The sequence below is a fragment of the Fictibacillus barbaricus genome (assembly GCF_031457135.1).
Taxonomy (GTDB): Bacteria; Bacillota; Bacilli; order Bacillales; family Fictibacillaceae; genus Fictibacillus; species Fictibacillus barbaricus_A.
On record NZ_JAVDWA010000008.1, the window covers coordinates 57,672 to 111,537 of the forward strand.

The window sequence follows — 53,866 nt, forward strand, 5'->3', positions numbered from 1 at the left end:
ATGAATTCTGGCGAATGATGGATTTGCTGATAATAATAATTTATGATTTTTTCCATTCGCACGAATCGTGAAAACAAGATCCGTTTTATGAGGCTGATAAACTTTCGAAATTCTTCCAGATGTCAATGTTTCTTGTAATTGTTTAGCTACTGCTCGTGTCATTATTCCATCAAAACTCATGATTGATTCACCTCTTATTTCTGATACATAGTATAGCATTTTTACGGACATGCCTGCATATAAATGGCTTTAACTAATCTTAATAGAGGTGGAAGCTATGAATTGGTACCAGCTGCCGCAACACGAAATTGAATCAATTCTCAACAGCAGGTTGAGCGAAGGGTTAACGAAGAATGAGCAGGAAAAACGTTTGAAGCAAGATGGTCCTAACCAGCTTGAAGAAGGAGATAAACCTTCAGCGATTTTAATGTTCTTGGCCCAGTTTAAAGATTTTATGGTACTTGTGCTTTTAGCAGCAACTTTGTTGTCAGGTTTTTTAGGAGAATATTTGGATGCGATCGCAATCATCCTTATCGTTGTGATGAATGGTGTCCTCGGGTTTATCCAAGAACGGAAAGCAGAAAAATCACTAGCTTCATTAAAGGAACTGTCAGCTCCGACAGCACATGCATTAAGAGAAGGACGATGGGTTTCGATACCTGCAAAAGAGGTTGTAAAAGGTGATGTGATTAAAATCTCGAGTGGTGATCGAGTGGGTGCAGATATCCGGTTGCTGAAAACATCAGGCTTACAAATTGAAGAATCGGCTCTGACTGGTGAATCTGTACCTTCTCAAAAGCACAATCGTGAACTTAACGGAGATGAACTGCCTCTTGGTGATCAGGACAACATGGCTTTTATGGGCACGATGGTAACTAGAGGTGCTGGTGAAGGAATTGTAATCGCGACGGGAATGGGAACAGAGATGGGGAAGATTGCTCACTTAATACAAACGGCAGAAAACATGGCAACACCTCTCCAAATGAAGTTAGAACAGTTAGGAAAAATTTTGATCGCCTTATCCTTATTATTAACGGTAATGGTGGTAATCGCCGGAGTTATGCAAGGTCACGATCTTTACAGCATGATTCTAGCTGGCGTATCATTAGCTGTTGCGGCGATACCAGAAGGATTGCCTGCTATAGTTACAATTGCACTTGCTCTTGGGGTTCAAAAAATGATAAGGAAAAGAGCGATTGTCAGAAAGCTTCCTTCTGTTGAAACACTCGGATGTGCAACGGTCATTTGCTCTGATAAAACAGGGACACTGACACAAAATAAGATGACTGTTACACGGATTTGGGCACAAGGAAACCAATGGAATGTAAGTGAAGATGGGTTTGAAAGTTCTACAGGCGGAGATTCATCACGCGAACACGTACTGACAGAAGTACTAGCATTTGGTGCACTGTGTAACAACTCTTCATTAGAAGAAGGAAAAAAAGGGTCACTCATAGAAGTCGGTGATCCAACTGAAACGGCCTTATTAGTAAGTGCTTATAAAGCGGGAATAACAAAAGAGTCGCTGCGCGAACAATTTTCAGTAGAGCATGAATTTCCTTTTGATTCCTCGAGAAAGATGATGAGCGTGGTCGTCCAGGATTCGGAAGGCAATAAGATGCTTGTCGTAAAAGGAGCACCAGATGTTTTACTGGAAAAAAGCGATTATATCGTTTGGGATGAAAAGAAACAGCTGATCAAACAATCCCATAAAGAACGAATTAAGGAAGCAATATATGCTTTAGGAAGTCAGGCGCTTCGAACCATTGCCGTTGCAGTAAGACCATTAAAAGAAGACGAGTATTATGAGCAAGCAGCATTCGCTGAAAGAAGTCTTACGTTCATTGGACTGCAAGGCATGATGGATCCGCCGCGTCCCGAAGTGGAGCAAAGTATAAGGGATTGTCATACTGCCGGTATCAAAACGATAATGATTACCGGAGATCATGTCGTGACAGCAGCAAGTATTGCGAAAAAGTTAAACATGCTTCCTGAAGGTGGAAGAGTGATGGAAGGTGCAGAATTAGCACAGCTTAACGATGATGAACTCGATAAAATCTCTGAAAACGTTTATGTATATGCAAGAGTTTCACCTGAACATAAGCTGAAAATTGTAAAATCACTGCAGCGCAGGGGACATGTTGTAGCGATGACTGGTGACGGTGTAAATGATGCACCTGCCATTAAATCTGCAAATATCGGGATAGCAATGGGAATCACAGGAACAGATGTAGCCAAAGAAGCATCCTCTCTCGTGCTTGGCGATGATAATTTTGCTACAATACGCTCTGCCATTGAAGAGGGAAGAAATATTTACGAAAACATCCGTAAGTTTATCCGTTATTTATTAGCTTCAAATGTCGGAGAGATTCTTGTCATGCTTTTTGCGATGATTATGGCATTGCCGCTTCCACTCGTTCCGATTCAAATTCTTTGGGTTAATCTTGTAACAGATGGTTTGCCGGCAATGGCACTTGGTGTTGACCAAGCAGAAGAAGATGTGATGAGAAGAAGACCTCGGCAAGCGAAAGAGGGAGTTTTCTCGAGAGGACTGGGATGGAAGATCATCTCACGCGGTTTCTTGATTGGTGCTGCTACCATTTTAGCGTTTTGGGTCACTTTAAAAGAGAATCCTGACCAATTGATCGTTGCGCAGTCAGTTGCCTTTGCGACACTTGTCATGGCTCAGCTGATTCACGTTTTTGACTGCCGAAGCGAACATTCTGTATTCCATCGCAATCCGCTGCAAAATGGGTATCTCGTACTAGCCGTTATTTCGTCCGTACTTTTGCTGTTGGTCGTTATGTATGTTCAGCCATTGCAAGATATCTTCCACACGGTCGCCTTAAGCTTGCGGCAATGGCTGCTGGTTCTAGGAATGGCATCCATACCATCTTTTGCTCTTGCTGGATTTCAATTATTTAAACGCGATAAAATTTGATAGTAGGAGAGGCTGCTTCAAAAGTTTAACTTTTTGAAGTGGCTTTTTTTAAGCAGTGTTTTTCTGTTATTTACTATTTCCATCTTATCCCTGAAACTGCATCCTTCATTCTTCATATTGGGAATAACCTATCAAATTCGTCTTATGGTTTTCAAAAAGATAATCAAAATAGGTTTAGATTCTAGGAGTTCTGTGCTAAAATATAGGAACATGTGTACAGTTTTTCACAATATCGTATAATTAGCGTATGACCCGTTATTCCATTTGGCTAGAATAGTAGCAGGTTAGGGGCGTTTAGAGATGAAATTAATTAATATTGGGTACGGAAATATTGTTGCTGCTCACCGTATCATTGCGGTAGTAAGTCCAGAATCTGCACCGATCAAAAGGTTAATTACGGTCGCCAGAGAAAAAAATATGCTGATTGATGCTACATACGGCCGTAGAACAAGAGCGGTTGTTGTGACCGACAGTGATCATGTCATTTTGTCGGCTGTGCAGCCAGAAACTGTAGCTCATAGACTGATGTCGGTTGACGAAGGCTCAGAAGAAAGTTAGGTTTTGGAGGTTTTTATGGAAAAAGAAAGAGGCATTCTGTTTGTGCTTTCCGGACCGTCTGGTGTAGGGAAGGGTACTGTTTGTAAAGCATTAAGAGCACAAAAGCTAGACATTCAATACTCAGTTTCAGCCACAACTAGGCAGCCGCGTGAAGGCGAACAACATGGGGTAGAATACTTCTTCAAAACAAAAGAAGAGTTTTTACGCATGATAGAAAATAAAGAACTGCTAGAGTGGGCAGAATACGTGGGTAATTATTATGGAACACCGATTGAATATGTAAACCAAACACTCGATGAAGGCAAGGATGTTATTTTAGAGATTGAAGTTCAAGGCGCACTTCAAGTTAAAAATATCTTTCCAGAAGGTGTCTTTATCTTTTTAACTCCTCCAAGTCTTGCAGAGTTAAGAAATCGCATTGTTGGGCGAGGGACAGAAACCGAAGACATCGTCAACAATCGAATGACTGTTGCAAAAGAAGAGATCGAACTCATGCAGCATTATCACTATTCTGTAGTGAACGATGAGATTGAGTCTGCTTGTAATAGAATTAAAGCCATTATAACTACAGAACATTGTCGTGTAGACCGAGTGCGGCCAAAATATCAAAGAATTTTAGGAGCTGACGAATAATGCTATATCCATCCATTGATTCTCTTATGGAAATCATTGATTCAAAATATTCTCTTGTAACTTTAAGTTCAAAACGTGCGAGAGAAATCCAAAAGTACAGTAACCAGCAAATTGCAAAGCCAGTTTCACACAAATTTGTCGGGAAAGCACTGGAAGAAATTCAATCTGGTATTTTAACACCGGTCGGCGAAATCGAAAAAGACTAATAATAGCAGTGAAAAATATACAACCTTGAAAAAAGGTTGTTATTTTTTTGTTCTAAAAACCAATAAAGTTTTTTAAAAGAAATAAATGCTGTAAAATAGATGTGAATTGTATAGGAAATGAGCGGAGGAAGGGGTTTATTATGGAAAAAAAGAAAGTATTGCTTGCCGTATCGGGCGGAATAGCTGCATATAAGGCAGCGACTGTTGCAAGCAGATTATATCAAGGCGGATATGATGTAAAAGTTATTCTTACTGAATCTGCTCAAAAGTTTATCACACCATTAACCTTTCAAACTTTAACGAGACAAGATGTCTACACCGACACATTTGAAGAAAAAAACCCTTCAGTTGTCAGTCACATAGATATAGCAGATTGGGCAGACCTTGTGTTAATTGCTCCTGCTACAGCAAATATAATTGGAAAACTTGCGAACGGAATCGCAGATGATATGCTGACAACTACTTTAATGGCGACGAAAGCTGACGTGTTTGTAGCACCGGCGATGAATGTAAATATGTTTAATCATCCTGCTGTAACTAAGAATATGGAAACTCTCGCAAGTTTCGGATACCGTTTTATCGAGCCAAATGAAGGATTGCTTGCATGTGGATGGGTCGGAAAAGGAAGGCTCGCTGAACCTGAAGAACTGATAGAAGTTGTTCACGCTTATTTTGCTGAAACAGATAAAAAGCAAGATTTGCCTCTTGCAGGAAAGAAATTGTTAGTAACGGCAGGTCCAACGAGAGAAGAACTGGATCCTGTTCGTTATTTTACAAACCATTCATCGGGGAAAATGGGTTATGCAATCGCAGCAGCAGCTAAAAAATGGGGTGCAGAGGTTACTCTTGTATCAGGACCAACCTCATTACAGCCCCCTTCTGGAATCAAAGTTGAAAATGTAATCTCAGCTAGAGAGATGTACGACAAAGTTCTTTCTCATTACAACAGCCAAGATATCGTCATTAAATGTGCAGCTGTAGCTGATTATACACCGGTATCTGTTTTTGAAAACAAATTTAAGAAAAAAAATGATACATGGACCATTGAATTAAAAAAGACAGATGATATTTTAAAGACGTTAGGCGAGAAAAAGGAAAATCAGATTCTAGTAGGTTTTGCGGCAGAAACAGAAAATTTAGAGAGTTATGCCCAGGATAAATTAGAAAGAAAAAATTTAGACATGGTTATTGGCAATGATGTATCAAAAGAAGGATCCGGTTTCGGAAGTGATACGAATGAAATCATTATGATTAAGAAAGATGGTTCAAAACGTACTTTGCCAATTCTTTCTAAAGAGAAGGCAGCCGAAGAAATTTTAGAACAAGTGCTGGATTTGATGAAACGATGATTGCAGCAATCGTAGTTGATGTTCCTTCAGGAAGTGTGAATAAAACATTCGATTACAAAGTTCCAGAACAGTGGGAGAAATGGGCAGAGCCAGGCATGAGGGTCATCGTGCCATTTGGACCTCGAAAACTGCAAGGTTTCATATTAGAGTTAAAGAATTCTTCAGATGTTAAAGGGTTAAAAAATATCATCGAGATTTTAGACCCACTGCCAGTTTTGACATCTGAACTGATCGAGCTTGGTCAATGGCTCGCTGGACATACGCTGAGTTTTTACATTACAACCTACCAAGCGATGCTGCCAGCGGCAATGAAAGCCACATACGAAAAGTTTTTTGTGGTGCTGAAGCAGGAAAACCTTCCTGAACATTTAGCTGTTTCTTTTCCAAGACATGGAGAGTTAAGTTTTAATGAAGTCATGAAAGAATTTCCTGATCAGCTGAATGAATATCTATCACTTGTTAAATCGGGAACTTTAGATGTGATATATAAAGTAAAAGATAAGGCGAATAAAAAGAAAGTAAAATTTGTCTCGATCTTAAATAAAGAGTTAGCAGCAGAATTACTGAAGGAAAACCAAAAAAAAGCAGAAAAACAAAGAGCAGTATTATCTGAATTACTTTATCGGCCTCCTGGTGATTATTTGATGCAGGACATATTAGTCGAGACTGGAGCATCTCTTCCTACTGTGCAAGCACTCGCCAAAAAAGGTATTGTCCAAATTGAAGAAAAAGAAGTATATCGGGATCCGTATAAAGGAAGAAATATCAAACAATCAGAACCACTGCCGTTAACGGATAACCAATTGGATGCCATAAAGCCGATTTTAAACTCCATAGAAAATGATCAACATGACACCATTCTTGTGCATGGAGTTACAGGAAGCGGAAAAACGGAGGTCTATCTTCAATCGATTCAGGCTGTGTTGGATAAAGGTAAAGAAGCCATTTGTCTAGTTCCAGAGATCTCTCTTACACCGATGATGGTAAATCGTTTTAAAGGACGTTTTGGAAGCAGAGTAGCTGTATTGCATAGCGGTTTATCGGTGGGTGAAAAATATGACGAGTGGCGGAAAATTCTTAGAAAAGAAGTATCCGTAGTCGTAGGTGCACGTTCAGCAGCGTTTGCTCCTTTTACAAATTTGGGAATCGTCATAATAGACGAAGAACATGAATCCAGTTATAAACAAGAAGACCATCCACGTTATCATGCAAGGGACGTTTCTATTTGGAGAGGGAAGTATCATTCATGTCCAATCGTGCTAGGAAGTGCAACGCCTTCGTTAGAGGCCTATGCACGTGCAAAAAAAGGGCGGTATATACTTTCTGAATTAAAATCACGCGTGCATTCTAATCCAATGCCTGAAGTAAAAATCGTGGATATGAGAGAAGAATTAAAAAGCGGCAATCGTTCCATGTTTTCAAATGATCTTATGGAAATGATGAAAGATGGGTTAAAAAAGCGTGAACAAACCGTTTTATTTTTAAACCGGAGAGGGTATGCTTCTTTTATTTTATGCCGGGATTGCGGGTATGTAGCAGAATGTCCGCATTGTGATATTTCTCTTACTTACCATAAAAGGAATGCAGCATTAAAGTGTCATTATTGCGGATATCAAGAGACCATCCCTTCTGCTTGTCCTTCTTGTGCAAGTGAACATATTCGCTTTTTCGGAACTGGGACACAAAAGGTAGAAGAAGAACTCGCTAAAGTTCTGCCTGAAGCCCGTGTAATCAGGATGGATGTTGATACAACTTCAAAAAAAGGAAGCCATGAACGTTTATTAACAGCATTTGAAAAGGAAGAGGCAGACATATTGCTGGGCACACAAATGATCGCCAAGGGTTTGGATTTCCCGAAAGTGACGCTCGTGGGCATACTAGCAGCTGATACGATGCTTCATCTTCCTGATTTCAGAGCATCTGAAAAAACATTTCAATTATTAACACAAGTCAGCGGCCGGGCAGGAAGACATGAACTTGAAGGAAAAGTAATCATCCAAGGTTATGATACAGAGCATTATAGTATTCAGCTGGCATCTCAGCATGATTATCACTCATTTTACGATTATGAAATGAAAACAAGAAAGCTGCATCAATATCCCCCTTTTTTCTATTTGGGGTTGTTAACATTCAGCCATCCAGATCTGATGCAAGCTGTAGATGCAAGCGAAAAAGCAGCAAGCTTTTTATCCAGCCGGCTGTCAGAACAAAGTATCATGCTCGGTCCAGTAACTTCTCCTATAGCCCGTATCAAGGATAGATATCGGTATCAGGTCATGATAAAATACAAAAATGAACCAGAGCTCGGAAATTGGTTTGAAGAGATAATTTTTCATTTTCAAAAAGATAAAAGCATGAAAGATCTGCAGATTACAGCAGAATTAAATGCGCAAACTTTAATGTAATAGTGATAAGGAGAAAATATGACCATTCGTAAAATAGTAGAGTTTCCAAATCCCGTTTTAGAAACAAAGTGTGAAAAAGTTACGGTGTTCGATAAACAATTAAAAACGTTAATCAAAGACATGTTTGATACGATGTATGATGCTGATGGAGTTGGATTAGCCGCTCCTCAAATCGGTATACCAAAACAAATTGCTGTAGTGGATGTCGGGGATGATTCGGATCAGATCGTATTAATTAACCCAGAAGTATTAGCAGCTTCAGGAACTCAGACAGGACCAGAAGGGTGTTTAAGTTTTCCAGGATTATTCGGAGACGTTGAACGGCCTTTAAATGTGACTGTCAAAGCACAAAATGCTCAAGGCAAAGAGTTTACACTTAAAGCAGACGGTTTTCTCGCGCGTGCATTGTTGCATGAAATCGATCACCTTCATGGAGTGCTGTTTACTTCTAAAGTGATTTCTTATTACGAAAAAGAAGAATTGGAAGGATAGGATACAATGAAAATCGTATTTATGGGCACACCCGACTTTTCAGTTCCTGTACTTCGTCAATTAGTTGAAGACGGTTATGAGGTGGCAGGAGTTGTGACTCAGCCGGACAAGCCTGTCGGAAGAAAAAAGGAAATCAAACAAACGCCTGTTAAAGTAGAAGCATTAAAACACGGAATCAAAGTGTATCAGCCAATAAAACTGCGTGAAGACTATGAAGAGATTATAGCACTGCAGCCAGATTTGATCGTCACAGCTGCATATGGTCAAATTTTGCCTTCCGCGATATTAGAAGCACCGAAATTTGGATGTATCAATGTCCATGCCTCTCTTTTACCAAAATACAGAGGCGGAGCACCGATTCATAAGAGTATTATCGATGGCAATAACAAGACCGGCATTACCATCATGTACATGGTTGAAAAATTAGATGCGGGTGATATACTTACTCAAGTTGAGGTTCCAATCAATGAAAAAGATCATGTAGGTTCTTTGCATGACAAATTAAGTGCTGCAGGTGCGAAATTATTATCTGAAACAATACCTTTACTTGTTAATGATAAGCTCATACCAATTCCGCAAAATCCAGACGAAGTAACGTTCGCATGGAATATTACAAGAGAACAAGAGAAAATCGATTGGACATTATCAGGCAGTAAGATATATAACCATATCCGCGGACTTCATCCTTGGCCAGTCGCGTATACTTCCTTTAATGGCCAGCCATTGAAAGTTTGGTGGGGCGAAAAAACACCAGCAGTAAAAGAGGCTGAACCAGGAACGATTATTGACGTCGTTGAAAACGGACTGCAGATCGCAACAGGCGACGAAACAAGTATTGTCATTACAGATTTGCAATTATCAGGTAAGAAAAGAATGTCTGCATTGGACTTTTTAAAAGGTACAAATGTTGAATTAGGGTTGAAATTAGGTGAATAATTTGAGTGACAATCTAAGAGCGATTGCTCTAGAGGTATTAGTAAAAGTAGAACAGAATCAAGCATACAGTAACCTGCAGTTGAATCAGGCTCTGCAAAAAGCTGACGTAAATGAAAAAGACAAAGCGCTTTTGACAAGTATCGTTTATGGAACGATACAGCGTAAAAATACGATAGATTTTTACTTGGAGCAGCTATTAAACAAGCCGATTAAGAAAAAAGACCGATGGGTACTTAGTTTGCTGCGTTTATCCATTTTTCAGATGCTGTACATGGATCGTGTTCCGGATCACGCCATCATTCATGAAGCGGTTGAAATCGCTAAATATAAAGGGCACCAAGGGTTAGCTGGAATGGTGAATGGCATACTTCGCAAACTGCAAAGAGAAGGTACTGATGCTATGGATGAAAAACTAGGCAATAGTGCTGAAAAAGAAGCATTAAAATACAGCATGCCCTTTTGGCTTTATCAGCGTTGGAGCAGCCAGTTCGGTGCAGAAAATGCCGAAAAAATGGCGGAGTCAAATCTGATCCCAGCTCCAGTAACAGCGAGAATCAATACGATGCTGAGCAGTCGAACAGCAGTTTTGGATGAATTGAATGAAGAAGGAATAACAGCTGCTGAAGGAGAATTGTCTTCTGAGGGAATTGTAATAAAAAACGGCTATCTTCCTAATTCTAAAGCATATAAAGAAGGTTTAGTTACCATTCAGGATGAGAGCTCAATGCTTGTTGCAAGAGCAGTAGGTGCAAAACCCGGAGAAATTGTCCTTGATGCATGTGCAGCACCAGGTGGAAAATCCACGCATTTAGCTGAAATGATGAAAGGTGAAGGCAGAGTCGTTTCCCTTGATCTGCATCAGCATAAAATAGAGTTAATCAAGAAACAGGCAGAGAGATTAGGCTTAAACAATATAGATGCCAGAACATTGGACGCAAGAAAAGTAAAAGAAGAATTTGAAACTGAATCTTTTGACAGAGTTCTTGTAGATGCTCCGTGCAGCGGTTTTGGAGTAATCCGAAAAAAGCCTGACTTAAAGTGGGCGAAAACGGAGCAAGATGTAAAGAGACTTACAAGTATTCAAAAAGATATTCTACATTCTGCTTCACAGATGGTGAAGCCAGAAGGAATTCTTGTTTATAGCACTTGTACAGTTGATAAAGAAGAGAATGCTGAAGTGTCAGAATGGTTCTTGTCCGAGCACCCAGAATTTGAGTGGGATCCCCACTTCTCTGAAAAGATGCCAGAAAACGTGAAACCATTTATAATAGAAGAAAGATCGGATCTGCAAATTATGCCGCACTATTTTAATAGTGACGGATTTTATATCGCGGCTTACAGAAAAAAATCAACAGGTGGTGAGAAACATGCTTAAACCTTTAACAGATAAACAAACAAAGCCAAATATTAAACCTTCCATTTATTCGTTAGAACTGCACGAACTTGAATCATGGCTGACTGATATTAGAGAGCCTAAATTTAGAGGAAAGCAAATTTTTGAATGGCTTTATAAAAAACGTGTGTCTTCTTTTGAGGAGATGACAAACTTGCCGTTAGGCTTGCGCGAAAAACTAGAAAAAGATTATTACATCAAACCTCTTAAAGAAGTGATCAGACAGGAATCTTCAGATGGAACAATTAAGTTCTTATTTGAACTTCAGGACGGCTATTCAATTGAAACGGTTCTGATGAGACATGAATACGGAAATAGTATTTGCGTAACAACTCAAGTAGGATGCCGTCTAGGGTGTACGTTCTGCGCTTCTACATTAGGCGGTTTAAAGCGAAACCTTTTAGCAGGTGAAATTGTTGCTCAGGTACTTCAAGTACAGCGTGCATTAGATGAAACTGATGAAAGAGTCAGTTCGATCGTAGTAATGGGAATTGGCGAACCGTTTGACAATTACGATGGCCTTATGTCATTTTTGAAAATTGTTAATCATGATTTAGGTCTTAATATTGGAGCTCGTCATATTACGATCTCAACGAGTGGTGTAGTCCCTTACATTTACAAGTTTGCTGATGAAGGCATGCAAATCAACTTTGCGATTTCACTTCACGCTGCAAATACGGAAACAAGAAGCCGTTTGATGCCTGTTAACCGTATGTATCCACTTAACGAACTAATGGATGCTATCCGTTACTATATAAAGAAAACAGGCAGACGTGTAACATTTGAGTACGGATTATTTGGAAAAGTAAACGACTCAGTTGAAAGCGCAAATGAATTAGCCGATCTTATTTCTGATATTAAGTGCCATGTGAATTTGATTCCAGTGAACTATGTACCAGAAAGAGATTATGTACGAACACCGAAAGCACAAATATTTAAGTTCTTAGAGACGTTAACCTCAAGAGGCATAAATGCCACCATCAGAAGAGAACAAGGTCATGATATCGACGCTGCATGCGGTCAGCTGCGCGCGAAGGAACGTAAAGAAGAGACGAGGTGACGTGAAGATGCAAATTGCCTTTCAAACAGATGTTGGAATGGTAAGGAAGCATAATGAAGACAGCGGGGAAGTGTTCACGAAAGGTGAACACTTTCTTGCAGTTATTGCTGATGGAATGGGCGGACATAGAGCTGGTGATATCGCCAGTCAAGAAGCCTTGAAGTGTATTAAAGGCGCATGGGAACAATTCGAAGAGAACTTAGGAAACATTAAAGAATGGATTACAGCGGTATTGAAGGATACGAACCAGCACATTTTTCAATTTTCACAAGAAAATCCTGAAACACGCGGAATGGGAACGACCATTGTTGCTGCTTTGGGAACAAATAAAGAGGCAACTGTAGTACATATTGGGGATAGCCGCTGTTATTTATATTCACAAGGCATTCTGAAAAGAGTAACGGATGATCATTCACTCGTTCAAGAATTAGTGAAAAGCGGACAGATCACAGAAGATGAAGCGGAAATCCACCCAAGACGCAACATGATTATGAAAGCAGTTGGAACGGATGAAACGGTGGAACCTGAGTTTAATGTCATCTCATGGCAAGCGGGTGACTACATTCTTCTTTGTTCTGATGGATTATCTGATAAAGTTTCTTTCAAGAGAATTGAAGAAGCATTGAACAATTCGGATGAAACGGTCAGTGAAAAAGTAGAGAAGCTGATAACATGGGCAAAAAATGCGGGTGGAGAAGACAATATAACTGCTATCCTTATACAAAATAGTTCTGTTACAGAGGCAAAAGGGGAAGCAAGAACATGATTGGAAAAAGAGTCAGCGGCCGCTACAAGCTTTTAGAAGTAATTGGTGACGGCGGAATGGCCATTGTTTATCGGGCAAAGGATTTAATTCTGGATAGAGACGTTGCTGTAAAAGTGCTGCGTTCAGAGTTTAATAAGGATGAAGATTTTATTAGACGATTTAAGAGAGAAGCAGAGTCAGCTACGAGTTTGGACCACCCGAATATTGTAAGTATTTTTGATGTAGGTGAAGATGACGATATTTATTTTATCGTGATGGAGTATGTGCAAGGGAAAACACTCAAACAATACATAAAAGAACACGGAAAGCTTTCTGTTGAAGAATCCTTGCACATTATGAAACAAATAGGATCTGGGATGGCTGTGGCTCACGATCACGGAATCATCCACCGTGATATTAAACCTCATAACATCCTAATAACGGAAAACGGAATAGCAAAGCTGACTGATTTTGGTATTGCTTTAGCCATTACTTCTGCGACGATTACACATACCAATTCCATTTTAGGTTCTGTTCATTATTTCTCTCCTGAACAGGCTCGAGGCGGAATCGCGAATGCGAAATCAGATATTTATTCGTTTGGTGCAGTTTTATATGAGATGGTTACAGGAAGAGTACCATTCGTAGGTGAATCGCCTGTATCAGTTGCACTTAAACATTTGCAGGAAAATGTGATTGAACCAAGAAGGTTGAATCCTGAAATTCCACAAAGTGTCGAAAACATTATTTTAAAAGCGCTGGCAAAAAATCCTTTGCATCGATACAGCAGTGCTCAAGAACTGTTAAATGATATGCATTCCGCTTTAGATCCAGATCGCATGTATGAGCAAAAATGGAACGAAACATCAGACGATGATGAGAAAACGAAATTTATTACACCCATTATTCCGCCAGTACCTGCAGATCAGCCTGCTGATGAAGAAACTGGTAAAGGGAAAAAGAAGAAGAAAAAAAGATGGTGGCTTATTATACTCCTTACCTTGCTTTTGTTAGGCGGGGCAGGAGTAGCTGCGGTTACCATTTTGCCTTCTATTTTTCAATTGAAGGAAGTAAGTGTACCCAATGTGGCAGGCTACGAATATGAAGATGCCTTTGATAAGCTAAAAGCTGAAGGTTTGGATGTAAAACGCCAAGAAGTATTTGATAAAGAAGTAGAAGACGGTAAGGTTATTCGTCAAGACCCAGCACCACAAACAAAGGTAAAAGAGCGGAGCATTGTTACTTTACAAGTTTCCAAAGGACCTGAAAAAGAAAGTATGCCTGATGTAGAAGGAATGAATATAGATTCTGCTAAAGGGCTTCTGCATGAAAAAGGATTTACCAACTACAATATTACCTATGAAGAATCTGATACTGAGCCAGAAGGGACTGTTCTTTCACAAAGACCTGGAAAAGACGGCAAATATACACCTTCGGAAACAGATGTTGAATTGGTCGTCAGCAAGGGCAAACCAACCATTCAAGTGATGAATCTAGGTGGATTAACGAAAGAACAGGTCGATAACTATGCTAAAGGAGAAGGGCTTCTTGTTGAATATTCAGAGGACTTCTCGGAAACTGTAGAAAATGGAAATGTAATTTCACAAGATCCTTCTCCATTTACTCAAGTTGAAAAAGGCGCTACGATCAGTGTGATCCTGTCAAAAGGACCAGAAGAAACAGAACCGCCGCCGCCTCCAGAGCCGCCAGCTCAAGAAACGGCGCCAGATCGAACGACTACTAAAAAAATAGACGTAAAAGTAAAAGGGAAACCAAAAAAAGAACCTTTTCATGTGAAAATTGTCTATTCGGATAAAAATGCGTCTAATAAAGTTTTTGTTGAAGAAGATATTACTGAAAATAAGGAATACACACTTCCATTGACTGTAGCTGAGGGTGGAACAGCTTCATATGTAGTGTTTGTCAATGATAAACAAGAACAGACAGAAACGATTAAGTACGATGATATTTAGGAAGGGGACGATGGTGATTAAGCATGACTGAAGGAAGAATTGTTAAAGCGTTAGCGGGTTTCTACTATGTTATGGATCAAGATCAAATTTTCCAATGCCGGGGAAGAGGAAACTTCCGCAAAAGAAAAGTAAATCCATTAGTAGGTGACTGGGTAGAATATGAGTCCAGCAATAAAACTGACGGTTATATAATGGACGTAAAGGAACGAAAAAATGAACTCGTCCGGCCTCCTATCGCAAACGTTGATCAAGCCATTCTCGTTTTTTCAGCAGTGCAGCCTGACTTTAGTCCTTTGTTATTAGACAGATTTCTTGTTCATATTGAAGCAAATGATATTTTACCTGTTATCTGTGTTTCTAAAATGGACTTAGTTGAAGAAACGTCTGAATATGAAAAGATTCAAATGTACATTGAAAAATATAGAGATTTAGGATACGAAGTAATTCCTACTTCTACAAAGACAGATGATAGTTTAGAGATGTTCTATCCGCTGTTTAAGGATAAATTGACTGTTTTTGCCGGCCAATCTGGTGTAGGTAAATCTTCTTTACTTAATGCGATCAATCCGGAGCTTATGCTAGAAACAAATGAGATCTCCAGTCATTTAGGGCGTGGAAAACATACGACGCGTCATGTGGAATTAATTTTGTTCGGAAATGGACTTGTAGCAGATACACCTGGTTTTAGTTCTCTTGATTTCTTAAATATAGAGGCAGAAGATTTGTCTAAGTTTTTTCCAGAAATGAATGAAAGGCGAGGAGATTGTAAATTCCGTGGATGTTCACATACATCTGAGCCGAAATGTGCGATAAGAGCTGGAGTGGAATCAGGAGAAATCCCTGATTTCCGCTATGAGCACTATGTAAGCTTTTTGCAAGAAATAAAGGATCAAAAACGGAGGTACTAAATGATAAAAATAGCCCCTTCTATTTTATCGGCTGACTTTTCAAAGTTAGGGGAGGAAATAAAAGCAGTAGAACAAGCAGGTGCGGATTATATTCATATCGATGTGATGGACGGGCATTTTGTTCCGAATATTACGTTGGGGCCGCTTGTGGTTCAGGCTGTACGTCCATTAACTGATTTGCCATTAGATGTACATCTTATGATTGAAAACCCTGATCAATATATCGAAGCTTTTGCTAATGCCGGTGCTGATATGATTACTGTACATGTTGAAGCATCTCCACATCTTCATAGAACGATCCAATTGATCAAGAAGACTGGAGTGAAGGCAGGTGTAGTTTTAAATCCGGCAACGCCTGCAAATACCATCAAACATATTATTCATGATATAGATATGGTCTTGCTCATGACTGTCAATCCAGGTTTCGGTGGACAATCGTTCATTAAGAATGTTGTACCTAAAATTAAGGAAGTAAGGAACTTGATTGATGAAAATAAATTGGATGTGGAAATCGAAGTGGATGGCGGTGTTAATGCAGAAACGGCACCATTATGCATTGATGCAGGAGCAACGGTATTAGTTGCTGGGTCTGCTATTTATGGGAAAGATGATTTAAAGAATGCGATAAACGCCATACGTGGTGTATAATGGTTTTGGAAAATAAATAAGCAACCACAGGGGGAGTCTTTTACAAAGGCTGAGAGGGGAGTGTACTCCCGACCCTTTGAACCTGAAGCTGGGTAATACCTGCGTAGGAATGTGGAGTCGTGTGACTTTTTGTAAAGAAAAGCAACCGTGCGCTCACATGCCGGTTGCTTTTTTGTTTTCCTCAATAAAAAGGGGGAAAAAGAAATGAAAAACAGCAAAATTTTATTTTTGACCGAATTATCAATTATGGCTGCACTTTCACTTATTTTAGGATTGATTAAGTTTTCAGGAATATGGGCTCAAGGCGGATCTGTTTCATTAGAGATGGTTCCAATCTTCATTATGGCTTTTAGAAGAGGGGTAAAAGCAGGTGTTTTTACTGGTCTCTTAGTAGGATTGCTTCAACTAGCTGTTAATCCTCAAATCTATTACTTTGCTCAAGTTATACTGGATTACCCGCTCGCGTTCGCCTTGTCTGGATTAGCAGGGTTGTTTGCTCCTTCAATCAAACAAAAACCAGCGAAAAGAACAGCGTTGATGATTACTGGTATTTTTCTCGGCTGTACTTTGCGTCTTTTATCTCATGTAATCTCAGGTGTTATCTTCTTCAGCCAATATGCAGGGAAAATGAACGTATGGCTTTACTCCATTTTTTATAACGGTTCATTTATGGTCATCATTTTCTTTATTACGTGCATCGTCGTCATTTTGTTAACGAACACGGCACCGAAATTATTGCATACAGAGCGCAGAAGCCTTCAGCACACTGTATGAAAATAAGAATTGTTGCAGGTGGTCCCCCATTCTTAATACCAGATTTAAATAGCTGTGATAGTGGATCAGACATAATTTGGGTTGGAGTGGACAGAGGAACATTTGTCCTTTTAGAAGCTGGAATCCATCCAAAACATGCATTTGGTGATTTTGACTCTGTTTCTGATGTGGAAAAAGAAGCAATCATAAGGTCAGGTATTTCTTTGAATGTGTATCAGTCAGAAAAAGATCAGACAGACATGGAGATTGCTTTTTTATGGGCAATGGATCAAAATCCTGATGAGCTCTTATTATTGGGAGCTACTGGAGGGAGATTGGATCATGAGCTTTTAAATCTTCAACTCTTATTTAATAGTCTTGAAAAAAAAGACACGGCGGTTAAAGTGGTTGACAGGCATAACGAAATAACATTGCACGCTCCTGGAACATATCGTATCACTCAAGATGAAAGGTATCCATATGTATCTTTTATAGCTTATAAGGAAGAAGTTTCAGGCATTACATTAAGAGGCTTTAAGTATCCCCTGCAAAACGCAGCTCTGCAGATGGGATCTTCTCTCTGTATATCAAATGAGCTTGTAAATAAAAATGGTACTTATTCTTTTGACTCAGGCATAATAATGATGGTAAAGAGCCGTGATTAATTTAATCACGGAAAACAGGCCCCGATGCACCATTTATAAAACGGGGAATAAATTATAATTATTATGTGTTAGCTCTTATCATTTTTTATGGGCCTGGAGGAGGGGTAAGATGAAATTTTATACCATTAAACTACCTAGATTTTTAGGAGGGTTTGTTCGAGCCATTTTAGGATCTATGAAAAAAGGATAACAAACAAAAAAAGCGCCGAATCGGCGCTTTTTTTGTTTAGCTGATTTAAAAGAACTTTTGAAAAAAAGGGTTGTTGCATACAACTCTCTTTTTAGTCTTCTTTGACAGTTGATTGTAGTGGAAGGTGCGAGACTCCTGCGGGACTGGCGGGCGAGTGAGACACTTAAGAGTGAAACGTCCAAATGTGGCTCACCTCCTGCCCCGGGGAAAGCGAGCAACCTGGATCGAAAATCAACTACTTCCAAGAACAAACTTCTAGACAAAGAAAAAAACAGCAGTTAAACTGCTGTTTTTATTAAACGCGTTCTACTTTGCCAGACTTAAGTGCACGAGCAGATACATATACGCGCTTAGGCTTTCCGTCCACAAGAATGCGAACCTTTTGGACATTAGCTCCCCAGCTTTTCTTTGATTTGTTCATCGCGTGAGAACGCTTGTTTCCTGTTTTAGGTCCTTTTCCGGTAATAAAACATTTACGAGCCATATTAGGTGAACCTCCTTTATAGCAAAAGCTTTGCATCAATTCAATCGTATGTTAAATACTAAATAATATTAGCATGACTCAAGTTGCAATGCAACACATTCATTTTTCTTTTTCAAGTAAATTCCCTTGACAATACTTTTTACATAGTGTGAAATGTAGATGTCCTTTCAAAAAAAGACAATATATAGTACAATGTTTGTTAGCCATTTAACATTCTAAAGGGGGATGTAAGCATGTCCATTGAAATGAAAACAACCTATGGTCAAATTGATATTTCGAATGAAGTAATTGCTACAATAGCTGGCGGAGCAGCAATCGACTGTTATGGGATCGTCGGTATGGCTTCAAGAAAGCAATTGAAAGATGGGATAACTGAGCTTTTAGGACGTGAAAATTTCTCCCGCGGGATCGTTGTCAGACAAGAAGAAGATGAAGTACATATTGATATGTATATCATCGTTAGTTACGGAACAAAGATTTCTGAAGTGGCTCACAATGTTCAGAACAAAGTGAAATACACCCTGGATCAAATGCTTGGTTTAGCAGTTGACTCAGTTAATATCTATGTTCAGGGTGTCAGGGTGACAACCCCTTAGTTAGGAGGAAGGTTCGTGTCTTTAAAAGTATTAGACGGAAAAAAGTTTGCTAACATGGTTCTTGAAGGAGCCGCAAACTTAACAAGAAACGCAGCAATGGTTGATGCACTTAATGTTTTCCCTGTTCCAGATGGAGATACAGGAACAAACATGAATTTGACAATTACATCAGGTGCCAAAGAAGTAGAGAAAAATTCGAACAATCATGTAGGTGTAATTGCCAATGCATTTGCAAAGGGATTATTAATGGGAGCCAGAGGAAACTCAGGTGTTATCCTATCCCAGCTCTTCAGAGGTTTTTCAAAAGCTGTAGAAGGAAAAGAAACAATTACAGCTTCAGAGTTTGCCAATGCTTTTGATAAAGGTGTGGAAACGGCATATAAAGCCGTAATGAAACCTGTTGAAGGAACGATTTTAACCGTTGCTAAAGATGCTGCAAAAAAAGCGGTAAAAGAAGCAAAAAAATCAGACGACATTCTTCATATAATGAAAGAAGTTTTAAAAGAATCAAAAGCTTCATTAAACCGCACTCCTGATCTGCTACCTGTATTAAAAGAAGTGGGTGTTGTAGATTCAGGCGGACAAGGTCTTGTAACCGTGTATGAAGGCTTTTTAGCTGTGTTAGAAGGAAGAGAGCTGCCAAAGGTATCCGTGAATGCTGCTTCTATGAACGAGCTTGTTAACGCTGAGCACCATAAAGCTCAAGTTCATATGAAAACAGAAGATATTCATTTTGGATATTGCACGGAGTTCATGGTGAAATTCGAAACAGCTAAATTGAAAAACAATCCTTTTGATGAGAATACGTTTAGAAACGAACTGAACGAGCACGGTGATTCATTGCTTGTTGTTGCTGATGAAGATGTGGTTAAAGTCCATATCCATACTGAACAGCCTGGCAATATGCTTACACTGGCTCATCGTTATGGAAGCTTAATCAATATAAAAATTGAAAACATGCGTGAACAGCACTCTGCTATTTTAGAAAGTGAAAATACAATCATTCCAACTTATACTCAATCAGAGAAAAAGAAAGAGTATGGGATTGTAACAGTTGCCATGGGTGAAGGAATTGAAGAAATGTTTTCTTCAATGGGAGCATCTGTCATTCAAGGCGGACAAACCATGAATCCGAGTACGGAAGATATCGTTCGTGCTATTCGAAAAGTGAACGCAGAAAAGATTTTCATTCTGCCGAACAACAGCAATATCATTATGGCTTCAGAACAAGCTGCAAGTGTTGTTGATGAAGAAGTGGTAATTATTAGAACGAAGACAGTGCCACAGGGAATCTCATCAATCCTGGCGTTTAATCCTTCTGCAGATCTGAAGGAAAATGAAGAAAAAATGAATGATGCGATCTCCAGTGTGAAATCCGGTCAAGTGACATATGCTGTTCGAGACACGTCAATAGATGGTGTTGAAATAGCAAAAGGCGACTTCATGGGTATTTCTGAAGGGAAGATCATTACATCAAAAACCGATAAAATGGCTGTAACAAAAGAGCTTTTAGAAAAAATGATGGATGAAGATTCAGAAATCGTAACGATTATATATGGTGAAGATTCTTCTGAAGATGAAGCACAGGAAATTGCAGATTTTCTTGAAGAAAAGTTCCCTGATGCTGAAGCTGAAATTCATAATGGAAAACAGCCGATTTACTCTTTCATTTTGGCTGTTGAATAAAAACTAAAAGTATTCTCTCTTAAACTTAAAGTATGATAAAGTTAAGAGGGAATACTTATTTTATTGGGAAAAATGGAATGTGAAGGAGATTGTCATGAAGTATAAAAGTGTATTTGATATTATCGGTCCCATAATGATTGGGCCGTCTAGTTCACATACAGCAGGAGCTGCCCGAATAGGCAGAGTAGCTAGGCATTTATTCGGAAGAAAACCTGATTTTGCGAAAATATCTTTTTACGGTTCTTTTGCTAAAACATACAAAGGACATGGAACTGATGTGGCTATAGTCGGCGGGATCCTTGACTATGATACTTTTGATACCCGGATTGTGGAGGCGCTTACAATAGCGAAGCAAGAAGGAATCAAAGTTACGATGACAGAAGAAGATGCTGTAACAGATCATCCAAACACGGCCCGTGTTATCATTGGAGACAGCGAAGGACAGATAGAACTAGTAGGAATCTCTATTGGCGGAGGTAAGATCGAGATTACCGAACTCAATGGATTTGAACTGAGACTTTCAGGAAACCATCCGGCTCTATTAATTGTGCATAACGATAAATATGGAGCGATTGCCGGTGTTGCGAACATTTTGGCCAAACATGAGATTAATATTGGCCACATGGAAGTATCGAGGAAAGAAAAAGGAAAAGAAGCGTTAATGGTAATTGAGATTGATCAGAATGTTGATGATGTAATAACGGATGAATTAAGTACTCTTCCGATCGTTCAAAAAGTAGTTAAGATACATGATTAAGAGGTGAGTATAATGTTTCGCAATGTAGCTGAATTAGTAGAACTTGCAGATTCAAGAAAATGTAAAATATCAGAAATCATGATTGAACAGGAAATGGAAGTGACCGGGCGTTCCAGAGAAGAAGTGTTTGCTTTTATGGACCGTAATTTAACGGTGATGGAAGAAGCTGTTGAACGAGGTATAACCGAAGATGTAAAATCACACTCAGGATTGACTGGCGGTGACGGAAAACTGCTTCAAGCATACATTAAAACAGGCAAGTCACTATCTGGTGATTTAATGCTTGATGCAGTAAGTAAAGCGATGGCAACGAATGAAGTGAATGCAGCGATGGGAACGATTTGTGCGACTCCAACGGCGGGTTCAGCAGGAGTTGTTCCTGGTACATTGTTTGCGTTAAAGGGAAAGCTGAATCCTACACGAGATCAAATGATTGAGTACTTGTTTGCATCTGGAGCTTTTGGTTTTGTCGTTGCTAATAACGCATCCATTTCTGGAGCAGCAGGAGGGTGTCAGGCTGAAGTAGGCTCTGCTACAGGAATGGCTGCAGCCGCTATTGTTGAACTAGCTGGGGGCACACCATCGCAATCTGCAGAGGCCTTTGCAATTGCTTTAAAGAATATGCTTGGGTTAGTATGTGATCCTGTTGCAGGTCTTGTAGAAGTTCCTTGTGTTAAAAGAAATGCGATGGGAGCAAGCAATGCGATTGTTGCTGCAGATATGGCCCTTGCTGGAATCGTTAGCCGTATACCGTGTGATGAAGTGATTGATGCCATGTACAAGATTGGCTTAACTATGCCGTCAGCACTTCGGGAAACGGCACAAGGCGGTTTGGCCGCAACTCCAACAGGAAGAGAGCTTGAGGCAAAAATATTCGGGATACCGCTGAATAAAAAATGATGATGCTTAGCGATCAGACGACAGCGATTCAAGGTATTGGCGAAAAAAAAGCAGAAGAATTGATGAGTATGGGTATTCATTCTGTTCAGGATCTGCTGGAGTATTTGCCATATCGTTATGAAGACTATCAATTAAAAGATTTAGCGGATATAGCACATGATGAAAAAGCAACGATCGAAGGGAAGGTTCATACTGAACCTTCTCTCCGTTATTTTCCGAAAAAAAAATCAAGATTATCGTTTCGGATGCTCGTTGGGAAATATTTGATTACAGCTGTTATTTTTAACCGGCCGTTTTTAAAAAATCAAATTTCCCTAGGACAAACCATAACGGTAACAGGAAAATGGGATCGAAACAAAATGACATTAACGGTAAGTGATGTTCATTTCGGTACATTTTCAGAAGATCATAAGATTGAACCTGTTTATTCTCTAAAAGGGCAGATGCATGGTAAGATGATGAGAAAAATAATGGCACAAGCTTTTGGTCAGTATAGGGGTCAAATCCCAGAACCGCTGCCGGAATATTTGCGGAATACTTACCGTCTTCCTGGAAAAGAGGAAGCTTTGAAGATGATGCATTTTCCAGTAGATTTTAAGCAATTAAAGGCTGGAAGAAGAAGACTCGCTTATGAAGAGCTATTGTTTTTTCAATTAAAAATGCAGATTTTCAGGAAGTGGAACAGACAGCAATCTGAAGGTGCCTCCATTGTGTTTGATCGCTCTAAACTAGATTCTTTTATTGAAGGACTTCCATTTCAGTTAACAGATGCTCAAGCTAGAGTAGTGAATGAAATATTAAAAGATCTTTCTGAGAACAGCCGAATGAACAGGCTATTACAAGGAGATGTTGGCTCCGGCAAAACAGTAGTGGCAGCGATTGCCCTATATGCAGCTGTAACAGGAGGCAAGCAGGGTGCTTTGATGGTACCAACCGAGATATTGGCAGAGCAGCATTTTACGTCACTGAAAGAATTATTTGCGCCATACGGTATCACGGTAGCGCTATTAACGAGTTCTGTAAAAGGGAAATTGAGAAAGGAAACATTGAACTTGCTGAGTCAGGGTGACATTCAAATCATGGTCGGGACACATGCCCTTATTCAAGATGAGGTGAATTTTCACAACCTTGGTTTAGTGATCACGGATGAACAGCATAGGTTTGGCGTCAACCAAAGAAGAGTATTGCGTGAAAAAGGTGCAAGTCCTGATGTTTTGTTTATGACGGCAACTCCTATTCCACGTACACTTGCGATCTCAGCTTTTGGTGATATGGATGTTTCAACGATAGATGTCATGCCTGCAGGCAGAAAACCGATCATCACCCATTGGGCAAAGCATGGGATGCTCGATCAGGTGCTGGATTTTATGAAAAAAGAAATTTTGTCAGGAAGACAAGCCTACGTGATCTGTCCTCTGATTGAAGAATCCGAAAAGGTAGATGTACAAAATGCCATTGACGTACATGCGCAGCTAAGTCTTTATTTTCAGGAATATCAAGTTGGATTAATGCATGGAAGACTGCATTCTGCAGAAAAAGATGAAGTAATGAGGCAGTTCGCTTCGAATACATGCCAGATCCTTGTTTCTACTACTGTTGTTGAAGTAGGAGTGAATGTACCAAATGCAACCGTTATGATCATTTATGATGCAGAAAGATTTGGATTATCACAGCTTCATCAGTTGAGAGGAAGAGTAGGGCGTGGAAGCGACCAGTCTTATTGTGTGCTGATTGCAGATCCGAAAACTGAAGAAGGCCAAGAACGTATGAGGATTATGACTGAGACAACAAACGGGTTTGAACTTTCTGAAAAGGATCTGGAGTTGCGTGGACCAGGTGACTTTTTTGGGAACAAGCAGAGCGGTCTTCCGGAATTTAAGGTCGCAGATTTAATACATGATTACCGTATTCTGGAAACGGCGAGAAATGATGCTCAGAAACTAGTGAATTCTGATGAGTTTTGGAAAGGTGAGATGTATGCACCTATTAGAGAGTTTCTTGAGAGCAGAGGGATTTTAGATAAAGAGAGGCTCGATTAATTCTTGAAAGATGAGTATTGATACTATATACTACTGTTAGTACCAGCTCATAATATCAGAAAACAAATGCAGGTATGCTATTTTATGGTACCTGCTTTTATAACGCCTTGCATCATAAATGAGACCTTTTTAAAGGAAGAAGGAAATGATTTATGAAGAAATCAAAAAAGGAGCGTCAAGCGCTTCTTACTGAAACGATCAAACAAACCCCCTTCATAACGGACGATGAACTTGCTGAAAAATTCGGTGTAAGTGTCCAGACGATCAGGCTTGACCGTCTTGAACTATCTATACCAGAACTCAGAGAGCGAATTAAATCAGTAGCGGTTACAAAATTAGATGAAGTAAAGGCTCTGCCGTTAGAGGAAGTAATAGGTGAAATTATTGATCTGCAGTTGGATCAATCGGCCATATCCATTTTAGATATAAGAGAAGAACATGTTTTCTCAAGAAATAAAATAGCAAGGGGTCATCATGTTTTTGCTCAGGCTAATTCATTAGCCGTTGCAATTATTAACGATGAGCTAGCTTTAACGGCTAAAGCAAATATCCGTTTCTCTCGTACGGTTAAAATGGGGGAACGGATCATTGCGAAAGCGAGAGTTTTAGAAACGGGCTCAGAACGAACAATTGTTGAAGTAAATAGCTTTGTAGATAAAGAACTTGTTTTTAATGGTGAATTTACGATGTTCAGATCAAAACAAGATTCGAAGGAAGGAAGTTAAATCAACATGAAAATCGCATTAGACGCTATGGGTGGCGACAATGCTCCGAAAGAAATAGTTAAAGGTGCTTTGTTAGCTGTTGAACAATACCATGATCTGACTATTACATTAGTTGGTAATGAAAATCTAATAAAAGAACATTTGCCGAGTGATCATCCTTTTACAATTATCCATACGGACGAAGTGATTGAAACATCGGAAGAACCAGTTCGGGCAGTTCGCCGCAAAAAGAATGCTTCTATGGTACTTGCTGCAAATGAAGTGAAATCTGGAAATGCAGATGCATATATTTCTGCTGGAAATACCGGGGCACTGATGGCTAGCGGATTATTCTACGTTGGCAGAATTAAAGGTATCGAAAGACCAGCCCTTGCACCAACACTGCCTACTTTAGACGGACGCGGATTTTTGTTTTTAGATGTAGGTGCAAATATGGATGCTAAACCTGAACATCTTCTGCAATATGCACTTATGGGCGCGGTTTATTGTAAGCAAGTAAGAGGAATTGAAAATCCTAGAATAGGCTTGCTGAATGTAGGAACAGAAAACGAAAAGGGAAACGCCTTAACAAAAGCAGCCTTTCCGCTTTTACAAGAAGCTGACATTAACTTTGTTGGAAATGTAGAATCCAGAGACCTATTGATGGGTGCGGCAGATGTTGTGGTATGTGACGGGTTTGCAGGCAACCTCGTATTGAAATCGATCGAGGGAACTGCTATGAGCATGTTTTCAATGATAAAAGAAACACTCACATCCAGCTTTACGAGTAAGATGGCTGCCGGGGTTTTAAAGCCAAAGCTTCGCGGAATAAAAGATAAACTCGACTATACAGAGTATGGCGGAGCGGGACTTTTTGGATTAGCTGCACCGGTAATAAAAGCACACGGATCATCTAATGCCAATGCGGTCTTAAATGCGATCAGACAAACAAAAGATATGGTGGATAAAAACGTAGTAAACACCATTTTGGATCATATTCAATCAAACGAAAATAAGGAGGAATAGGTTCATGGGTAAAATTGCTTTTTTATTTCCAGGACAAGGGTCACAATTTGTAGGTATGGGAAAACAATTAGCAGACCAGGAAACACTTGCAAAAGAAGTATTTGCGAAAGCTGATGAAAAACTGAAACTAGATCTCTCAACTATCATTTTTGAAGGTCCAGAAGAAGTACTAAAGAAAACAGAATATACACAGCCAGCCTTGCTTACTGTCAGCACTGCTGTACTTGAAGTATTCAAGAAGTATGGTATAACGCCAGACTTTACGGCAGGTCATAGCTTAGGTGAGTATTCCGCATTAGTTGCAGCAGAGAGTATATCATTCGAAGATGCCGTTTTTGCAGTACGAAACAGAGGGCTGCTTATGGAAGAGGCAGTTCCATCAGGTGTCGGAACGATGGCAGCTATATTGGGAATGGATCAAGAACACCTAGAAACAATTACGGGGGAAGTGACGGAAGCAGGAAACAGTGTACAAGTAGCAAACTTAAACTGCCCAGGTCAAATTGTCATTTCAGGAACTGTAAAAGGTGTGGAAGAAGCTGGATCGCGTGCTAAAGAAGAAGGTGCTAAAGTGATTCCGCTTCAAGTGAGCGGACCTTTTCATTCTTCGTTAATGAAACCGGCTGCGGAGAAGTTTACTGAAGTATTGTCAGCGATTGAAATAAAGGATGCGAAAACACCTGTAATCGCGAATGTGACAGCGAAACCTGTAACATCAGGAAACGAGATTCAAGAGAAGCTGATTGAACAGCTTTACTCCCCGGTACGCTGGGAAGAAACAGTACGGGAATTGATGGATCAAGGCGTTGACACATTTATAGAGATTGGTCCTGGAAAAGTATTATGCGGCTTAATCAAAAAGGTGAACCGAAGAGCGAATTGTATGGCGATCGGTGATATGGACTCATTAGCTGCAGCTGTTGAAAAACTGAAGGGAGAATCTATTGATGCTTAATAATAAATCTGTTTTAGTTACTGGTGCTTCAAGAGGAATCGGACGTGCAATTGCGCTTTATTTTGCAAAGCAAGGCGCAAAAGTGGCTGTCAATTTTTCAGGCAGTGAAGAGAAAGCGAACGAAGTAGTAGCTGAGATTAAAGAAAATGGCGGAACAGCATTTGCTATAAAAGCTGATATTTCTAGCAGCGAAGATGTTACGGCTATGATCAAAGCTGTGATCGATCAATTTGGAAGCTTAGATGTTCTCGTTAATAATGCTGGGATTACAAGAGACAACTTATTGATGAGAATGAAAGAGGAAGATTGGGATGCTGTTATTAATACAAACCTTAAAGGTGTATTTTTAACAACAAAAGCAGTTACTAGACAAATGATGAAGCAAAGACAAGGGCGGATTATCAATATCGCTTCGATTGTCGGAGTTTCCGGAAACGCTGGGCAAGCAAATTATGTTGCTGCGAAAGCCGGAGTGATTGGGTTAACAAAAACTACTGCGAAAGAGCTATCTTCCAGAGGAATTACTGTAAATGCGATTGCGCCTGGTTTTATTGAAACGGACATGACGGGTAAACTTGAAGAAGGAATTAAAGAAGATATGTTAAGAAACATACCTTTAGCCCGCTTTGGACAACCTGATGATATTGCAGCCGCAGCGGCTTTCCTTGCGAGTGACCAAAGTTCTTACATTACTGGACAAACACTTCATGTTGATGGCGGAATGGTGATGTAAATCAGGTGACTATTGTTTTCATAACGATTGGTAATTTCTCTAGTTTTTTTAGATAAAAAAGCATATACTATTGAAAGGAGGTGACATACATTATGGCAGACGTACTAGAAAGAGTTTCAAAGATTGTTGTAGACCGTCTTGGTGTTGACGCGTCTGAGGTTAAGCCTGAAGCTTCCTTCAAAGAAGATCTTGGTGCAGATTCTCTTGATGTAGTTGAACTTGTAATGGAACTTGAGGATGAGTTCGAATTAGAAATTTCTGATGAAGATGCTGAAAAAATTGCAACTGTTGGTGATGTTGTAAATTACATAAACAGCAAACAGTAAGGTTTCGGATAAAGTCCCGTTTTTAACGGGGCTTTCTTCCCTTTTAAGGGAAGAGACAATAAAATAGCCCTTTTACGAGATTTTTGGAGGAAGTTTATGAAAGGTTCAAAACATCAATCAACTCAAAAAAAAATAATGAAAAACCGTTTTAAATCTGCTTCAAAAAAGGGCATGGATGACAAACTGCGCATCCAGAAAGTAGCCCCTATACAAGAACGGTTAAACGTAACTTTTGATAATGTAAAACTATTAGCACAAGCTTTTACCCATTCATCATATGTGAATGAGCATCGAGGAAGAACATTTGAAGATAATGAAAGGCTGGAGTTTTTAGGCGATGCCGTTTTGGAATTGACTATTTCTCAATTTTTATACAGTAAATTCACAAACATGAGCGAAGGCGAGCTCACGAAATTAAGAGCAGCAATTGTATGTGAACCATCACTTGTGCTTTTTGCAAATGATCTGCACTTCGGTGATTATGTATTATTGGGAAAAGGCGAAGAAAATACAGGCGGGAGAACTCGCCCAGCACTTTTGGCAGATGTCTTTGAAGCTTTTATTGGAGCGCTTTACTTGGATCAGGGACTTGAAAAGGTTAAAGAATTTTTAGACCGTTACGTGGTTCCGCGTATTAATGAAGGTGCTTTTTCTCATGTGATGGATTTTAAAAGCCAGCTGCAGGAATATGTCCAGCGTGAAGGACTGGGTCACATTGATTACAGAATCGTTCAGGAAAAAGGACCTGCGCATAACAGGGAATTTGTTTCTGAAGTAAGATTAAATGAAGAGACTTTTGGAATCGGCTATGGAAGATCGAAAAAAGAAGCTGAACAGCATGCTGCACAAGAAGCAATAGGTAAGGTTTCTAAAAAGAACTAGAAAAAACCCCCTCAAATGATGCACTTACCGCGTCAATTCAGGGGGTTCTATTATTTCTTTTTCAAAGATGCAAGCTCTTCCACAATACTTTCCATGTCACGAATGCTGAAAGATGGCATTTTCATCACCATTTCATAAAGTTCTTTAACATCCTCATATTTATTTAATTCGTAATCTTCGGGCTGTATGATTCCGCTGTTAACTATTTGGAGTTTCTTTTTTAAACTTTCAATCATATAGGACATGTTTTCGTGGTTTTCTATCGTTAAATCCATTTAAATGCTCCTTTTATGCGATTTTAATCATATGTACTTTTAAAATTTGCGTTAAATAGCCGTTCTAATAAGCTTTCTTCATTTTAGCACAATATCATCTTTGTGACTATGCAAGGCTAAATCTATGATAAAATAAATAAGTTAGAGTATACATAATCAGAAAAATGAATCGGCTTTTAAAGCTGTTCATGTAACGTAAGGGGGATTAAAAGATGTTCCTCAAAAGAATTGATGTAGCTGGGTTTAAATCTTTTGCTGAAAGAATCCAAGTTGAATTTGTTCAAGGGGTAACAGCAGTTGTTGGACCGAATGGCAGCGGAAAGAGTAATATTTCTGACGCAGTACGCTGGGTACTTGGAGAACAATCTGCAAAATCACTGCGCGGCTCCAAAATGGAAGATATCATTTTTGCCGGGAGCGACAATCGTAAACCATTAAACGTGGCAGAAGTGACACTTACATTAGACAATGAAGATCAGCATTTGCCGCTTGATTATAATGAAATATCCATTACAAGAAGAGTGTTCCGTTCTGGAGACAGTGAATATTTGATCAATAAACAGCAATGCAGATTAAAAGATATTGTTGAATTATTCATGGATTCAGGATTAGGAAGAGAAGCTTTTTCTATCATCGGACAAGGCCGGGTAGAAGAGATATTAAGCAGTAAGTCTGAGGAAAGAAGAAAAATTTTCGAAGAAGCTGCTGGTGTTTTAAAATACAAAAACAGAAAACAAAAAGCGGAACAAAAGCTATCAGAAACACAAGAAAATCTAAATCGGGTTGAAGATATATTGCACGAGTTAGAAGATCAGGTTGAGCCGCTTAAAATACAAGCTTCGATCGCGAAAGACTACCTTGAAAAGAAACAGGAATTAGAGGTTGTTGAAACGGCTGTGCTGGTGCATGAAATTGAGGACCTGCATCAGCGCTGGGAGAAGCAAAAAATCTTTGTAGCGGAATTACAGCACCAAGAGGAGGCACTCTCCAGCCAGGTCAGGCAGGGAGAAACAACCATTGAACGTGCGAGACTAGATATGCAGGCAATGGATGAATCCATTGATGAGCTGCAGGGGGCGCTTCTATTAGCTAGTGAAACTCTCGAAAAATTAGAGGGTAAAAAAGAAGTGTTAAAGGAAAGAAAGAAAAACTATGCTCAACATAAATCTTCTTTAATAGAGCAGATTCAGCAGCTTAAAGAAAATCGTGATCATCTTGAGAAACAACTAATGATTGAGACCGAAATGCTCAATGAGAAAGAAAAACAGCTAAAACATGTAAAAAAACAAGTAAAAGAAGAAGAAAGCCGTTTGGCAGTTCTTGAAATGGACGTAGAATCCGAACTAGAAAAGCTAAAAAGTGATTATTTTGATCGGCTCAATGAACAAACAACAATCAAGAATGAGATTCGATACATTGAGGAACAATCTAAACAGCAAAATTTCAAAAGCGGAAAATTAGATGAAGAAAACAATAAATTCCTTCTTCAGAGAACCCAATTGCAGGATACAAAATCCGAGGTTCAGAATAAATTCAATGCTGCTGAAACAGATTTAAAACAAAAGCTCGAAGAATATCAAAATGTTAGAACTGCGATTTCAAAAAAAGAGACAGATCATCAAACGAATCAGGAAAAACTATATCAAGCTTATCAGTTTATTCAGCAGTTTAAGTCTAAAAAAGAGATGCTTGAATCGATGCAGGATGAATATGCTGGTTTCATGCAAGGTGTAAAAGAAGTGCTGAAAGCTAAAAATTCTCGCCTGAGTGGTATTGAAGGAGCAGTTGCCGAGCTAATATCGGTTCCTTCTGAAATTGAGACAGCAATAGAAACCGCTCTAGGCGGGTCAATGCAGCATATTGTCGTAGACCATGATCAAAATGCAATGAAGGCGATCCAGTTTTTGAAACAAACAAGGGCAGGCAGAGCCACATTTTTGCCTTTGAATGTCATTAAGCCGCGTTCAGTCTCGAATGGCGATGAACAAAATGCAAGTTCGGTTGAGTCATTTGTAGGTGTTGCAGCAAAGCTCATCAAGTTTGATTCGAAATACGAGAACATCGTAGGAAACTTATTAGGTAACATAATCATATCTAAAGATATAAAAGGCGCGAACGAGATTGCTAAAAAAGTGAACTATCGCTATCGGATTGTTACTTTAGACGGTGATGTAGTAAGTCCTGGAGGATCCATGTCCGGCGGAAGCCTGAAGCAAAAGAGTACTTCTCTTTTGAGCAGGCAGCGTGAAGTTGAAGAGTTGACTGAGAAATTAACTGTGATGGAAAAACAAACTCTTCAGCTGGAATCAAAGGTTTCTAAGCTAAAAGGAGAACTTTTAAAAGAGAAAGAGTTTTTAGAACAATTAAGAATCCAAGGAGAACAATTTAGAGAACTTGAACAAGATTTAAAATCCCGGTTGCGTGAAATTGAAATGGACGAAAAGAGTCTTAATGATAGACTTCAATTATACGATCGGGAAAAGCAATCATTTAACTCGGAAAAAACAGCTGCAGAAACAAGGCTGGCTGATCTCCAAGGTAAACTCAAGATAGCGATACAAGCAGGAAATAAACTTGAGGAGAAAATTGCAGATTTATCAGAAAAGAAAAAGATGCATCAAACATCGAAGGAAGAGCTGAGAGAGACTTTAACATCGCTGAAAATAAGAGCGGCAGAACTCGAGCAGCAAGTTGCAAACCAGAGAGAAAAAAGTGAACGGCTCCAAGTGGAATATAAGTCATTAAAAGAAAAGACGAAAGAAACCGAAGAAGATTTCTGGCTTCTTGAAGAAGAAATGAATAACAGTTCATCGGGCGAGGACTCGCTTGATGAGCAAATCACTCAAAAAAGGCATGAAAAAAACTCTGCTGTTAGGCTGATTGCCGAAAGAAGACAAGAAAGAATGCAATCCTTCCAATCTATTGAAGCAATGGAAACGGAACTGAAGGAAGCTAAAAGGCAGTATAAGCAATTAAGTGAAGGCCTTAAAACAGAGGAAGTCAGCATCAATAGACTCGATGTTGAACTAGAAAATCGTTTAACACTTTTACGTGAAGAATATGAACTTTCCTATGAGGCAGCTAAAGAAAAGCATAAATTAGAAATGCCGCTGCAAGATGCCAAGAGGAAAGTTAGACTGATAAAAATGGCGATTGAAGAGCTGGGTGTCGTTAATATTGGTGCGATCGAAGAATATGAAAGAGTCAGTCAGCGCTATAACTTTTTGGTCGAACAACGAAATGATTTAACTGAAGCGAAAGATACTTTATACGGCGTAATATCTGAAATGGATGAAGAAATGAAGAACCGTTTTGAAGAAACATTTACAGCGATTCGTTCACATTTTGGGGTTATCTTTCAAGATCTGTTCGGTGGCGGACGGGCAGACCTCGTGCTGACACAGCCCGAAGATATGCTTGCTACCGGTGTTGATATTATGGCTCAGCCGCCAGGGAAGAAGCTGCAGCAGCTTGGTTTACTCTCAGGCGGTGAGCGAGCGTTAACAGCAATTGCGTTATTGTTTGCCATTTTAAAAGTCAGACCCGTTCCATTCTGCATATTAGATGAAGTAGAAGCTGCTCTCGATGATGCAAATGTACATCGCTTCGCAAAATTCCTGCGGGCGTTTAGCAAGGAAACACAGTTTATTGTTGTTACTCACCGAAAAGGAACAATGGAAGAAGCTGATGTTTTATACGGAGTAACGATGCAGGAATCTGGTGTATCGAAGCTTGTCTCTGTTCGATTGGAAGATACACGTGAACTTGTAACAACCTAAGGAGGAAAAAAAGTGAGTTTTTTAAAACGATTAAAAGAAAAATTTTCAAACCAATCCATTGAATCAGAAGCCTCATCTGAAAAATTCAAGAGCGGGCTTGAGAAAACAAGAAATTCATTTTCTTCTAAAGTAAACGATCTATTGAAAAGATATAGAAAAGTGGACGAAGAGTTCTTTGAAGAGCTGGAAGAAATCTTAATCAGTGCAGATGTTGGGGTCCACACAGTACTTGATATCATTGATGAATTAAAAGACCTTGTCCGTACTAAAAATATTAAAGATCCGATTGAGCTGCGTTCATCCATCACGGAAAAACTTGCTGAAATGCTTCAAAAAGATGGCGGTGACAGCGAACTTAACATTCAATCTGACGGAATGACTGTCATCTTGTTCGTTGGAGTGAATGGTGTTGGTAAAACAACTACGATCGGAAAACTCGCTCATCAGCTAAAGAACGATGGAAAAAAAGTGATCTTAGCTGCCGGTGATACTTTCCGTGCAGGAGCAATTGATCAGCTTGAAGTCTGGGGAGAACGTGCGGGAGTAGATGTGATTAAGCATCATGAAGGTGCAGATCCTGCGGCTGTTATTTTTGATAGCATCCAGGCGGCGAAATCACGAAAAGCAGATGTGCTTTTATGTGATACAGCTGGACGATTGCAAAACAAAGTAAACTTAATGAACGAGCTTTCAAAAGTAAAACGTGTAATTGAACGGGAAATACCTGGAGCTCCTCATGAAGTGCTTTTAGTAGTAGATGCAACAACAGGACAAAATGCGATGAACCAAGCTAAAACGTTCGGACAGTCGACTGATGTTACAGGGCTTGTGCTTACTAAATTAGATGGAACAGCTAAAGGCGGAATTGTTCTGGCTATTCGCCACGAATTGGACATCCCCGTGAAATTTGTCGGTTTAGGTGAAAAAATAGACGATCTTCAAAAATTTGATCCTGAACAATTTGTCTATGGATTATTTGCCGGAAGTGAAGACGAGGAAGAAGCAGAGTAATTCTGCTTCTTTTTTTTAGAGGCTCCTTTCTAAAAGATTGTTTCTTTTGGCTGAATGTTCATTCTCTTCATTGGCAAGTTGATTGGAGTGCAAGGTGCGAAGACTCCTGAGGGCTCACCGCACACCCCGCGGAAAGCGAGCATCCTGGAAGGGAGATCAACTACTTCCAAATCAGCAAAAGTTTCTGACAAGAAAAAAACTTGACATCTTTTGTGCCTAATTGTATGATATTCACGTAAAGGCATTTCACTTAACAAGGGTTGTGAAAGTATGCTCGATAAAACGATGAGAATGAACTACCTTTATGATTTTTATCAATCACTTTTAACTCCAAAGCAAAGAAATTACATGGGGTTGTATTATTTGGATGATTATTCTCTCGGTGAAATTGCCGAACAATATCATGTCAGTCGCCAAGCCGTTTATGATAATATAAAACGGACAGAGGCGATGCTCGAAGAATACGAAGATAAGTTAGGGCTTTTTGCAAAGTTTCAGGAACGTGAACAGTTGCTGTCATCTTTAAGAGAGCTTCTGAAATCTGAACCTGATAACGTACTTGCAATTATCGATCGCCTTGAAAATATGGAATAGGAGGCGTTCAGAAAGATGGCATTTGAAGGTTTAGCCGACCGTCTTCAGAACACTTTACAAAAAATCCGCGGCAAAGGGAAAGTAAATGAAGCGGATGTAAAGGAAATGATGAGGGAAGTGCGCCTCGCCCTTCTAGAGGCAGACGTTAACTTTAAAGTGGTAAAAGATTTTGTTAAAAAGGTATCTGAACGTGCAGTTGGTCAGGAAGTCTTAAAAAGTTTGACGCCCGGTCAGCAGGTTGTAAAAGTTGTTAATGACGAACTTACTGCACTAATGGGCGGCGAGCAAAGTAAGATAGCAGTTTCCAGCCGGCCGCCAACAGTTATTATGATGGTTGGTCTCCAAGGTGCGGGTAAAACCACCACTACCGGAAAACTTGCTAATCATTTACGAAAAAAGCAAAATCGAAAACCGCTTCTTGCTGCAGCAGACATCTATCGTCCCGCGGCGATTAAGCAATTGGAAACTGTAGGGAAGCAGCTTGATTTTCCTGTGTTTCAAATGGGCGATCAAGTAAGTCCTGTAAAGATTGCTGAATCTGCTATCGCGAAGGCGAAAGAAGATCATCATGATTATGTCATTATTGATACAGCTGGACGTCTTCATATTGATGAAAATTTGATGGACGAATTGAAGCAGGTGAAGGAAGTTTCAAAACCTGATGAAATTTTTCTAGTTGTAGACGCAATGACAGGTCAAGATGCGGTCAATGTTGCACAAAGTTTCAATGAAGCATTAGGAATCACAGGTGTTGTATTAACAAAGCTTGATGGAGATACACGCGGTGGTGCCGCCCTATCAATTAAAGCTGTAACAGGACTTCCAATCAAATTTGTAGGTCTTGGAGAAAAGATGGATGCTCTTGAGCCTTTCCATCCTGATAGAATGGCTTCAAGAATTTTAGGGATGGGTGACATGCTCACTCTCATTGAAAAGGCACAGTCCTCTGTAGATGAAGAGAAAGCACGTGATCTGCAAAAGAAAATGCGTGATATGTCTTTTACATTTGATGATTTCCTTGATCAAATGGGGCAGGTCCGTAACCTTGGTCCTTTAGATGAAATACTTGGAATGCTTCCAGGTGCAAACAAAATGAAAGGCTTAAAGAACGTTCAGATTGATGAAAAACAAATCAATCACGTTGAAGCCATCATTCGATCAATGACGCTCAAAGAAAGAGAGCAGCCAGAGATCATTAATGCTAGCCGTAAAAGACGTATTGCTAAAGGAAGCGGACGTCCGGTGCAAGAAATTAATCGCCTGATCAAACAATTCGAAGACATGAAGAAAATGATGAAACAAATGTCTGGAATGATGAATGGCAAAAAGAAAAAAGGCGGATTTAAATTCCCTTTTATGTAAACTGAATTTTCAGGTTTACAAACCTGTCAATTTATACTATTATATTATTTTGTGTGAACTATTTTCGGAGGTGCAAGTTATAATGGCAGTAAAAATTCGTTTAAAACGCATGGGTGCTAAGAAAGCTCCTTTTTATCGTGTAGTAGTAGCAGATTCTCGTTCTCCTCGTGATGGACGTTTCATTGAAGAAATCGGAACTTACAACCCAGTTGTTAACCCAGCTGAAGTTAAGATCAATGAAGAAAAAGCTCTTGAGTGGATGCAAAATGGTGCAAAGCCGTCTGACACGGTTCGTAACCTTTTCTCTAACGCAGGAATCATGGAGAAATTCCATAACGCAAAGCTACAAAAATAATTGTGACTGAGGGGAACTGTGATGACAGAGTTAATCGAAGCGATTGTTAAAGCTCTAGTTGATCATCCAGAGGAAGTCAGCGTCAATGAAGTTAAAGAAGGTCATCGCCTTGTGTATCAATTAAGCGTTCACCAAACCGATATGGGGAAAGTGATCGGCAAGCAGGGAAGAGTGGCTAAAGCAATTCGAACTGTTGTTAACGCAGCAGGTACGAACCAAAATAAAAGGATTTCAATTGAAATCGTATAAAAAGGATGAGGGAAACCTCCTCCTTTTTTTCTTATCTAAATGATGTAAAGGCTGTTTTGATAAAATTGCTTTTATGGCATTTAATTGCTGCCTTCACTCGTAGAAATCGCTTCTCATAAGGCATGATACGAGGAAGTTCGCATCTACGATCAATAGCATCAAATGATATTTAAAACGGCTAATATGAAAGTATATATACGCCGTATTATGCTAAAATTTAGTTTATGAGAATTTTTTTGAGTGATTACATAAAAGGGCAGGTATACCTATGGACAATTGGCTGAATGTTGGAAAAATCGTTAATACACATGGAATTAGAGGAGAAGTGCGTGTTATTTCAAGAACGGACTTTCCAGAAGAACGCTATAAAATTGGAAACACATTATATGTTGAAAAAGAGTCTGGAGATCTTACCCCTGTAACGATTGAAGCTCATCGAAAACATAAACAATTTGACCTCTTAACTTTTGAAGAATTTAAGAATATAAATCAAGTAGTGCCATTTAAAGGCCTGCTGTTAAAAGTACCTAAAGATCAGGCAGTCTCACTTGATGAAGGGGAATTCTTTTATCGGGACATTATCGGATGTTCTGTTTTTACGTTAGAAGGCGAAGAGCTAGGAAAAGTAAAAGAAATCCTATCACCGGGTGCAAACGACGTATGGGTAGTTAAACGAAAAGGGTTTGGTGCCGATATTCTGATTCCGTATATCCCTTCTGTCGTAAAAACGGTTGATGTTGAAAACAAAAAAATAATCATTGAGCCGTTAGAAGGATTATTTTAATGAAAATTGATGTCTTGAGTTTGTTTCCTGATATGTTTTCTGGAGTATTTGGCCAGTCTATTCTGAAGAAAGCACAAGAAAAGCAAGCTGTAGAATTTCAAGTTTTGGATTTTAGAGAATTCTCAACAAATAAGCATCGAAATGTAGATGATTATCCATATGGCGGGGGAGCAGGGATGGTATTAACACCACAGCCTCTATTTGATGCTGTTGAATCTTTAACGGCAGATCAATCATCAAAGCCTAGAATCGTACTGCTTTGCCCCCAAGGCGAGAGATTTTCGCAGGAAAAAGCAGAGGAACTTTCTAAAGAAGAACATCTCATTTTTCTTTGCGGTCATTATGAAGGATATGACGAGCGTGTACGGGAATTCCTAGTCACGGATGAGATATCAATCGGCGATTATATTTTAACGGGCGGAGAACTCGGAGCGATGGTTGTTATCGATGCAGTTACTAGGCTGCTGCCAGGTGTATTGGGGAAGGAAGAGTCCCATCTGCAAGATTCATTCAGTACAGGACTGTTAGAACACCCTCACTATACAAGGCCAGCTGATTTCAGAGGAATGAAGGTTCCCGAAGTATTAATGTCAGGCAATCACAAACATATTGATGAGTGGCGAAAGAAAGAATCTTTAAGGAGAACCTACGTGAGACGGCCAGATTTATTAGATAAAATAAATCTTTCATCTGAAGAGAAAGAATGGCTTGAAGAAATAAAGCAAAATAATACGAAAACGACTTGATAGGCATTTGTTAAGTATGGTATTATATTGTTTGTGGCTTATGCCCGTTTAATCCGGTGTTCCGCTGCCTCGAATCAAGTGCAAGAACATCTTTGGGAAGGGAGGCAATAAACTATGCAACAGCTTATTGCAGATTTAGCAAAAGATCAATTAAAATCAGATTTACCTAAATTCCGTTCAGGTGACACTGTTCGTGTACACGTGAAAGTAATCGAGGGTACTCGTGAACGTATCCAGCTTTTTGAAGGCGTTGTAATTAAAAAGCGTGGATCTGGAATTTCTGAAACGTTTACTGTTCGTAAAATTTCTTACGGTGTAGGTGTGGAACGTGCATTTCCATTACATTCACCAAAGATCGCGAACCTTGATGTTGTACGCCGCGGTAAAGTTCGCCGTGCGAAGCTATACTATCTTCGTGCACTTCGTGGTAAAGCAGCTCGTATCAAAGAAATTCGCTAATAATTCTCGAAAGGAGCTTGACTATTCAAGCTCCTTTTTCCATATTATAAGTAGGTAATTTCTAGAGATGGTGAGGATTTAATATGGTACGCAAAAAAAATGAAACATTGGAATGGATCAAGGCATTAGCAGCAGCACTATTATTAGCAGGGATTATTAGATTTTTTCTGTTCGCTCCAGTCGTAGTGGATGGACAATCTATGATGCCGACTTTGCATGATGGGGACCGGCTTATTGTAAGTAAAATCGGATATATGATTGGTGAGCCAAAGAGATTTGATATTGTTGTCTTCCATGCTACAGAAGAAAAAGATTACATAAAACGCGTGATCGGTCTGCCTGGTGATGAGATCGAGTATAAAGACGATAAGCTTTATGTAAACGGTAAAGAAGTGAATGAAAAATACTTAAAACCGTATAAAGAAAAAACAAAAGACGGTAATCTGACATATGATTTTACATTATATGAGCTAACCGGCAAACAAAAAGTTCCAAAAGGCCAATTGTTTGTTTTAGGTGATAATCGCCGTAATTCAAGTGACAGCAGAAATATCGGAACGATTGATAAAGATTTACTATTAGGTAAAGCTTCTTTCCGTTTTTGGCCGTTATCAGATATTGGATTTGTAAAGTAGGGTGAAATAAATGACCATTCAATGGTTTCCGGGCCATATGGCAAAAGCCCGCAGAGAAATAACTGAAAAACTGAAAATGATCGATGTTGTTTTTGAGCTTGTGGATGCGAGAATTCCATTAGCATCACGCAACCCGATGATCGATGAAATATTAGCGGGGAAACCCCGTATTGTACTATTAAACAAGGCTGATTTAGCTGATCCGAAAGTAACATCTCTATGGCAGACTTATTTCTCGGAAAAAGGAATTCCGTCACTAGCGATCAATTCACAAGACGGAAAAGGCGTTAAAAAGATTGAACCTGTTGCTCATGAACTTGTGAAAGAAAAATTTGATAAGATGAGAGCAAAAGGTATTGTAAAGACACGCGCCGTTCGCGCATTGATTGTTGGAATACCTAACGTTGGGAAATCTACAATTATAAACCGTATGGCTGGGAAAAACATTGCTGTTACAGGAGATAAGCCAGGCGTAACCAAAAAGCAGCAATGGATAAAAGCTGGGAAAACGCTGGAGTTATTGGATACCCCAGGAATTTTATGGCCAAAATTCGAAGATCAATCAATCGGATTAAAGCTTGCTGTTACTGGAGCAATTAAGGAAACATTATTTGATTTTACAGAGGTCGTATTGTTTGCTGTAAAATATTTAAATGAACATTATCAAGATCGTCTCATTGAACGGTATAAACTTTCTGATTTGCCTGAGGACCCGCTTAAGCTTTTTGAGGAAATAGGTAAAAAAAGAGGATGTATCATGACCGGCGGAGAAGTCGATCTTGAAAAAACAGCTGAAATCGTATTACGTGATTTAAGGTCTGAAAAGCTTGGCCGATTATCATATGAAACACCATAAAAAGAAGAAAACAGGCTCTTGAATTTTAAGAGCCTTTTTTCTTTTCTTCTAATAAGTCAGTCGAAATTTCTTTAGATTTTTATTATTTGTACGATAAATAAAATACATATGATGAGTGTGAAAAAATGAAGAGTTCAATTAAAGAATGGGAATCAGCATTAAAGTCATGCCAAATGGACGAATTACCAAAGCTGCTTAAACAACTCTCAGAGGATGAGAGACAGGGTGCCAAAAGGTTGGTTGAAATTCACAAGAAGCGCATCAATCAATACAGAGAAGAGCAAGAAAGACTCAAAAAAATTAGTTTGTTTGAAAAGCAATGTTATCAAAGTGGTAAGAAACGGGTTGCGGGAGTAGATGAAGTTGGCCGCGGACCTTTAGCTGGGCCAGTTGTAGCTGCTGCAGTCATACTGCCTGAAGGATTTACATTAGAAGGAATAAATGATTCAAAGAAACTTTCCGAAAAAAAGCGTGACACTTTATATGAATCGATTATATCCAATGCTGTAAGCTATAGTGTTTGTTTAATTGAACCACTCCAAATTGATGAAATTAATATCTATCAAGCGTCTAAGCTTGCAATGACAGAAGCAATTTGCAAATTGTATATTGAGCCTGACCAGTTATTAATCGACGCAATGGAGGTTCCTTTGCCAATCGATCAGATGAAAATTATTAAAGGGGATGAAAAGAGCATTTCCATTGCAGCTGCGTCCATCGTTGCAAAAGTCACAAGAGATAACTATATGAAAAAGTTAGACGAAGTATATCCTCATTATGGATTTAAGAAAAATATGGGGTACGGCACTAAAGAACATTTAGAGGCATTAAGAAAATTTGGTGCAACAGACGTTCACCGTAAATCTTTTAACCCAGTTGGAGATTTTATTCAAATCACCGGGAGTGAATAAAAGGTGCTAACCGTTAATTCTGTAAATCCGCTATTGCCTGCTTCAAAAGTATCTGAAGCGTTTGTAGCCTTAAAGCCAAATCAGCTGTTAATGGCGAAAATTTTAGAGATCTTCCCTGATCAGTCCGCCAAAATTTTATATGATGGTATTACAATTCAGGCAAAGCTTGACGCACCTTTAAGCAAAGGTGAGCGATATTTATTTGAAGTGATGCCTCATTCAAATAATCAAACTGTCATTTTGAAAAAAGTAGATGCAGATCTCACACAATCTGCACCAGAGCAAATTCTAAATAAGCTAAATATACCTGTTCAAAAAAACGAAATAAAAGCTGCAGAATTTGCGATAGCAGAAAAAGCACCCTTAACAAAAGAAAATATAAAGCTCATTGCTGCCATTCTTCAGCATGCATCATCATTGCCATATAAGGAAAAACAGCAAGTCATTCATCAAATGCTTCGGCTTCAATTGCCTGCATCTCAATTAAATGTGAAGGCAATTATAGCCTCTATCATACATAAGAATGTGCATTTAGATATGAAGCCATTGTTCGATTCATTGCAGGCTTTTACACATAAAAGCGCATATGTAGAGAAAACGATAAATCTGCTTGGGGATTTATTTGGCTATTCTCGGAAAGCTGAAGAATCTAACGATCAACTTCCAACTCGCCATATTAATAAAGTAATGACGAATGCCGAACAAAAATTGCCGGATAAGCCAGTTGCAGATGTCTTATATCACTTAAATACCTCCCCTTCTAAAACAGAAAAATCTGTGCGGTTAGATCAACCGCGAACGGTTGTCCCAGAGCCACTTACCATTTCGGCCGGGCAAGAGAAGGCTGAACGTTTTTCTGCGTCCGAAATGTTTTTGCAAGCGGCAGAAAAATGGCTGAAAAATTCAGGTCTGCTGCATGAAAGAACGTTGCTTAATAATCCTGAACAAGTTAAACAAACAGAAACGCTAAAATCTCAGCTGTTGTTATTGCATCAAAATGCAGAGCAGCTGGAACTGCCGGAAACAGTAAAGCAAAAAATCGATCAAGCCATTTACAGAATTACGAGCCAGCAAATTCAGAACATATCTTCAAATGATGGGATGCAGCAATTCATTTTACAAATACCTTTTCATTCAGAAATACAGCCAAAAGAGATAACAATACGCTGGGAAGGCAAAAAAGGAAAAGGGGATAGACTAGATCCGGAACATTGCAGAATGCTGTTTTGGCTGGAAATGCAGCACCTTAAAGAGGTTGCAGTAGATGTACATATACAGAACAGAATTTTATCAATTAAAGTATATTCCGGGTATCCTGCCTTAGAAAATTTAACTGCAGCACTTACGCCGCGATTAAAGAAAAGCTTGAATGAAATGGAGTATACACTTTCTTCCTTAACCTTTCTTCAAAAAGAAAAAAATGAAATAAAGTTTTCTGAAACAGCATCTTTTTATAAAGGGATGGATTTGCGCGTATGAAACAAAACAAAAAAGAAGCGATTGCTCTTACATATAATGCACATGAAGCGCAGGCTCCTGTAGTAATTGCAAAAGGAAAAGGTGAGATCGCAGAAAAAATTTTAAACACTGCATCCAGTCATGATATCCCGATTCAAGAAGATCCTTCACTTGTTCATCTGCTTTCAAAGCTAGAAATTGGAGAGAGCATACCAGAAGAATTATACGAAGTAGTGGCAGAACTTTTTGCCTTTATCTATCAACTTGATAAAGAAGCAGGGAAGAAAACATAATTGGTATACGATTTGGGCATTGCTAACATAAAAGGAGTGTTTAAAATGCCTAGAAATAAATTAGTTGTAAAACAATCAGAACAGCTGGTCAATGCATTCAAGGAAGAGATGGCTGAAGAATTTGGATTATATCGTCCAGCGGCTGAAAGAGAAGCGATAACACCCAAACTTATAAAAAAACACAAAAACGACAAAAACAAATGAAAGAAAATCTGGATTTCCTTATTTTCTAATAAGAAAAGCAAGTAAACCAAAATCATAACATTGTGATTTTGGTTTTTTTAAATGGCTGTAATCCCTGTATACGCTTGCAATTTTCTGAAGAATAGTAGACATAAGACGCTTCGTCCGATACAATGGATAACGGTACTTTAAGTTTTCACCATGATAGGAGGATGGAGAGTAAATGAATATCCACGAATACCAAGGTAAAGAGATACTTAGAAAATATGGTGTGGCTGTTCCTAACGGAAAAGTAGCATTTACTGTCGAAGAAGCTGTAGAAGCTGCTAAAGAATTGGGGAGCGCCGTATCAGTAGTGAAGGCACAGATTCATGCAGGCGGCCGCGGTAAAGCGGGCGGAGTAAAAGTAGCCAAGAATCTGGATGAAGTGCGTACGTACGCAGATGAAATTTTAGGAAAAGTGTTAGTTACACATCAAACAGGGCCAGAAGGTAAAGAAGTAAAGCGCTTACTTATCGAAGAAGGCTGCGATATTAAAAAAGAATATTACATCGGTTTAGTACTAGACCGCGCGACTTCGAGCGTCGTAATGATGGGATCTGAAGAAGGCGGAACTGAAATTGAAGAAGTAGCAGAAAAAACACCTGAGAAAATCTTCAAAGAAGTGGTTGATCCTGCTATCGGATTACAAGCGTTCCAAGCAAGACGACTTGCTTATAACATTAATATTCCAACTGAGCTTGTAGGTAAAGCCGTTAAGTTCATGATGGGATTATATACAGCGTTCGTTGATAAGGATTGTTCAATTGCTGAAATTAACCCGCTTGTTGTCACTGGTGACGGAAACGTTATGGCACTTGATGCTAAAATGAATTTCGATTCTAATGCATTATACCGTCATAAAGATATCGTTGAATACCGTGATTTAGAAGAAGAAGATGCAAAAGAAATCGAAGCATCTAAATACGACTTGAGCTATATTTCTCTTGATGGAAATATCGGTTGTATGGTTAATGGTGCAGGACTTGCTATGGCAACAATGGACATTATTAAACATTACGGCGGAGATCCCGCAAACTTCCTTGACGTTGGGGGCGGTGCTACAACTGAAAAGGTTACTGAAGCATTCAAAATCATTCTTTCAGACAAAAATGTTAAAGGAATCTTCGTTAACATCTTTGGCGGAATCATGAAATGTGACATTATTGCTAATGGTGTTGTTGAAGCTACAAAACAAGTTGGTCTTGAACTGCCATTAGTTGTTCGTCTAGAAGGTACAAACGTTGATCTTGGTAAGAAGATCCTAAAAGAATCCGGACTTAATATTACAGCGGCAGATTCTATGGCAGACGGTGCAGAGAAAATCGTCGCGTTAGTGAAGTAATAGAGAAAACATTGTAGGAAGGATGGATTGGAAGCATGAGTATTTTTATTAATAAAGACACAAAAGTCATCGTTCAAGGTATTACAGGTTCCGTTGGTCTTTTCCACACGAAACAAATGGTTGAATACGGAACAAAAATCGTGGGCGGAGTTACACCTGGAAAAGGCGGCACTGAAGTTGAAGGCCTGCCTGTATTCAATACAGTTGTGGATGCAGTTAAAGAAACAGGAGCAAACGCTTCTGTAATTTATGTACCGCCAGCTTTCGCTGCAGAAGCGATTATTGAAGCTGTAGATGCTGAACTTGACCTTGCAATCTGTATTACAGAGGGAATTCCTGTAATGGATATGGTAAAAGTAAAGCGTTATATGGAAGGCAAAAAGACGCGTCTTGTAGGACCTAACTGCCCTGGTGTTATCACACCTGAAGAATGCAAAATTGGTATTATGCCTGGATACATCCATACTAAAGGACATGTTGGTGTAGTTTCTCGTTCTGGAACTCTAACATATGAAGCTGTACATCAATTGACAGAGCGTGGTATCGGTCAATCTACAGCAGTTGGTATCGGTGGAGACCCAGTTAACGGTACCGACTTTATCGATGTTCTAAAAGCTTTCAATGATGATGAGGACACGTATGCTGTAATCATGATCGGTGAAATCGGCGGAACAGCAGAAGAAGAAGCTGCTGAATGGGTTAAAGCAAACATGACGAAACCAGTCGTTGGATTTATCGGAGGACAAACAGCACCTCCAGGAAAACGTATGGGACACGCTGGTGCAATCATCTCAGGCGGTAAAGGTACTGCTGATGAGAAGATCAAAACGATGAAAGAGTGCGGAATTAAAGTAGCATCGACACCTTCAGTTATGGGAGAAACTTTAGTTGAAGCACTGAAAGAAAACGATTTGTATGATCGTTGTGTAACAAACAAAGCAAAAGCATAATTTTTATAGAAATTCACATCGTGAAAAAGCTCCCATGTCCGGGAGCTTTTTTACCTTTATTAGATAGTAGTTTTGTATGATCCATGGGGAGGGAATAGAAATGGACAAAGAACGTTTAATTTTTCTCCATCATTGTGAAGGCTTAAGCTGGCAGCATTTAAATAAAATCATTACGGCGGACCCGGATTTGAAGCGGATTTTTACGATGAGTGCAAACGAAATGATGGTAAATTTCAGTTTTTCAGAACAAATAGCAAAACGTTTACACTACCATGTGAATCATCAATCTATCTTTTACATAATGAAGGAATTAAAAAAGTATTCAATAAAAGCCGTAACATTTTTTGATGAAGATTATCCTGCAAGCCTCAGGTCTATTTTTGATCCTCCCTGGGTACTCTATGGCAAAGGGGATATGCGTCTGTTGGAGCATAAGAATATTTTAAGTGTAGTAGGTACAAGAACCCCAAGCCATCAGGGGAGAGATGCACTAAAGAAAGTCATTCTGCCTCTCATACAAGATTCTTGGATTGTAGTTAGCGGACTAGCAAGGGGAATTGATACTTTTGCACACGATCTATGTATTAGAAATGGATCATTTACAGCTGCAGTTCTTGGATCAGGTCTTGAGTGCATCTATCCGAAAGAGAATGGTAAACTTGCTGAACAAATTAGCAAGCAAGGAATTTTGCTCTCAGAATTCCCGCCCAATACTCAGCCTAGACGATGGCATTTTCCTTTGCGGAACCGGATTATCAGCGGCTTGTCAAAAGCTACTTTAGTTGCTGAAGCGCGGACCAAAAGCGGGTCGCTAATAACAGCTGATCAAGCTTTGGAACAAGGAAGGGATGTATTTGCCATACCGGGATCTATCCTTCAGGAATGTTCAGCAGGAACTAATTATTTAATACAAAATGGGGCAAAACTTGTAATGTGTGCAGACGATATTTTGCATGAATGGTAACGATCCATATTTATATGAAAAAAGGAAACAGTTTGACAAAACCAGATACATTATTTAATAATAGGGAAGATTTCACTAAACCCTTAAAGGGGGATAAACTGTATATGGAAAAATACTTAGTCATTGTTGAGTCTCCCGCAAAAGCAAAGACAATAAAAAAATATTTAGGGAGCAAATATGACGTTAAAGCATCTATGGGGCATGTGCGAGATTTGCCTAGGAGCCAAACAGGTATTGACGTTGAGAATAATTATGACCCTAAATATATTACCATCCGAGGGAAAGGTCCTGTATTAAAGGACTTAAAAACAGCAGCTAAAAAAGCGAAACAAATATTTCTCGCAGCTGACCCGGATCGTGAGGGAGAAGCTATTGCGTGGCACTTGGCACATAGCTTAGAAATGGATGTAACATCGGAATGCCGTGTAGTTTTCAATGAGATTACTAAAACGGCAATTAAAGACTCATTTAAACGGCCTCGAAAGATTAATATGGACCTCGTGAATGCACAGCAAGCACGAAGAGTTCTCGATCGGCTCGTTGGTTATAAAGTCAGTCCTTTATTATGGAAGAAAATTAAAAAAGGTTTGAGTGCAGGGCGCGTACAAACTGTAGCTGTTCGATTAATTGTAGAGCGCGAAAAGGAAATTGAAGCTTTTAAACCTGAAGAATATTGGAAGATTAAAGGTTTGTTCCAAACAGGCAAAGAAGAATTTGAAGCACAATTTTATGGTGTTAACGGGAAGAAGAGAGAATTATCGAATGAAGATGAAGTAAAAGAAGTGCTTGGAAAAATGAAAGGCAAATCTTTTAACATTGATTCGGTTCAGAAAAAAGAGAGAAGAAGAAACCCTTCTCCACCATTCATCACTTCCTCGCTTCAGCAAGAAGCTGCGCGAAAATTGAATTTCAGAGCGAAGAAAACAATGATGCTCGCTCAGCAGCTTTATGAAGGTATCGATTTGGGCAAAGAGGGAACGGTCGGTCTGATCACGTATATGCGTACAGACTCAACACGTATTTCAGATACTGCGAAAGACGAAGCAAAAAATTTTATTACAGAAGAGTTTGGAAAACAGTATGTTAACACAGTGAACAGAGCTGAAAAAAAACCTGGAAAAAATGCTCAGGATGCCCATGAAGCCATTCGCCCGACTTCTGTTTTGTATCATCCAAAGGACCTTAAGAATTACTTATCCAGAGATCAGCTGCGATTATACAAACTGATTTGGGAACGTTTTCTTGCGAGCCAAATGGCATCAGCAATATTGGATACAATGACTGTTGACCTTCAAAATGAAGGTGTGACGTTCCGCGCTACCGGATCTAAGGTGAAATTCCCTGGTTTCATGAAAGTATATGTAGAAGGCAATGATGACGGTAAAAAAGAAGAAGATCGAATTCTTCCTGATCTTGAAGAAGGAATGAAGGTTCAGAAAAAGGAACTAGAGCCGACACAGCACTTCACACAGCCGCCGCCTCGCTATACAGAGGCAAGACTCGTTAGAACAATGGAAGAGCTAGGTATAGGAAGACCTTCTACTTACGCTCCAACTCTAGATACGATACAAAAACGCGGATATGTGGCTTTAGACGACAAAAAGTTTGTTCCTACTGAACTAGGTGGCCTCGTACTTGAGATGACACTTGAATTCTTCCCCGAAGTATTTAATGTAGAGTTTACCGCGAAGATGGAAAATGATCTTGATGAAGTGGAAGATGGGAAAGAAAACTGGGTCGAAATCATTGATGAATTCTATAAAAACTTTGAAAAGAAATTAAAAATCGCAGAAGCCGAAATGCAAAAAGTTGAAATAAAAGATGAACCTGCAGGTGAGAATTGCGAAGTGTGCGGACATGAAATGGTCTACAAAATGGGCCGATTTGGTAAGTTTATGGCATGCTCTAATTTTCCGGATTGCCGAAACACAAAGGCAATCGTTAAAGATATAGGTGTAAGTTGTCCAACATGTCATAAAGGTTCGATCGTAGAGAGAAAGAGTAAAAAGAAAAGACTTTTCTACGGCTGTAACCGTTATCCGGACTGTGAATTTGTTTCTTGGGATAAACCTCTTGCCAGAACATGTCCAAAGTGTAATAGTATGTTAGTAGAAAAAAAATTAAAAAAAGGAAAAGTCGTACAATGTGTATCTTGCGACTATTCCGAAGAGGAATCAAAGTAAGGAGTTTTCTTCATGAGTCATCAGCATGTTAATGTAATTGGAGCTGGTCTTGCCGGCAGTGAGGCTGCTTGGCAGATCGCTTCAAGAGGAATAAAAGTAAAATTGTACGAAATGAGACCTGTTAGACAAACCCCAGCGCATCATACAGATAAATTTGCAGAACTAGTATGCAGCAACTCGCTGCGAGCGAATACATTAACGAATGCGGTTGGTGTATTAAAAGAAGAAATGAGAAAACTAAACTCTGTTATTATTTCTTCGGCAGATGATTGTGCTGTTCCGGCTGGGGGAGCACTTGCCGTTGATCGGCATGAGTTTGCCGGTCTAGTAACAGAGCGGGTTAAAAATCATCCTAACGTTGAAGTCATTCATGAAGAAGTGACGGAAATCCCTGAAGGACCTACGATTATTGCAACAGGTCCCCTTACATCTGATAATTTGTCAAAAGCGTTAAATAAATTAACAGGTGAAGAGTATTTATATTTCTATGATGCTGCAGCTCCTATCATAGAAGTGGACAGCATCAATATGGATAAAGTTTATTTAAAGTCTCGCTATGACAAAGGTGAAGCGGCTTACTTGAACTGTCCGATGACAGAAGAAGAGTTTGATCGTTTTTACGAAGCATTGATTACGTCCGAGACTGTACCATTAAAAGAATTTGAGAAAGAAATCTTCTTTGAAGGGTGCATGCCTGTAGAAGTAATGGCTAAAAGAGGGAAGAAAACCTTGTTATTCGGTCCAATGAAACCAGTTGGCCTAGAAGACCCTAAAACAGGAAAGATTCCATATGCAGTCGTTCAATTAAGACAAGATAACAGTGCTGGAACACTCTATAACATTGTTGGTTTTCAGACGCATTTAAAATGGGGACCGCAAAAAGAATTGCTGCGCCTGATTCCCGGATTAGAAAATGCTGAAGTTGTCCGATACGGTGTAATGCATAGAAACACATTTTTAAATTCTCCAAAAATGTTAAAAAACACCTATCAGCTGCAAGCAAGAAATGATTTATTCTTTGCAGGACAGATGACAGGTGTTGAAGGCTATGTTGAAAGTGCTGCATCTGGACTGATTGCTGGGATCAACGCTGCTAAACTTGTAAAAGGTGAAGAGCCTGTTGCGTTTCCGAATGAAACCGCGATAGGGAGTATGGCGCATTATATTACGACTGCGAACCCTGATAATTTCCAGCCTATGAATGCTAACTTTGGTTTACTGCCAGCATTAGAAAAAAGAATTAAAAACAAACAAGAACGAAATACAGCACTAGCTGACAGAGCACTGGGAACAATTCAGAATTTTATAACAAATTTGTGAACATGTATTGCTTTAGCCCCTAAGTTGTGTTACGATTTAGGGGCTTTGTGAGGTGTAAGAAATGAAATCAGAACGCGAATTTATCAATGATTTTCTTCAATACTTAATGATTGAGAAGAACTGCTCATCATATACGATCGAACACTATGAAAAAGATATTCTGGACTTTACTTCTTTTTTGAAACAGCAAGCAATCGAAGGATTCGCTGCTGTTTCTTATGTTTTAGTCAGACATTATCTTGTAGTGCTGCATGAAAAGAAATATGCAAGAAATACAGTCGCACGCAAAATATCAGCGCTGCGAAGTTTTTTTCGTTTCTTAAATCGCGAAAAAGTAATGGAGGAGAATCCGTTTGCTATGGCATCACTGCCTAAAAAAGCAAAAAGGCTTCCCCAATTTTTATATACTGAAGAATTAGAAAAGCTGTTTAACGTGTCTGATTTAGAAACTCCGATTGGTCAAAGGAACCAAGCCATTCTCGAATTGCTTTATGGAACAGGTATACGTGTAAGCGAATGCTGTAAAATTCAAATAAGAGATGTTGATTTGAAAATGGAAATTGCCTTAATTAAGGGTAAAGGAAAAAAAGAAAGATATGTTCCGGTAGGGTCCTTTGCTAAAGAATCAATTGAACGGTATTTAGCAGATGGCCGAAAAGTGCTGCTTGAAAAAACAGAAAATAAAACAGATTCTTTATTTTTAAATTATAAAGGGGAACCTTTAAGTGCGAGAAGCGTAAGAGATATATTGAATAAGTTGATAGAAGAATCGTCCCTTACTATACATATTAGTCCTCACGTTTTACGACATACCTTTGCTACCCATATGCTCAATGAAGGTGCAGATTTAAGGGCGGTACAGGAATTGCTGGGCCACGCTCAACTGTCTTCTACTCAAGTTTATACGCATGTGACGAAAGATCATTTGAAAAAAATTTATAATAATACTCATCCTCGAGCATAAAAACAAAAAGGGAGGGATTTTAATATGTCAACTTTTCATGCTACTACCATTTTTGCGATACAGCATAATGGAGAATCTGCGATGACTGGCGATGGCCAGGTTACTTTTGGGAATGCTGTCGTAATGAAGCATACTGCTAAAAAAGTAAGAAAGCTTTATGGTGGCAGAGTATTAGCAGGTTTTGCAGGTTCCGTTGCTGATGCGTTTACACTTTATGAAAAATTCGAAAACAAACTTGAAGAATATAGCGGAAATCTTCAAAGAGCAAGTGTAGAGCTGGCGAAGGAATGGCGGACAGACCAAGTCTTAAGAAAACTTGAAGCGCTCCTTATTGTTATGAATAAAGAACATATGCTTCTTATATCTGGAACTGGAGAAGTTATTGAGCCAGATGATGGAATTTTAGCAATTGGATCAGGCGGTAATTACGCACTAGCCGCTGGCCGGGCACTTAAAAATAAAGCTCCTCAACTCTCGGCAAAAGAAATTGCACTGGCTTCCTTACAGACAGCAGGAGAAATTTGTGTGTACACGAATACAGAAATCGTGTTGGAAGAACTTTAAATTTTATTTAAGGAGCGAGTCAGATGAATAGTCAATTAACCCCTAGGCAAATTGTTGAAAGGCTTGATCAATATATCATCGGACAAAAAGATGCTAAAAAAGCTGTTGCTGTTGCACTCCGCAATCGTTATAGAAGAAGCCTCCTGGATGATAAATTGCGAGATGAAGTGTCTCCAAAGAATATATTAATGATTGGACCTACTGGTGTTGGTAAGACCGAAATAGCAAGAAGGCTGGCTAAACTTGCACAAGCGCCATTTATTAAAATAGAGGCTACAAAGTTTACTGAAGTGGGCTATGTAGGCCGGGATGTAGATTCTATGGTTCGTGACCTAGTCGAAACTTCTATCAGACTTGTGAAAGAACTTAGAATGAATGACGTAAAAGACAAAGCCGAGAAAAATGCTAATAAACGCTTAGTAGAGTTACTTGTTCCAAGTAAAAAAGCGGAAACAAATTACAAAAACCCGCTTGAAATGTTTTTTGGAGGCGGAAACCAGAATGAGGACCCATCACCTGAAAAAGATGATGATGCCGCCCTGTCGCAAAACCGAAAACAGATGGCTCATAAACTCGCTCTCGGAGAAATGGAAGACCACCTGGTAACGGTTGAAGTAGAAGAACAAAATCCATCTATGCTGGATATGTTTCAAGGCTCTGGACTTGAACAAGTCGGCATGAACATGCAAGATATGCTTGGCGGTCTTATGCCAAAGAAAAAGAAAAAGCGGAAGCTTACAGTCCGTGAAGCGAGAAAAGTATTAACCCAGGATGAAGCTGCTAAATTGATAGATATGGATGATGTTGCGAGTGAAGCGGTTTATAAGACTGAGCAAACAGGTATTATATTTATTGATGAGATTGATAAGATCGCAGGCAAAAATCAGAACTCAGCAGATGTGAGCAGGGAAGGTGTCCAGCGGGACATCCTGCCGATTGTAGAAGGTTCTACTGTAATGACGAAATACGGATCAATTAAAACGGATCATATCTTATTTATAGCAGCAGGAGCTTTTCACATGGCGAAGCCTTCAGACCTCATTCCTGAGCTTCAAGGAAGATTTCCGATCAGAGTTGAATTAAATAGCTTGTCTGTAGACGATTTTACACGTATATTAATAGAGCCTGATAATGCGATAATAAAACAGTACAAAGCTCTATTAAGTACGGAAGGTATAAATGTTGAATTTTCTGACGATGCTATTGCTAAGATTGCAAGTATCGCATATGACGTCAATCAGAACACTGATAATATCGGTGCGAGAAGACTTCATACGATATTGGAGCGCTTGCTTGAAGACTTGTCTTTTGAAGCGCCGGATATTAGTTTAGACCAAATTACAATTACACCCGAGTATGTAGAAGAAAAACTGGCGAACATCGCTAAAAACAAGGATTTAAGCCAATACATTTTATAGGACGCAGTAGGAGGAAGAAATACAATGAATTTATTAAACAAAGCAAGAAGCATTAACTCAATGCTACAACAAACAGGTGGCAAGCAAGTAAACTTTAAAGAGATGGCTGAAACGTTAAGCACGGTAATCGGTGCTAATATATTCGTAGTAAGCCGACGCGGTAAGTTATTAGGAACTGCGCTCAAACAGGATATTGAAAATGAGCGTATGAAAAAAATGATTCAAGATCGTCAATTTCCTACAGAATATACAAAAAACCTTTTTAACATTACAGAATCAATGGCGAATATTGATGTAGAAAGTGACTACACTGCGTTTCCTGTAGAAAACAAAGATTTATTTTCTACAGGTTTAACAACAGTTGTACCTATCGTAGGAGGCGGGGAAAGACTTGGAACATTAATTCTTTCCAGATTATCAACATCTTTTGAAGAAGATGATCTAGTATTAGCGGAATATGGTGCAACAGTAGTAGGTATGGAAATCCTGCGTGAAAAGGCTGAAGAAATTGAAGAAGAAGCTAGAAACAAAGCAGTAGTTCAAATGGCGATCAGCTCATTATCATATAGTGAACTTGAAGCAATTGAACACATTTTTGAAGAGCTTGAAGGTAATGAAGGTCTTCTTGTAGCAAGTAAGATTGCAGACCGAGTTGGTATTACGAGATCAGTGATTGTAAATGCACTTCGTAAATTAGAAAGCGCCGGTGTTATTGAGTCTCGCTCTCTAGGAATGAAAGGTACTTACATTAAAGTATTAAATGATAAGTTCTTGCTGGAGCTTGAAAAATTAAAAACTTCATAATAAGCAATGAAGCTGATTCAAAGGGTGTTGATTCCTTTTGTATCAGCTTTTTTTTTTGACGCAAAATCTTTAAAGCTGTTTTTAAAGGCAGTTTTTGTAATCATTGTTGCTTTTGAAAGTAGTTGATTTCCGTTCCAGGATGCTCGCTTTCCGCGGGGCAGGCGGTGAGCCACATTCTGACGTTTCACCTGTAAGTGTCTCACCTGTCTAGCTACAACGGTTAGCCCCTCGAGGTCAAAAGTTAAATGGTCTGAAGGCAAAAAGCGCCTTCTTAACCCATTTCCCTTTTGCTTGTCGGGGCTGTACAAACCGTTTCTGCTTTTCGGACTGTCTAGCTACAACGGTTAGCCCCTCGAGGTCAAAAGTTAAATGGTCTGAAGGCAAAAAGCGCCTTCTTAACCCATTTCCCTTTTGCTTGTCGG

The 53,866-nt window shown here is 39.3% G+C and carries 56 protein-coding genes and 1 riboswitch (1 of these 57 running past the window's edge); of the genes, 52 read left to right on the forward strand and 4 right to left on the reverse strand.

Going from position 1 to position 53,866, the window contains the following annotated elements:
• Positions 1–180: the 5' end (the start) of an Rqc2 family fibronectin-binding protein gene (locus J2X07_RS17200; protein WP_310261561.1), read on the reverse strand. The gene continues 1,530 nt to the left of window position 1, outside the view; only the first 180 of its 1,710 coding nucleotides appear in the window; the start codon lies at positions 178–180; its stop codon lies off the left edge, out of view.
• Between the two features lie 97 nt (positions 181–277).
• Here J2X07_RS17200 and J2X07_RS17205 point away from each other — a divergent pair, with 97 nt between their 5' ends.
• From J2X07_RS17205 to spoVM, 17 genes are all read left to right on the forward strand, one after another.
• Positions 278–2,941: a calcium-translocating P-type ATPase, SERCA-type gene (locus tag J2X07_RS17205; RefSeq protein ID WP_310261565.1), complete on the forward strand. Its 2,664-nt coding sequence runs from the start codon at positions 278–280 to the stop codon at positions 2,939–2,941.
• Between the two features lie 300 nt (positions 2,942–3,241).
• Positions 3,242–3,499 (forward strand): extracellular matrix/biofilm regulator RemA, encoded by a 258-nt coding sequence (gene remA, locus J2X07_RS17210; RefSeq protein ID WP_066240628.1) that lies wholly within the window; start codon positions 3,242–3,244, stop codon positions 3,497–3,499.
• A gap of 15 nt (positions 3,500–3,514) precedes the next feature.
• Positions 3,515–4,132, forward strand: coding sequence for a guanylate kinase (gene gmk / locus J2X07_RS17215; protein ID WP_310261570.1), 618 nt, complete (start codon positions 3,515–3,517; stop codon positions 4,130–4,132).
• Positions 4,132–4,338, forward strand: coding sequence for a DNA-directed RNA polymerase subunit omega (rpoZ, locus tag J2X07_RS17220; RefSeq protein WP_310261572.1), 207 nt, complete (start codon positions 4,132–4,134; stop codon positions 4,336–4,338). Before gmk ends, rpoZ begins: the two co-directional genes overlap by 1 nt.
• A gap of 140 nt (positions 4,339–4,478) precedes the next feature.
• Positions 4,479–5,687, forward strand: a complete 1,209-nt coding sequence (gene coaBC / locus J2X07_RS17225) for a bifunctional phosphopantothenoylcysteine decarboxylase/phosphopantothenate--cysteine ligase CoaBC (protein ID WP_396194531.1) — start codon at positions 4,479–4,481, stop codon at positions 5,685–5,687.
• Positions 5,684–8,092, forward strand: a complete 2,409-nt coding sequence (priA, locus tag J2X07_RS17230) for a primosomal protein N' (RefSeq protein ID WP_310261575.1) — start codon at positions 5,684–5,686, stop codon at positions 8,090–8,092. Before coaBC ends, priA begins: the two co-directional genes overlap by 4 nt.
• Positions 8,093–8,110: 18 nt before the next feature.
• Positions 8,111–8,584, forward strand: coding sequence for a peptide deformylase (gene def / locus J2X07_RS17235; protein WP_310261576.1), 474 nt, complete (start codon positions 8,111–8,113; stop codon positions 8,582–8,584).
• A gap of 6 nt (positions 8,585–8,590) precedes the next feature.
• Positions 8,591–9,520 (forward strand): methionyl-tRNA formyltransferase, encoded by a 930-nt coding sequence (gene fmt, locus J2X07_RS17240; protein ID WP_310261579.1) that lies wholly within the window; start codon positions 8,591–8,593, stop codon positions 9,518–9,520.
• Position 9,521: 1 nt separating this feature from the next.
• On the forward strand, positions 9,522–10,895 hold the full coding sequence (gene rsmB / locus J2X07_RS17245) for a 16S rRNA (cytosine(967)-C(5))-methyltransferase RsmB (protein ID WP_310261582.1): 1,374 nt from the start codon (positions 9,522–9,524) through the stop codon (positions 10,893–10,895).
• Entirely contained in the window at positions 10,888–11,973 is a 1,086-nt protein-coding gene (gene rlmN, locus J2X07_RS17250) for a 23S rRNA (adenine(2503)-C(2))-methyltransferase RlmN (RefSeq protein WP_310261586.1), read from the forward strand. The genes rsmB and rlmN overlap by 8 nt, the downstream gene beginning before the upstream one ends.
• Positions 11,974–11,980: 7 nt before the next feature.
• The gene (locus J2X07_RS17255) at positions 11,981–12,739 is read left to right on the forward strand and encodes a Stp1/IreP family PP2C-type Ser/Thr phosphatase (RefSeq protein WP_310261589.1); all 759 of its coding nucleotides are present in this window, start codon (positions 11,981–11,983) and stop codon (positions 12,737–12,739) included.
• Complete coding sequence (gene pknB, locus J2X07_RS17260) at positions 12,736–14,691, forward strand: Stk1 family PASTA domain-containing Ser/Thr kinase (protein WP_310261592.1); 1,956 nt, start codon at positions 12,736–12,738, stop codon at positions 14,689–14,691. The genes J2X07_RS17255 and pknB overlap by 4 nt, the downstream gene beginning before the upstream one ends.
• A 23-nt stretch (positions 14,692–14,714) precedes the next feature.
• Complete coding sequence (gene rsgA, locus J2X07_RS17265) at positions 14,715–15,599, forward strand: ribosome small subunit-dependent GTPase A (protein ID WP_310261596.1); 885 nt, start codon at positions 14,715–14,717, stop codon at positions 15,597–15,599.
• On the forward strand, positions 15,600–16,247 hold the full coding sequence (rpe, locus tag J2X07_RS17270) for a ribulose-phosphate 3-epimerase (protein ID WP_310261599.1): 648 nt from the start codon (positions 15,600–15,602) through the stop codon (positions 16,245–16,247). It abuts the gene before it with no gap.
• Between the two features lie 19 nt (positions 16,248–16,266).
• Positions 16,267–16,374: riboswitch (TPP riboswitch) on the forward strand.
• 77 nt (positions 16,375–16,451) lie between these two features.
• Positions 16,452–17,021: an energy-coupled thiamine transporter ThiT gene (thiT, locus tag J2X07_RS17275; protein WP_310261602.1), complete on the forward strand. Its 570-nt coding sequence runs from the start codon at positions 16,452–16,454 to the stop codon at positions 17,019–17,021.
• On the forward strand, positions 17,018–17,665 hold the full coding sequence (locus tag J2X07_RS17280) for a thiamine diphosphokinase (RefSeq protein WP_310261605.1): 648 nt from the start codon (positions 17,018–17,020) through the stop codon (positions 17,663–17,665). Before thiT ends, J2X07_RS17280 begins: the two co-directional genes overlap by 4 nt.
• A gap of 109 nt (positions 17,666–17,774) precedes the next feature.
• The gene (spoVM, locus tag J2X07_RS17285) at positions 17,775–17,855 is read left to right on the forward strand and encodes a stage V sporulation protein SpoVM (RefSeq protein ID WP_310261718.1); all 81 of its coding nucleotides are present in this window, start codon (positions 17,775–17,777) and stop codon (positions 17,853–17,855) included.
• 295 nt (positions 17,856–18,150) lie between these two features.
• On the opposite strand, the gene rpmB is transcribed toward spoVM, so the two are convergent.
• The gene (rpmB, locus tag J2X07_RS17290; protein ID WP_066240673.1) at positions 18,151–18,339 is read right to left on the reverse strand and encodes a 50S ribosomal protein L28; all 189 of its coding nucleotides are present in this window, start codon (positions 18,337–18,339) and stop codon (positions 18,151–18,153) included.
• A gap of 233 nt (positions 18,340–18,572) precedes the next feature.
• Here rpmB and J2X07_RS17295 point away from each other — a divergent pair, with 233 nt between their 5' ends.
• The 11 genes from J2X07_RS17295 (at position 18,573) to rnc (ending at position 28,943) form a co-directional block, all read left to right on the forward strand.
• The gene (locus J2X07_RS17295) at positions 18,573–18,935 is read left to right on the forward strand and encodes an Asp23/Gls24 family envelope stress response protein (RefSeq protein WP_066240675.1); all 363 of its coding nucleotides are present in this window, start codon (positions 18,573–18,575) and stop codon (positions 18,933–18,935) included.
• Positions 18,936–18,950: 15 nt separating this feature from the next.
• Positions 18,951–20,621 carry a DAK2 domain-containing protein gene (locus J2X07_RS17300; protein WP_310261608.1) on the forward strand — a complete coding sequence of 557 codons (1,671 nt, stop codon included), beginning with the start codon at positions 18,951–18,953 and terminating at the stop codon, positions 20,619–20,621.
• A gap of 94 nt (positions 20,622–20,715) precedes the next feature.
• Positions 20,716–21,378, forward strand: a complete 663-nt coding sequence (sdaAB, locus tag J2X07_RS17305) for an L-serine ammonia-lyase, iron-sulfur-dependent subunit beta (RefSeq protein ID WP_310261612.1) — start codon at positions 20,716–20,718, stop codon at positions 21,376–21,378.
• 12 nt (positions 21,379–21,390) lie between these two features.
• Positions 21,391–22,278 (forward strand): L-serine ammonia-lyase, iron-sulfur-dependent, subunit alpha, encoded by an 888-nt coding sequence (gene sdaAA / locus J2X07_RS17310; protein WP_310261615.1) that lies wholly within the window; start codon positions 21,391–21,393, stop codon positions 22,276–22,278.
• On the forward strand, positions 22,275–24,317 hold the full coding sequence (recG, locus tag J2X07_RS17315) for an ATP-dependent DNA helicase RecG (protein WP_310261618.1): 2,043 nt from the start codon (positions 22,275–22,277) through the stop codon (positions 24,315–24,317). Before sdaAA ends, recG begins: the two co-directional genes overlap by 4 nt.
• 152 nt (positions 24,318–24,469) lie before the next feature.
• Complete coding sequence (gene fapR / locus J2X07_RS17320) at positions 24,470–25,042, forward strand: transcription factor FapR (RefSeq protein WP_310261620.1); 573 nt, start codon at positions 24,470–24,472, stop codon at positions 25,040–25,042.
• A gap of 6 nt (positions 25,043–25,048) precedes the next feature.
• Positions 25,049–26,047, forward strand: coding sequence for a phosphate acyltransferase PlsX (plsX, locus tag J2X07_RS17325; protein ID WP_310261622.1), 999 nt, complete (start codon positions 25,049–25,051; stop codon positions 26,045–26,047).
• Positions 26,048–26,051: 4 nt separating this feature from the next.
• Entirely contained in the window at positions 26,052–27,002 is a 951-nt protein-coding gene (gene fabD / locus J2X07_RS17330) for an ACP S-malonyltransferase (protein WP_310261624.1), read from the forward strand.
• Positions 26,995–27,735 carry a 3-oxoacyl-[acyl-carrier-protein] reductase gene (gene fabG, locus J2X07_RS17335; protein WP_310261627.1) on the forward strand — a complete coding sequence of 247 codons (741 nt, stop codon included), beginning with the start codon at positions 26,995–26,997 and terminating at the stop codon, positions 27,733–27,735. The genes fabD and fabG overlap by 8 nt, the downstream gene beginning before the upstream one ends.
• Positions 27,736–27,827: 92 nt before the next feature.
• Positions 27,828–28,061, forward strand: a complete 234-nt coding sequence (gene acpP / locus J2X07_RS17340) for an acyl carrier protein (protein WP_222461685.1) — start codon at positions 27,828–27,830, stop codon at positions 28,059–28,061.
• A 171-nt stretch (positions 28,062–28,232) separates the two neighbouring features.
• A complete protein-coding gene (rnc, locus tag J2X07_RS17345; RefSeq protein ID WP_310261722.1) occupies positions 28,233–28,943 on the forward strand; it encodes a ribonuclease III in 711 nt (236 codons plus the stop codon).
• 50 nt (positions 28,944–28,993) lie between these two features.
• On the opposite strand, the gene J2X07_RS17350 is transcribed toward rnc, so the two are convergent.
• Positions 28,994–29,218, reverse strand: a complete 225-nt coding sequence (locus J2X07_RS17350) for a DUF1128 domain-containing protein (RefSeq protein WP_310261634.1) — start codon at positions 29,216–29,218, stop codon at positions 28,994–28,996.
• Between the two features lie 212 nt (positions 29,219–29,430).
• Here J2X07_RS17350 and smc point away from each other — a divergent pair, with 212 nt between their 5' ends.
• The 24 genes from smc to codY all read left to right on the forward strand — a co-directional run bounded on the left by smc (position 29,431) and on the right by codY (position 53,444).
• Positions 29,431–32,997 carry a chromosome segregation protein SMC gene (gene smc, locus J2X07_RS17355; RefSeq protein ID WP_310261637.1) on the forward strand — a complete coding sequence of 1,189 codons (3,567 nt, stop codon included), beginning with the start codon at positions 29,431–29,433 and terminating at the stop codon, positions 32,995–32,997.
• A gap of 12 nt (positions 32,998–33,009) precedes the next feature.
• Complete coding sequence (ftsY, locus tag J2X07_RS17360; RefSeq protein ID WP_310261641.1) at positions 33,010–34,008, forward strand: signal recognition particle-docking protein FtsY; 999 nt, start codon at positions 33,010–33,012, stop codon at positions 34,006–34,008.
• A 270-nt stretch (positions 34,009–34,278) separates the two neighbouring features.
• Positions 34,279–34,602, forward strand: coding sequence for a putative DNA-binding protein (locus J2X07_RS17365; RefSeq protein ID WP_310261643.1), 324 nt, complete (start codon positions 34,279–34,281; stop codon positions 34,600–34,602).
• Between the two features lie 15 nt (positions 34,603–34,617).
• A complete protein-coding gene (ffh, locus tag J2X07_RS17370; protein WP_310261647.1) occupies positions 34,618–35,964 on the forward strand; it encodes a signal recognition particle protein in 1,347 nt (448 codons plus the stop codon).
• Between the two features lie 82 nt (positions 35,965–36,046).
• Positions 36,047–36,319: a 30S ribosomal protein S16 gene (gene rpsP / locus J2X07_RS17375; protein ID WP_310261650.1), complete on the forward strand. Its 273-nt coding sequence runs from the start codon at positions 36,047–36,049 to the stop codon at positions 36,317–36,319.
• 21 nt (positions 36,320–36,340) lie between these two features.
• Positions 36,341–36,568 carry a KH domain-containing protein gene (locus J2X07_RS17380; RefSeq protein ID WP_310261652.1) on the forward strand — a complete coding sequence of 76 codons (228 nt, stop codon included), beginning with the start codon at positions 36,341–36,343 and terminating at the stop codon, positions 36,566–36,568.
• 268 nt (positions 36,569–36,836) lie between these two features.
• Positions 36,837–37,352, forward strand: a complete 516-nt coding sequence (gene rimM, locus J2X07_RS17385; protein WP_310261655.1) for a ribosome maturation factor RimM — start codon at positions 36,837–36,839, stop codon at positions 37,350–37,352.
• Positions 37,352–38,098: a tRNA (guanosine(37)-N1)-methyltransferase TrmD gene (gene trmD, locus J2X07_RS17390; RefSeq protein WP_310261657.1), complete on the forward strand. Its 747-nt coding sequence runs from the start codon at positions 37,352–37,354 to the stop codon at positions 38,096–38,098. The genes rimM and trmD overlap by 1 nt, the downstream gene beginning before the upstream one ends.
• A 114-nt stretch (positions 38,099–38,212) precedes the next feature.
• The gene (gene rplS, locus J2X07_RS17395; RefSeq protein ID WP_310261659.1) at positions 38,213–38,557 is read left to right on the forward strand and encodes a 50S ribosomal protein L19; all 345 of its coding nucleotides are present in this window, start codon (positions 38,213–38,215) and stop codon (positions 38,555–38,557) included.
• A gap of 83 nt (positions 38,558–38,640) precedes the next feature.
• Positions 38,641–39,192, forward strand: a complete 552-nt coding sequence (gene lepB / locus J2X07_RS17400) for a signal peptidase I (protein ID WP_310261662.1) — start codon at positions 38,641–38,643, stop codon at positions 39,190–39,192.
• A gap of 10 nt (positions 39,193–39,202) precedes the next feature.
• Positions 39,203–40,048 carry a ribosome biogenesis GTPase YlqF gene (ylqF, locus tag J2X07_RS17405; protein WP_310261665.1) on the forward strand — a complete coding sequence of 282 codons (846 nt, stop codon included), beginning with the start codon at positions 39,203–39,205 and terminating at the stop codon, positions 40,046–40,048.
• Positions 40,049–40,173: 125 nt separating this feature from the next.
• On the forward strand, positions 40,174–40,959 hold the full coding sequence (locus tag J2X07_RS17410) for a ribonuclease HII (protein ID WP_310261668.1): 786 nt from the start codon (positions 40,174–40,176) through the stop codon (positions 40,957–40,959).
• A 3-nt stretch (positions 40,960–40,962) separates the two neighbouring features.
• Complete coding sequence (locus tag J2X07_RS17415; protein WP_310261670.1) at positions 40,963–42,438, forward strand: hypothetical protein; 1,476 nt, start codon at positions 40,963–40,965, stop codon at positions 42,436–42,438.
• Positions 42,435–42,710 (forward strand): EscU/YscU/HrcU family type III secretion system export apparatus switch protein, encoded by a 276-nt coding sequence (locus J2X07_RS17420; protein WP_310261673.1) that lies wholly within the window; start codon positions 42,435–42,437, stop codon positions 42,708–42,710. Before J2X07_RS17415 ends, J2X07_RS17420 begins: the two co-directional genes overlap by 4 nt.
• Positions 42,711–42,755: 45 nt before the next feature.
• Entirely contained in the window at positions 42,756–42,914 is a 159-nt protein-coding gene (locus J2X07_RS17425; RefSeq protein ID WP_310261676.1) for a hypothetical protein, read from the forward strand.
• A 202-nt stretch (positions 42,915–43,116) separates the two neighbouring features.
• Positions 43,117–44,277 (forward strand): ADP-forming succinate--CoA ligase subunit beta, encoded by a 1,161-nt coding sequence (gene sucC / locus J2X07_RS17430; protein WP_310261679.1) that lies wholly within the window; start codon positions 43,117–43,119, stop codon positions 44,275–44,277.
• Positions 44,278–44,312: 35 nt separating this feature from the next.
• Positions 44,313–45,227: a succinate--CoA ligase subunit alpha gene (gene sucD, locus J2X07_RS17435; protein ID WP_310261681.1), complete on the forward strand. Its 915-nt coding sequence runs from the start codon at positions 44,313–44,315 to the stop codon at positions 45,225–45,227.
• Positions 45,228–45,327: 100 nt separating this feature from the next.
• The gene (dprA, locus tag J2X07_RS17440) at positions 45,328–46,191 is read left to right on the forward strand and encodes a DNA-processing protein DprA (RefSeq protein WP_310261684.1); all 864 of its coding nucleotides are present in this window, start codon (positions 45,328–45,330) and stop codon (positions 46,189–46,191) included.
• Between the two features lie 104 nt (positions 46,192–46,295).
• On the forward strand, positions 46,296–48,374 hold the full coding sequence (topA, locus tag J2X07_RS17445; RefSeq protein WP_310261687.1) for a type I DNA topoisomerase: 2,079 nt from the start codon (positions 46,296–46,298) through the stop codon (positions 48,372–48,374).
• A 12-nt stretch (positions 48,375–48,386) separates the two neighbouring features.
• The gene (trmFO, locus tag J2X07_RS17450; protein WP_310261689.1) at positions 48,387–49,694 is read left to right on the forward strand and encodes an FADH(2)-oxidizing methylenetetrahydrofolate--tRNA-(uracil(54)-C(5))-methyltransferase TrmFO; all 1,308 of its coding nucleotides are present in this window, start codon (positions 48,387–48,389) and stop codon (positions 49,692–49,694) included.
• Between the two features lie 61 nt (positions 49,695–49,755).
• Positions 49,756–50,658 (forward strand): tyrosine recombinase XerC, encoded by a 903-nt coding sequence (xerC, locus tag J2X07_RS17455; protein ID WP_310261693.1) that lies wholly within the window; start codon positions 49,756–49,758, stop codon positions 50,656–50,658.
• A gap of 24 nt (positions 50,659–50,682) precedes the next feature.
• On the forward strand, positions 50,683–51,222 hold the full coding sequence (hslV, locus tag J2X07_RS17460) for an ATP-dependent protease subunit HslV (protein ID WP_310261696.1): 540 nt from the start codon (positions 50,683–50,685) through the stop codon (positions 51,220–51,222).
• 23 nt (positions 51,223–51,245) lie between these two features.
• On the forward strand, positions 51,246–52,640 hold the full coding sequence (gene hslU / locus J2X07_RS17465; protein ID WP_310261699.1) for an HslU--HslV peptidase ATPase subunit: 1,395 nt from the start codon (positions 51,246–51,248) through the stop codon (positions 52,638–52,640).
• Between the two features lie 24 nt (positions 52,641–52,664).
• Positions 52,665–53,444 (forward strand): GTP-sensing pleiotropic transcriptional regulator CodY, encoded by a 780-nt coding sequence (gene codY / locus J2X07_RS17470; RefSeq protein ID WP_310261701.1) that lies wholly within the window; start codon positions 52,665–52,667, stop codon positions 53,442–53,444.
• A gap of 234 nt (positions 53,445–53,678) precedes the next feature.
• On the opposite strand, the gene J2X07_RS17475 is transcribed toward codY, so the two are convergent.
• Positions 53,679–53,866, reverse strand: a 188-nt coding sequence (locus J2X07_RS17475) for a hypothetical protein (protein ID WP_310261704.1), incomplete at its 5' end; no start/stop codon positions are given.

Coding starts and splice junctions, on each gene's coding strand:
- plsX (WP_310261622.1), top strand. CDS start 25,049: ATGAAAATCGCATTAGACGCTATGGGTGGCGACAATGCTCCGAAAGAA.
- rsgA (WP_310261596.1), top strand. CDS start 14,715: ATGACTGAAGGAAGAATTGTTAAAGCGTTAGCGGGTTTCTACTATGTT.
- recG (WP_310261618.1), top strand. CDS start 22,275: ATGATGATGCTTAGCGATCAGACGACAGCGATTCAAGGTATTGGCGAA.
- gmk (WP_310261570.1), top strand. CDS start 3,515: ATGGAAAAAGAAAGAGGCATTCTGTTTGTGCTTTCCGGACCGTCTGGT.
- J2X07_RS17205 (WP_310261565.1), top strand. CDS start 278: ATGAATTGGTACCAGCTGCCGCAACACGAAATTGAATCAATTCTCAAC.
- J2X07_RS17425 (WP_310261676.1), top strand. CDS start 42,756: ATGCCTAGAAATAAATTAGTTGTAAAACAATCAGAACAGCTGGTCAAT.
- fapR (WP_310261620.1), top strand. CDS start 24,470: ATGAAGAAATCAAAAAAGGAGCGTCAAGCGCTTCTTACTGAAACGATC.
- rimM (WP_310261655.1), top strand. CDS start 36,837: ATGGACAATTGGCTGAATGTTGGAAAAATCGTTAATACACATGGAATT.
- ylqF (WP_310261665.1), top strand. CDS start 39,203: ATGACCATTCAATGGTTTCCGGGCCATATGGCAAAAGCCCGCAGAGAA.
- J2X07_RS17255 (WP_310261589.1), top strand. CDS start 11,981: ATGCAAATTGCCTTTCAAACAGATGTTGGAATGGTAAGGAAGCATAAT.
- acpP (WP_222461685.1), top strand. CDS start 27,828: ATGGCAGACGTACTAGAAAGAGTTTCAAAGATTGTTGTAGACCGTCTT.
- fmt (WP_310261579.1), top strand. CDS start 8,591: ATGAAAATCGTATTTATGGGCACACCCGACTTTTCAGTTCCTGTACTT.
- smc (WP_310261637.1), top strand. CDS start 29,431: ATGTTCCTCAAAAGAATTGATGTAGCTGGGTTTAAATCTTTTGCTGAA.
- sucD (WP_310261681.1), top strand. CDS start 44,313: ATGAGTATTTTTATTAATAAAGACACAAAAGTCATCGTTCAAGGTATT.
- J2X07_RS17410 (WP_310261668.1), top strand. CDS start 40,174: ATGAAGAGTTCAATTAAAGAATGGGAATCAGCATTAAAGTCATGCCAA.
- rlmN (WP_310261586.1), top strand. CDS start 10,888: ATGCTTAAACCTTTAACAGATAAACAAACAAAGCCAAATATTAAACCT.
- codY (WP_310261701.1), top strand. CDS start 52,665: ATGAATTTATTAAACAAAGCAAGAAGCATTAACTCAATGCTACAACAA.
- xerC (WP_310261693.1), top strand. CDS start 49,756: ATGAAATCAGAACGCGAATTTATCAATGATTTTCTTCAATACTTAATG.
- thiT (WP_310261602.1), top strand. CDS start 16,452: ATGAAAAACAGCAAAATTTTATTTTTGACCGAATTATCAATTATGGCT.
- trmD (WP_310261657.1), top strand. CDS start 37,352: ATGAAAATTGATGTCTTGAGTTTGTTTCCTGATATGTTTTCTGGAGTA.
- sdaAA (WP_310261615.1), top strand. CDS start 21,391: ATGTTTCGCAATGTAGCTGAATTAGTAGAACTTGCAGATTCAAGAAAA.
- dprA (WP_310261684.1), top strand. CDS start 45,328: ATGGACAAAGAACGTTTAATTTTTCTCCATCATTGTGAAGGCTTAAGC.
- priA (WP_310261575.1), top strand. CDS start 5,684: ATGATTGCAGCAATCGTAGTTGATGTTCCTTCAGGAAGTGTGAATAAA.
- rplS (WP_310261659.1), top strand. CDS start 38,213: ATGCAACAGCTTATTGCAGATTTAGCAAAAGATCAATTAAAATCAGAT.
- sdaAB (WP_310261612.1), top strand. CDS start 20,716: ATGAAGTATAAAAGTGTATTTGATATTATCGGTCCCATAATGATTGGG.
- rpoZ (WP_310261572.1), top strand. CDS start 4,132: ATGCTATATCCATCCATTGATTCTCTTATGGAAATCATTGATTCAAAA.
- J2X07_RS17420 (WP_310261673.1), top strand. CDS start 42,435: ATGAAACAAAACAAAAAAGAAGCGATTGCTCTTACATATAATGCACAT.
- J2X07_RS17280 (WP_310261605.1), top strand. CDS start 17,018: ATGAAAATAAGAATTGTTGCAGGTGGTCCCCCATTCTTAATACCAGAT.
- remA (WP_066240628.1), top strand. CDS start 3,242: ATGAAATTAATTAATATTGGGTACGGAAATATTGTTGCTGCTCACCGT.
- rpsP (WP_310261650.1), top strand. CDS start 36,047: ATGGCAGTAAAAATTCGTTTAAAACGCATGGGTGCTAAGAAAGCTCCT.
- sucC (WP_310261679.1), top strand. CDS start 43,117: ATGAATATCCACGAATACCAAGGTAAAGAGATACTTAGAAAATATGGT.
- spoVM (WP_310261718.1), top strand. CDS start 17,775: ATGAAATTTTATACCATTAAACTACCTAGATTTTTAGGAGGGTTTGTT.
- J2X07_RS17380 (WP_310261652.1), top strand. CDS start 36,341: ATGACAGAGTTAATCGAAGCGATTGTTAAAGCTCTAGTTGATCATCCA.
- topA (WP_310261687.1), top strand. CDS start 46,296: ATGGAAAAATACTTAGTCATTGTTGAGTCTCCCGCAAAAGCAAAGACA.
- pknB (WP_310261592.1), top strand. CDS start 12,736: ATGATTGGAAAAAGAGTCAGCGGCCGCTACAAGCTTTTAGAAGTAATT.
- coaBC (WP_396194531.1), top strand. CDS start 4,479: ATGGAAAAAAAGAAAGTATTGCTTGCCGTATCGGGCGGAATAGCTGCA.
- rpe (WP_310261599.1), top strand. CDS start 15,600: ATGATAAAAATAGCCCCTTCTATTTTATCGGCTGACTTTTCAAAGTTA.
- lepB (WP_310261662.1), top strand. CDS start 38,641: ATGGTACGCAAAAAAAATGAAACATTGGAATGGATCAAGGCATTAGCA.
- J2X07_RS17295 (WP_066240675.1), top strand. CDS start 18,573: ATGTCCATTGAAATGAAAACAACCTATGGTCAAATTGATATTTCGAAT.
- rpmB (WP_066240673.1), bottom strand. CDS start 18,339: ATGGCTCGTAAATGTTTTATTACCGGAAAAGGACCTAAAACAGGAAAC.
- hslU (WP_310261699.1), top strand. CDS start 51,246: ATGAATAGTCAATTAACCCCTAGGCAAATTGTTGAAAGGCTTGATCAA.
- def (WP_310261576.1), top strand. CDS start 8,111: ATGACCATTCGTAAAATAGTAGAGTTTCCAAATCCCGTTTTAGAAACA.
- hslV (WP_310261696.1), top strand. CDS start 50,683: ATGTCAACTTTTCATGCTACTACCATTTTTGCGATACAGCATAATGGA.
- fabG (WP_310261627.1), top strand. CDS start 26,995: ATGCTTAATAATAAATCTGTTTTAGTTACTGGTGCTTCAAGAGGAATC.
- J2X07_RS17365 (WP_310261643.1), top strand. CDS start 34,279: ATGCTCGATAAAACGATGAGAATGAACTACCTTTATGATTTTTATCAA.
- fabD (WP_310261624.1), top strand. CDS start 26,052: ATGGGTAAAATTGCTTTTTTATTTCCAGGACAAGGGTCACAATTTGTA.
- J2X07_RS17350 (WP_310261634.1), bottom strand. CDS start 29,218: ATGGATTTAACGATAGAAAACCACGAAAACATGTCCTATATGATTGAA.
- trmFO (WP_310261689.1), top strand. CDS start 48,387: ATGAGTCATCAGCATGTTAATGTAATTGGAGCTGGTCTTGCCGGCAGT.
- ffh (WP_310261647.1), top strand. CDS start 34,618: ATGGCATTTGAAGGTTTAGCCGACCGTCTTCAGAACACTTTACAAAAA.
- rnc (WP_310261722.1), top strand. CDS start 28,233: ATGGATGACAAACTGCGCATCCAGAAAGTAGCCCCTATACAAGAACGG.